We start from the raw sequence: 55,143 nt of genomic DNA on the forward strand, positions 1-55,143 counted from the left end.
TGAACACAGCCTTGCTGGGGCTGGCTTTGGCGATGGGGATGTCTTCCGCCAATGCCGAAGAAGCAAAGAAAGTCGACGTTCTGCTGATCGGCGGCGGCATCATGAGCACCACCCTGGGTGTGTGGATCAATGAGCTGGAACCGACCTGGTCGATGGAAATGGTCGAGCGCCTCGACGGCGTCGCCCTGGAAAGCTCCAACGGCTGGAACAACGCCGGTACCGGTCACTCGGCGCTCGCCGAGTTGAACTACACCCCGGAAGACGACAAGGGTAATGTCACCATCCCGAAAGCCGTCGAGATCAACGAAGCGTTCCAGGTCTCCCGTCAGTTCTGGGCCTGGCAGGTTCGTCAAGGCGTCCTGAAGGACCCTCGTTCGTTCATCAACACCACTCCGCACATGAGCTTCGTGTGGGGCGATGACAACATCAAGTTCCTGAAAAAACGCTACGAAGCCCTGCAAGCGAGCCCGCTGTTCGCCGGCATGCAGTACTCCGAAGACCCGGCTGTGATCAAGAAGTGGGTTCCGCTGATGATGGAAGGGCGTGACCCGAACCAGAAAATCGCGGCCACCTGGAGCCCGCTGGGTACCGACATGAACTTCGGCGAAATCACCCGCCAGTTCGCCGGTTACCTGCAGACCAAGCCCAACTTCAGCTTGAAGCTGTCGAGCGAAGTGCAGGACATCACCAAGAATGCCGATGGCACCTGGCGCGTCAGCTACAAGAACCTGAAAGACGGCACCAAGACTGAAACCGATGCCAAGTTCGTGTTCATCGGCGCCGGCGGCGGTGCCCTGCACCTGCTGCAGAAGTCCGGTATTGAAGAAGCCAAGGAATACGCTGGCTTCCCGGTAGGCGGCTCGTTCCTGGTGACCGATAACCCGGCCATCGCCGAACAGCACCTGGCCAAGGCCTACGGTAAAGCTTCGGTTGGCGCGCCTCCGATGTCCGTTCCGCACCTGGACACCCGTGTCCTGGACGGCAAGCGCGTCATCCTGTTTGGCCCGTTCGCGACTTTCAGCACCAAGTTCCTGAAGGAAGGTTCGTACCTGGACCTGCTGACCAGCACCACCACCCACAACATCTGGCCTATGACCCGGGTCGGCATCAAGGAATACCCGCTGGTCGAGTACCTGGCCGGTCAACTGATGCTGTCGGATGAAGACCGTCTGAACGCGCTGAAGGAATACTTCCCGAACGCCAAAGCCGAAGACTGGCGCCTGTGGCAAGCCGGCCAGCGCGTGCAAATCATCAAGCGTGATGAAGCCGCTGGCGGCGTGCTGAAACTGGGCACCGAAATCGTTGCTTCCAAGGACGGCTCCATCGCCGGTCTGCTGGGCGCATCCCCAGGCGCGTCGACCGCTGCACCGATCATGCTGAGCGTGCTGCAGAAAGTCTTCAAAGACAAAGTCGCCAGCCCTGAGTGGCAAGCCAAGCTGCACCAGATCGTTCCAAGCTACGGCACCCAGCTGAACAACGATCCAGCCAAAGTGGCTGAAGAGTGGGCCTACACCGCCAAGATCCTGCAACTGCCAACCCCTCCGGTGATTGGCCAGGTTGCAGCTCCAGCGGCGGACGCCTCGGCTGAAAAAGCCCCGGCTCCGAAAGAAAGCGCTGCACGTGACATGGCTCTGTAACCAGACGCCTGACACACGAAGCCCACTGAACCGGTGACGGTCAGTGGGCTTTTTTGTGTGCGGATTTCAGGCCTTGGCGGCCGCCAGATAAGCCCCCAACCGCCGGCCCATTTCTTCGCCCAACGCCTGCAAACCGCTCAACGGCCGCACCATCACCTCGAACTCGACGATCTTGCCCTGTTCATCGAAACGGATCATGTCGATGCCCTTGAGCTCTTTTGCGCCGACTTTGGCGCTGAACTCCAGCACCACATTAAGGCCATCGGCTGTCGCCAGTTCACGGTGGTATTTGAAGTCTTCGAACACATTGAACACGGTATTGAGGATCATCGAGACCACCGGCGCACCGGGGTAGGGGGTATGCGCCATCGGTGAGCGAAACACCGCGTTGGGATCGAGCAGCTCTGGCAGGGCCTCGAGGTTGCCGGTGCGGACCATCTCGTGCCAGCGGCTCAGGGATTCGGCGGCGTTGGGGTGCAGGTTCAGTTCGGACATGGTTTCACTCCTGTATTTTTGTTGTTCTTGGCGCGGCGCCCATGACTCTAGATCAAAGCGGCGTAATGGAAACCCTCTGTATCGATCTGAATATCGACCCATGCGCCAGCCCGATCCATCTGATCCGCTTTTTCATATCGAATCTGCATCTGTAACCATCTCAGCCACGGGCCCAAAATGGCCCTGCCGTTCGGCCATACGCGACGCGCTTCATTCCGGAGCGCTCGGTGCGCCGGACATTCAGTATTCAGGAGGCCTTCATGGCTAAGATGGCGATTTTCCTCGGCGGCTTTCTTGTGTTGACCATCATGATCGGCGTCCTTGCCACGATTTCTCCGGTCTGACGATCAGCCGTCGAGTTGCGACTTGCAGCGCTGCTCGACGATTTCGGATGGAACCGGATCAGGGCGCCCCGAACAGCATCGTCCAGTAAACCCCTTCATCACTGCGCGCCTCACTGGCAAACCCGGCGCCGACCTGGGTGAACATCGGGTTCATCAGGTTGGCGCAGTGTCCGGGGCTGGCCAGCCAGCCGGCCATGGCCTTGCCCGGTGAGCTTTGTCCGGCGGCGATGTTTTCGCCGATCTGTCGGCCACGGTAGCCGGCCGCACGGGCGCGATCTGCCGGGCCGTCGCCGTCCGGGTCGCGGTGGGCGAAATAATTGCCGTAGGCCATGGCCTTGCTGTGGCCCTGGGCGGCGGCGCCGAGTGCCGGGTTCCAGCTCAAGGGCCGGGCAGCGGCGAAGCGCTGGCGGCCGCACATGCGCGGTCGGGCGCGGGCGGCGTTGACCTCCGCCAGCAGGGCCTTGCCGACGCTGCGGTTGTCGCCGACGCGACTGTCGAGCACCGGCCGGGCCAGCACCACTTGCCATTCGCTGCGGGCACGGCTGATGCCGATGTCGGCATATTGACCGTCGAGCAACGCGCCGCAGTAATCGTCTTGCAGCATTTCGAACGCCTCTTCGGCGTCCTGTGCGCCGACGATCCGGATGCTGCGCACCGCCACGGCGGCGTATCCGGAATCTTTCAGTCGCTCACGCAATCCACCGCCGTAGCCATAGCCGACCGGCAACGCCAGATTCGACTTCAGCGTCAGCGGCGCCAGCCGTTGGGCCGGGCGCCGGTCACAACGTTGCGGATGGGCGCGGTAGTCGTTGATGGCGGCCACCAGTTGCCGCTCGGCGCCGGCGTGGGCAGAGGGAGAAAACAGGGGAGAAAGGATCAACAGGCACAGCGAAACGAAGCGAGACGAACGTACGGCGTGGCGCATGGGACGCAAAGCTCTGAACAAAGACAGCACTGAAGGAAAGTGAACCGCAGAACGCGGCGCGGGTAGGACTGGCCTTTTTGCACTTGGTTCACGAGGCGACGCCGGGTTTCTACGGCTGCCGACGAAGTGCTCAGCGATTCAACACATCCTGCATCCATTGCAGATATTGCGGCCGTTCGGAAATCGAATTGTGTGTTGCGTCCGCCACCACTTTGAGCGTGGCCACACCGTCGGGAAAACTGTGCAGCAAGCGCTCGGTGCTGGCCCGTGGAATCACCTCGTCATCACTCGCCGCCAGCAGCAGCGTCGGCACGCGAATGTGCGCCGCGTACTGGCCGGACTGGAAACGATCCTTGAGCAACCACTGCACCGGCACCCACGGATATTGGCGGGCGGCGATTTCTTCGAGGCTATTGTAGGGCGTGACCAGAATCAGTCTCTCCACCGGCCGCTGGCTGGCCAGCCGCACCGCTACTCCGGAACCGAGGCTGCGCCCCAGCAGCGCAATCTGCGGGTGACTGGCATACACCTGATCGAACAGCGCCAACGCATCCTCGGCAATTGCCGCTTCGGAGGGCGAACCACCGCTGCCGCCAAAACCCCGGTAATGCAGCAGATACAGCGAATAGTCAGGAAATGCCTCGGAAAACTCCGGCAGATTGCGCGAAACATCTTCGGCATTGCCGCCGAAATAGATCAGTGCTTTGGGTCCGGCGCGCTCGCGCACTGTCACGCGGATCTCGGCGTCGGGCATGGCCAGCGTCAACCTTGACTCCGGCGAATCGAGGCTGGCGGGCTGGGGAAAATAGATCAGCGCCCGCTGAAACACGAACAGCGCCGCGCACAGGATCAGGTACACGGCGACGATCGATGCGACGAGTGACAACAGGGTTCTGGACATTCGACTAACTTTAACCGGGCGCGCAGGTTGGCTGTCGCAGTGTAGTCCAACGGTTTTGCGGGCCGCGTCAAAACACAAGGTGCAACAGATCCACAGGGCAAGGGCGCCAGTATGAACCACACTGAGGGATATTCCCGCCGCCGGTTGCTGACACTGGCCGCCGGGGTGTCAGCGGTTTTCACCTTTGACCGGGCGCTGGCCGCCATTACGTCGCCGAACGCCACAGGAGCCCAGACCATGCAGACCCGCGCCATCCCTTCGAGCTCCGAGCCACTGCCGCTGGTGGGGTTGGGCACTTATCGCGGTTTCGATGTCGCGCCCGGCGATCCGGTCTACAAGCAATTGCCGGCGGTGCTCGGCGAGCTGTTCAAAAAGGGCGGCACGGTGATCGACAGCTCGCCCATGTACGGCCGCGCCGAGGAAACCACCGGTGAATTGCTGTCGATCCACGAACCGCGCTCACCGGCGTTTCTGGCGACCAAGGTCTGGACCCGTGGTCGCGAGGAGGGCATTGCGCAGATGGAGCAGTCGTTCAGCCTGCTGCGCACCGAGCGCATCGACCTGATGCAGATCCACAACCTGCTCGACTGGCAAACCCATCTGCCGACCCTGCGCGACTGGAAAGAGCAGGGCCGCATCCGCTACATCGGCATCACCCACTACACGCCTTCGGCCTATGACGAGGTCGAAGCGGTGCTCAAGGCCGAGTCGCTGGATTTCCTGCAAATCAACTACGCCCTGGATGATCGCGGGGTCGAGAAGCGCATCCTGCCACTGTGCCGCGAACGCGGGGTGGCAGTGATCTGCAACCGGCCGTTCGGCGGTGGCGATCTGCTCGCGCGGCTCAAGGGCAAACCGCTGCCAGGCTGGGCGGCACAAGTCGGGGCCAGAAGCTGGCCGCAACTGGCGCTGAAATTTCTATTGGCGCATCCGGCGGTGACCTGCGTGATTCCCGGCACCCGCAATCCGCTGTACATGGCCGACAACGCCGGCGCCGGGTTCGGGTTGATGCTGACCGATGCGCAGCGTCAGCAGTTGATTGCGTTGGTGAGTTAGCTATCTCCCGGTGTGATTAGCGCACCAGCACCCCATGCTGGTGCGCTACCGGTTTCAGATCATCGGCGGCAACGCATCAAGAATCTTGTCCAAGGTAATCGGATACTCCCGCACCCGTGCACCGGTGGCGTTGTAGATCGCATTCGCCACCGCCGCGCTGACCCCGCAAATCCCGAGTTCACCGACCCCCTTGGCTTTCATCGGCGATGAAATCGGGTCGGTTTCATCGAGGAAGATCACCTCCTGATGCGGGATGTCGGCATGCACCGGCACCTCGTAGCCGGCCAGGTCATGGTTGACGAAAAAGCCCTGGCGCTTGTCCACCGCAAGTTCTTCCATCAATGCCGCGCCGACGCCCATGGTCATCGCGCCGATCACTTGGCTGCGGGCTGATTTCGGATTGAGAATCCGCCCGGCGGCGCAGACCGCGAGCATCCGGCGCACGCGGACTTCGCCGGTGGCAGCATCCACCGCGACTTCGACGAAGTGCGCGCCGAAGGTCGATTGCTGGTACTGCTTGGCGAGGTCGGCGAATTCGATGCTGTCCTCGACTTCGATCGCGGCCTGTTGCGCGGCCTCACGTAACGGCACGTTCTTGCTGCCCAATCGCACGTGGCCATCGGCAAACTGCGCTTCACTTCCGTTCATGCCCAGTTTGGCGGTGACCGCTTCGCGCAGCTTCATGCACGCTGCGTAGACCCCGGCGGTCGAGCAGTTGGCGCCGAACTGGCCGCCGGAGCCTGCCGACACCGGGAAGTTTGAATCGCCGAGTCGCACCACCACATCGTCCAGGCTGACCCCCATCATTTCCGCTGCAGTCTGGGCAATGATCGTGTAGCTGCCGGTGCCGATGTCCGTCATGTCGGTTTCCACGGTGATCTTGCCGTCGCGCTCCAGCCTCACTCGCGCGCCGGACTTCACCAGCAGGTTGTTGCGAATCGCTGCCGCGACGCCCATGCCGATCAGCCAGCGACCTTCGCGACGGGTGCCGGGCGTTGCATTGCGTTTATCCCAGCCGAAGCGTTCGGCACCGGTTTGCAGGCATTCGATCAGACGCCGCTGGGAGAACGGCCGCTCGGTTTTCACCGGATCGACCTGGGTGTCGTTGAGGATGCGGAACTGGATCGGATCGAGTTTGAGCTGTTCGGCCATCTCGTCCATGGCGATCTCCAGCGCCATCAGCCCCGGCGTTTCGCCCGGTGCGCGCATGGCGTTGCCTTCCGGCAGGTCCAGCGGCGCAAGACGCATGGTCACCAAACGATTTTCGGCGGCATAGAGCAACTGGCTCGGCTGCGCCGCGACTTCGACCTTGCCGTCGGCGAGGTTGCCCGACCAGCCTTCATGGGCGATGGCGGTGAGTTTGCCGTCCGCTGTCGCTCCCATCCGAATCCGTTGAATGGTGGCGGGTCGGTGGGTGGTGTTGTTGGCGATCTGCGGACGGGCGAGGGCGACCTTCACTGGCCGGTTCGCCAGTCGTGCGCCGAGGGCGGCGAGGATCGCATCGGCACGAATGAACAGCTTGCCGCCGAAACCGCCACCAATGTACGGCGAGATCAACCGCACGTTTTCCTTGGGCAGGCCGAGGGTGGTGGCGATGTCGCCGACGCTCCAGGCGATCATCTGGTTGGAAGTCCAGAGCGTCACGTGATCGCCTTTCCAGGCGGCGAGTGTCGCGTGGGGCTCCATCATCGCGTGGGACTGATCCGGCGTGGTGTAGGTCTGGTCGAACTGCACCGGCGCGGCGGCGAAGGCGCTGGCGAAATCGCCGTGCTTGACGTCCGGCAGATCGTCTTTCGGCTCCACGCCCTGATCGCGCACGCTGGCCAGATCAAACTGGCCTTTGTCTTGCGCGTATTCGACGTTGACCAACTGCGCGGCGGCCCGCGCCTGTTCGAAGGTTTCGGCGACCACCAGCGCCACGGCCTGGTGATAGTGCTGCACTTGCGGCCCGGCCAGCAGGTGCGCGGCGTTGTACTGGCCTTTGCCGAGCTTGCCGGCGTTGGCGGCGGTGACGATGGTCAGCACTCCCGGCGCGGCGCGGGCAGCCTCCAGATCGATGCGGGTGATGCGACCCTTGGCGATGGCCGAACCGACCATCACGCCATAGGCCTGATTCTTCACGGCTTCATGTTGCTCGTAGGCGTAAGGCGCCTGGCCGCTGGTCTTCAACGGGCCTTCGATGCGGTCGGTGGGTTTACCGATGACGTTCAACTGATCAATCGGGTTGGTCGTGGCGGGTGTGTCGAATTTCATGCTTCGTCCCTCGCTTGGGCCAGCACCGAGGCAATCGTGCGCTCGACCAGAGTCACTTTGAACTGGTTGTCCGGGGTCGGCGTGGCGCCGTCGAGCAGGCGCGCACTGACTGCTTTCGCGCCTTGCGGCAGCAGCGCTTCCGCCGCTTCGACTCGCCAGGGTTTCGGCGCGATGCCGCCGACGGCGATGCGGCCGCTTCCATCCTTCTGCAGGATCAGGCCGACGGACACCAGGGCGAAGGCGTATGACGAGCGGTCGCGCACCTTGTGATAGACATGGGTGCCGCCCACCGGGGCGGGCAGGGTGACGGCGGTGATCAGTTCACCGGGCGTCAGACTGGTTTCGACATTCGGCGTGGTGCCGGGCAATTGATGGAAGTCCGCGATGGCGATGCGTCGAGTGCTGCCATCAGCCTTGATCGTTTCGACCTGAGCATCCAGCGCACGCATCGCAATCGCCATGTCACTCGGATGGGTCGCGATGCAGGCGTCGCTGACACCGATGATGCCGAGTTGTCGACTGACCCCGCCAATCGCCGCGCAACCACTGCCGGGATTACGTTTATTGCAGGCCTGATTGGTGTCGTAGAAATACGGGCAGCGCGTGCGCTGGAGCAGATTGCCGGCGGTGGTCGCCATGTTGCGCAACTGGCCCGACGCACCGGCGAGCAAGGCGCGGGACAACAGCGCGTAATCTTTCCGGACGCGGTTGTCGGCGGCCAGATCGGTGTTGCGCACCAGCGCGCCGATGCGCAAGCCGCCGTCGTCGGTAGCTTCGATCTGGTCGAGGCCCAGGTGATTGACGTCTATCAGCTGCTGGGGCGTTTCGATGTCGAGTTTCATCAAGTCCAGCAGATTGGTGCCGCCGGCAATGAAACGTGCGCCTTCGATTTGCGCGGCTTGGGCAGCAGCTGCGGCAGGGGAGTCGGCGCGGCTGTAATTGAATGCTCTCATGCTGGCACCTCCGCGACTTCGCTGATGGCTTCGATGATGTTCGAGTAGGCGCCGCAGCGGCAGATGTTGCCGCTCATGCGTTCCTGCAATTCGCTGGCGACCAGTTGCGGTGCTTCGGTGAGGCTGGCGCTGGCGTGGCTGGGGATGCCGTCCCGGATTTCCTGGAGCACGGCGACCGCCGAACAGATCTGTCCCGGCGTGCAGTAGCCGCACTGGTAACCGTCATGCTTGATGAACGCCGCCTGCATCGGATGCAGATGATCCGGCATGCCGAGGCCTTCGATGGTGGTGACTTTGGCGCCGTCCTGCATCACCGCCAGGGTCAGGCACGAATTGATTCGCCGGCCATCGACGATCACCGTGCAGGCGCCGCACTGGCCGTGGTCGCAGCCCTTTTTGCTGCCGGTCAGGTGCAGGTGTTCGCGCAGGGCGTCGAGCAGGGTGGTGCGAGTATCAACCTCCAGCGCCTGTGGCTTGCCGTTGACTTCGATGGTTACTTTGGCCATGGCCGGTTGCTCCAGGCTGGCCGCGTAGGCCTTGCGGCTGATGAAAGGGGGCATCGCGAACGCGGTTGCGGTCACGGCCCCGAGAATCAGGAAACGACGTCGGGAGATCGCCATTGGCGGATGGTCATTCATTTGCTTGGCTTCCTCTATCAGGTCGGCAGGGTGTGAAAGACCCGCACGGGTACGCTGGCGTGGTTGCCAGTCTCGCTCTGTTCTAGGAGTGACCACGCTGGAGAGGAAAAGGTTTTCTTTGATTTGCGCATGGCCTCATGCGCGCGGTTCATGAATCGACAGAAGGAGCGCGGGTGCCTTGGCTGTGAGTCAGATCACTCTCACAACCGAGGCACCCGCGATTCTCAATGTGCGCCGACCACCATGGACGTAAACGGCGCCACATACGCCTGCAACGTCACCAGGCCGCCGACCAGGATTGCCAGCACGATGGAATGGAAGAACACGTAACGCAGGATTTCCCCTTCATGGCCGTACCAGCGTGTCGCGGTCGAGGCGACCACGATCGACTGCGCGTCGACCATTTTGCCCATCACTCCGCCGGAGCTGTTGGCCGCCGCCATCAGGACCGGGCTGATGCCCAGCTGTTCCGACGTCACCCGTTGCAAGCCGCCAAACAGCACGTTGGACGCGGTATCCGACCCGGTCAGTGCTACGCCAAGCCAGCCGAGCAAGGTGCCGAACATCGGGTAGAAAATCCCCGTGGCAGCGAATGCCAGGCCCATGGTCGCGTCCAGCCCCGAATAGCGGGTCAGGAATCCCAGCGCCAGCATCGCGGCAATTGTGGTCAGCGAGAAGCGCACGACCCACAGTGTGCGAAGGTACTGTTTGATCAGTTGCGGGATCGAGTAGCCCATCAGCAATCCACCGACAATCGCCGCGAGCAGGATGCCGCTGCCGGTGGCAGTGAACCAGGTGAACTTGTACACCGCCTCTTCGGCTTTCGGCGCGGCGACCACCGGCGGGACTTTTTCGATTTGCAGATGCAGGGAGCTGAAAGTCACGGCCGGGGCGAACACCGGATTGGCTTCGCGCAGCGGTTTGCCCTGCGGATCAAGCTTGGCTGATTGGGTAACGGGATCAATCGCCGGACGAGTGTCGAACATGTTCTTGAAACCCTGGGTGCCCCAGGCAAACACGAACACCGTGAGGATGATCCACGGCATCCACGCGCGCATCACTGCCGGGCGCGCCTGATCGCTGAATGCGGCGCTGGCCGTGACCTTTTCTTCGTCGACCTTCGAGTCGTCATGCCGCCCCGACAGCGCGGCCGAGGTGTGAACAGTCGCCGGCTTCCAGACCTTGAGAAACAGGGTCAGGCAGGCCATGGAAATCAGCGCGGCGATCACGTCCACCAGCATCGGCCCGTGGTAGTTCGAAACCAGAAACTGCGGGATGGCGAAACTGACGCCAGCCACCAGAATCGCCGGCCATACTTCCAGCATCTTGCGCCACCCGGCGAATGCCCAGATCAGCCAGAATGGCACCAGCACCGAAAAGAACGGCAACTGCCGTCCCACCATCATCGACAGCTCCATTTCATCCAGCCCTGTGACCTTGGCCAGCGTAATGATCGGCGTGCCCAGGGCGCCGAAAGCCACGGGCGCGGTGTTGGCGATCAGCGCCAGGCCGGACGCTGCCAGTGGCGAAAAACCAAGACCGATCAGAATGGCGCCGGTCACTGCCACCGGGGTACCGAACCCGGCGGCCCCTTCGAAGAAAGCACCGAAACAAAAGGCGATCAGCAGCAATTGCAGGCGCCGGTCGTCGGTGATGCGGGCGAGCGAATCCTGCAACACCTTGAACGAGCCGTTCTCGGTGGTCAGACGATGCAGAAAAATGATGTTGAGCACGATCCAGCCAATCGGCAGCAGCCCGTTGGCCGCCCCGAACAGCGCCGCGGAACCGGCCATGTTGGCGGGCATGCCGAAGGCGAAGATCGAGATCAGCAGCGCCGAGGCCAGCGCCAGCAGTGCGGCCAGATGCGCCTTCACATGAAAGAAGGCCAGCGCCGCCAGCATCACCACCACGGGAACGGCGGCCATGATCGTGGAAATCACCGGATTGCCGAACGGGTCATAGACTTGTTGCCAGACCATGTCGCACCTCTGCTTGTTGTTCTTGAGGGGCAGATCCTTTGCGCGTTGCAAGCAGTATAGGTGGCATTTGGCCGCCGCTCGGGCGAGGCGGGCGAGGCGATCAACGGTCATCGGCGGCCTGTGAATCATCGTCGTTTTCCCCGGTCGTATCAGCGGCAGCGCGCACCGCGCCTCTTTGGTACGGGCAGCGCTGACCGTTTCCGTTGTCAAGACCTTGGTTTTAGGGAAATTCTGAATGATGCGTGCAACAAGCCTGCTGCTGACCGTTTCCGCCGCTGTATTGCTGGGCGGCTGTGTGGCGGATTTCGATGATGACCATCGCCATGGCCGGCATTACGACCGCGATCATGGCCGTTACTACGATCATGACCGGCGCTGGGACGACCGCGATGACGACCGCCGCGACGGGCGTCGTTATCACCGCGACCGGGATGATGACTGATTGAAACGAAGAGGGCGTTCCCTTGCGGGAACGCCCTTTGGCATTAAAAGTGAGCGCTCGCCCGGACGCTGGATCGCGCAGGCACTGAGGCCTCGATGTCCAGCAAATGGGTGGCGAGAATGTCGCTCAGAAAACGGAACTGATCGTTGAGGCCCACCACTTCATTGCTGAAATGATTGCTCGCGGCGGGCATCAACAGGTCTTCGAAGGCTTCGTCGAACACCAGCGCCTGTGTCTTGCGCGACACGGCGTGCTGATCGTAGTAGTTGCTGCCGAAGACCGGGAAACTCACGGCGAGGGTGACGGTATTGATCATGATGTGAACTCCTCGTGCTGTGTGTTTCGGATGGGCTAATCGTGCCTTTGGCGAGCAACATGCGGAAGGCAATCGTCGCGATGGTGAATATCGACGCCATTGATGGTTGGACCGGCGCGGCCCAGACCAGCGGATAAACGGCGCACCCCACGCACCTATACTCATTTCATCTTCCCCGCATTCTTCAGGTCTCCTGCCCGAAGAACAGATAAGGACCGCCACCGTGAACCTGCGTGCGCTGCTCGTCGCCGCACTGGTGTTGCTGGCCGGCTGCGCAACCACGGCGCGGGCCCCGGTAAGCGCGCCGGCGGTGGTGGTCTCGCCGGCGACCTGGCAGCAGATCAACCGGGAAATCGTCAACGCCTCGAAGCAGGCCACCGAGCAGGTCAAGCTGTTCGCCCGTGGCTCGATGGAACATTGGCGCACTCGCGTCTATCAGCAAACTGAAGAAAATTTCATCCCGTGGTTCAGCAGCTACTGGACCCAGGAATGGCTGTCGATGAAGGTCAGCTGGTACACGATCAGTGCCAGCGGCGAGCAGGACGCTTCGGCCAAGCGCCTGGCGGATTACCTGCTGGAGCAATATCAGGAACGGGTGCTGGCGCCGGTGGCGGTGGAGATCGACCCGGACGCGATCCTCGGCCAGTCCACCGCGTTCTACGCGCAACTGATGGCGCAGCAGATGCCGGTCATCGCCCAGCGCCACGGCGTGCCCATCGCCCAGCTCAACGGGCGGTTGCAGAAAATCCCCGCCATCGCCCTTGGCCCGCCGCCGGCCCGCGATGCCTCGCTGTATCAGGTTGTCAGCACTGAGCCGTTGAACACGCTGCCGGCCTACGCGGCGCTGATCGACAAGATCCACACCGACGGCGGCTCCAAAGGCGTGACCTCGACTGAGTCGGCCATGGCGCCGGTGGCCAAGCGCGCCAGTCAGCGCATGGAGGCGGAAATGGCCCCGCGCGGCGCCGCCAGCGCAGTGGCGGCAGCGGCAGGCAAACTGGCCGGGGCGCTGATTTCGGTCGGGGTGGCAGGCATCCGCGCAATCATTCAGGCCAACGACCGCCCGGACAGCGAAGCGCTGATCCGCAGCAGCCTGGGCAACACCTTCGACAAGGCCTGGCTGAAACTGCTGCAAAACCCGACCACCGGCGTGATGGCCGGCACGCTGCACATGGCGGCGCAGGTCGAGGGCAATCTGGGCGGGCGAGATGAACCGTCGGTCGGGCTGGGCGTCAACCGTGTCGAATGGCGGCCGCCCGAGTCGACTACTCAGCAGATCGAACCCACCCTGCAAGGAGAATGATCATGGCTTACATCGATGTGTTCGTGGCGCCCGTGCCGAACGCCAACCGCGAACAGTACAAAAAGCACTGCGAAATCGCCGCCAAGCTCTTCAAGGAATACGGCGCGCTGGAGGTGATTCAGGGCTGGGGCGATGACGTGCCGGACGGCAAGGTCACCTCATTCCCGATGGCCGTAAAACTCAAGGAGGGCGAAACCGTATCGGCCGGTTGGCTGGTCTGGCCGGACAAGGCCACCCGCGACACCGGCATGGCGAAAATGATGGAGGACCCGCGCATGCAGCCGGACGTCAATCCGATGCCGTTTGATGGGCAGCGGATGATCTTCGGTGGCTTTAAGGACATTCTCGGGCCTTGATGCCGCGCTGCCGGGTTACTCCGCCGACGGGGTGATCCGGCAGCCTTTGCGGTTGCGGATCTGCTCGTCCGTCGGCCGCTCGCGCACGAATTCGAAACGCGGCTCACCTTCGCTGTAATGCACCAGCCAGCCCCATTCCAGTTCGCTTTCATCCTGCCCGGGATTCGGCGGTCGGGCCCACCAGGGTTCTTTGCTGAGGATCTCGCGCATGACGTCCTCCGGTTGATGGCAATCGTTGAACTATAAACCCCATGCCGAGAGTCGCCAGAAACGGGCGTGTAGAATCCAGGGATCTCGACGAACGAAGGAGCGTGGCCATGACGGACGAAACGCGCGGGGATCAACCATTCAAGCGGCTGTTTTTCGCCCTGGACTGCCCGCCGGCGCAGCGCAAGGCGATTGCCCAGTGGCGCAGCGAGCTGGGTTTGCGTACCGGCAAGCCGGTGCCGGCCGACAACTTTCACCTGACGCTGCTGTTTCTCGGCGCGGTGCCGTTGGCGCAGATTGGCGAAGTCTGCGAGGCGGCGGCGAAGGTGCGCATACCGGGCGAGGCGCTGAAGATTTCGCTGGATCGGTTACAGGTCTGGCGCCGTGCCGGGGTGTTGTCGCTGGCGCCGGAGCAGGCACCGCAGGGATTGCTGCGGCTGGTGTATGCACTGGAGCAGGCGATGTTGCCGTTCGGGTTTGAAGAGGCGACGCGCGAGTATCGTCCGCACCTGACACTGGCCCGGGACTATCGGGCGCCGGAACCGGAATCCGCCACGCCGCCGGAATTCTTCCTGCGGGCCGAACGCTTTGCGCTGTTTGAATCCCACAAGGGCCGCTACCGCTCGCTGGCCGACTGGCCACTGATCTGAGCCACAAAAAAAGGCGCCCGAGGGCGCCTGAATTCACCTGAACCGAGGAAAGCCAGGTGAGGCCGTTCAGAGCAGGGGGCAGCGGTGGTAAGGCGCTGCATGAACGGAAATCGATACTGATCGCTGACTGTCTGATCGTTCCCACGTCGAGGCGTCGAACCGTCCGCGTGGGAATGCCTCAATGGACGCTCTGCGTCCGCTTTGGGACGCGGAGCGTCCCGGGCTGCATTCCCACGCAGAGCGTGGGAACGATCATCGGTGGTGCCATTACTTGCCGAGTTTCACGCGGGTCCAGCCCCGGGTCATGATCCGTTGCGTGGCAATCGGTTGATCCGGCACTGCATACAGTGTCGCCATCACCTCCTGCGACGGGTACGAGCCCGGGTCGTTGCGGATCGCTTCGTCCACCAGCGGCGTCGCGGCTTCGTTGGCGTTGCTGTAACCGATGCTGTTGGTGACTTCGGCGATGATGTCCGGGCGCATCAGGAAGTTCATGAACAGGTAAGCGTTCTCGACGTTGGCGGCATCGCGCGGGATGGCGACCATGTCATAGAAACTGCCGGCGCCTTCCTTGGGAATGCTGTAGTCGATCTCGACCTTGTTGCCCGATTCCACTGCACGGGCCTTGGCCTGCAACACGTCACCCGAGTAACCGACGGCCACGCAAATGTTGCCGTTGGCCAGATCGGAGATGTACTTGGACGAATGGAAATACGCCACCGACGGCCGGATCTTCATGAACAGCGCTTCGGCTTCGGCGATGTGCTTCACGTCTTTGTCGTTCACCGGATAACCCAGGTAGTGCAGGGCGGCCGGGAGCATTTCGGTCGGCGAGTCGAGGAAGCTGATACCGCAGGCCTTGAGCTTCTCGGCGTTCTCCGGTTTGAACAGCAGGTCCCAGGAATTGGTCGGCGCATTCTTGCCGAGCACTTCCTTGACCTTGTCCGGGTTGAAGCCGATGCCGATCGAGCCCCACATGTACGGGAACGCATGGGCGTTGTCCGGATCACTGGCGGAGGCGTTTTTCAGCAGCACCGGGTTGAGGTTTTTCCAGTTTGGCAGCTTCGATTTGTCCAGGGTCTGATAGACCCCGGCCTTGATCTGCTTGGCCAGGAAACTGTTGGACGGCACCACGATGTCGTAGCCGGATTTACCCGCGAGCAGACGCGCCTCGAGAGTTTCATTGCTGTCGAACACATCGTAAGTCACGCGGATGCCGGTCTCGTCCTCGAACTTCTTGACGGTGTCCGGGGCGATGTAATCCGACCAGTTGTAAACGCGCAGCACCTTGTCGTTGGCCTGGGCGCCTGTGGCGATTGCGCCCAATAAGGACAGTGTCAGCAGAGTCCTGCCAAACATTTTCATCGGTGAAACTCCATTCTTTTTATTCAAAAGCTTTTAAGCCAAAGCGCAAAGCCGTAAAACGCGACGGCCCTAGGCCGTCGCTGCCACTCGTTGAGGTTGCGGTTGCTGCCACGATTCGTTGGCGGTCTGATCCATCGCTTCCTGAATCGCACGCTTGCGGTTGGCTTCTGCCTTGCGGCCGAAGTACCAGACCAGGAAGGTCACCAGCGACACCGCCAGCAGAATCAGGCTGGCCACGGCGTTGATCTCGGGCTTCACGCCCAGACGCACGGCCGAGAAGACTTCCATCGGCAGGGTGGTGGAACCCGGCCCCGAGACGAAGCTCGCCAGCACCAGATCGTCCAGCGACAGGGCGAACGACATCATGCCGCCCGCTGCCAGCGACGGCGCGATCATCGGGATGGTGATCAGGAAAAACACCTTGAACGGTTTCGCGCCCAGATCCATCGCCGCTTCTTCGATCGACAGGTCCAGCTCGCGCAGACGCGCCGACACCACCACCGCCACATACGCCGCACAAAACGTGGTGTGGGCGATCCAGATGGTGACGATGCCACGCTCCTGCGGCCAGCCGATCAGTTGCGCCATCGCCACGAACAGCAGCAACAGCGACAGCCCGGTAATCACCTCAGGCATCACCAGCGGCGCGGTCACCAGACCACCGAACAGCGTACGACCCTTGAAGCGCGTTACGCGGGTCAGCACGAACGCGGCGAGGGTGCCCAACGCTACGGCGGCAATCGCGGTGTAGCAGGCGATTTCCAGCGAGCGCACCACCGAGCCCATCAGTTGGGTGTTGTCGAGCAGGCCGACGTACCACTTCACCGACCAGCCGCCCCAGACCGTTACCAGTTTCGAGGCGTTGAACGAGTAGATCACCAGAATCAGCATCGGCAGATAGATGAACATCAGGCCGAAGATCAGCATGAACTTTGAAAATCCGAAGCGTTTCATCCCCGTGCCTCCATCTCTTTGGCCTGGCTGCGGTTGAACAGCAGAATCGGCACAATCAGGATCAACAGCATCACCACCGCCAGAGCAGACGCCACCGGCCAGTCGCGGTTATTGAAGAACTCTTGCCACAGCACGCGACCGATCATCAGGGTCTCCGGGCCGCCCAGCAGTTCCGGAATCACGAACTCGCCCACCACTGGAATGAACACCAGCATGCAGCCGGCGATGATGCCGTTCTTGGCCAGCGGCACGGTGATTTTCCAGAAGTTGTTGAAATTGCTCGAACCCAGATCCTGCGCGGCTTCCAACAGGCTGCCGTCGTGCTTCACCAGGTTGGCATAGAGCGGCAGCACCATGAATGGCAGGTAGGCATACACGACCCCAATGTAGACCGCCGTGTTGGTGTTGAGGATCTCGATCGGGTGATCGGTGAGCCCGGTCCACATCAAAAATGCGTTAAGCAGACCGTTGTTGCTGAGGATGCCCATCCACGCGTAAACGCGGATCAGGATCGCGGTCCAGGTCGGCATCATGATCAACAGCAGCAGGACGTTTTGCGTTTCCTTGCCGGTCTTGGTGATCGCGTAGGCCATCGGGAAACCGATCACCAGGCACATCATCGTGCTCAGCGCCGCGACCTTCAGCGAACCGAGGTAGGCCGACAGGTACAGCTCGTCCTCGCCAAGCATGGTGTAGTTGCCGATGTTCAGCAGCAGCTGGAATTTCTGTTCGGCGTAGGTGTAGATCTCCGAGTACGGCGGGATCGACAGCGCGGCTTCCGAGAAGCTGATCTTCATCACCAGGAAGAACGGCAGCATGAAGAACAGGAACAGCCAGATGAACGGGATGCCGATGACGAACTTTCGCCCGCTGGGCACCAGGCGCAGGAATTGCTGATTGAAGGTTCTCATGAGCGCAGTACCACGCCGCTGTCGTCTTCCCACCAGACGTAGACCTTGTCGTCCCAGGTCGGTCGCGCGCCACGGCGTTCGGCGTTGGCCATGAACGACTGGACGATTTTGCCGCTCGGCAATTCGACGTAGAACACTGAGTGGCCGCCGAGGTAGGCGATGTCATGCACCTTGCCTTCGGACCAGTTGTAGCGGGTCTCCGGCTTGATCGTGCTGACCAGCATTTTTTCCGGGCGGATCGCGTAGGTGATCGACTTGTCCTGCACCGAAGTGCTGACGCCATGACCGACGTAGATCTTTTGCTGCAAGTCCGGGCTGTGAATGATCGCGTGACCTTCAAGATCCTCGACCACGGTGCCGTCGAAGGCGTTCACGTTGCCGATGAATTCGCAGACCATGCGGCTGACCGGTGCTTCATAAATGTCGACCGGGCTGCCGATCTGGGCGATCCAGCCCAGGTGCATGATCGCGATGCGTTCGGCCATGGTCATGGCCTCTTCCTGGTCGTGGGTCACCATCACGCAGGTCACGCCGACGCGCTCGATGATTTCCACCAGTTCCAGCTGCATTTGCGAACGCAGCTTTTTATCCAGCGCCCCCATCGGTTCGTCGAGCAGCAACAGCTTCGGACGTTTGGCCAGTGAGCGGGCGAGGGCCACGCGCTGACGCTGACCGCCGGACAGTTGATGCGGGCGACGCTTGGCGTATTGGGTCATGTGCACCAGACGCAGCATTTCTTCGACGCGGGCGTCGATTTCGCTGGCCGGCAAACGATCCTGCTTGAGGCCGAAGGCGATGTTCTGCGCCACGGTCATGTGCGGGAACAGGGCGTAGGACTGGAACATCATGTTGATCGGCCGCTCGTACGGCGGCATGTCGGTGATGTCGACACCGTCGAGCAGAATGCGTCCTTCAGTCGGCCGTTCGAAACCGGCGAGCATGCGCAGCAGGGTTGATTTGCCCGAGCCGGAGCCGCCGAGCAGGGCGAAGATTTCGCCCTGATGGATCTCCAGGGACACATCGTCCACCGCCGTGGTTTCGTCGAACTTCTTGGTGACTCGATCGACTTTCACCAGAACCTTTTTCGGTTGCTGATGACCTTCAAGAGCCTTCCTGTAAGTGCTGGAGGCGTTTGCCATGTGAAACTCCCAACAGGTTTCAGTCGCCGGGCCAACGCGGCCTGGCTTAAGAGTGGATTGCAGACTTGCAAGAGCATTTCCTGTCGGATCGCATCCCCCTGTGGGAGCGGGCTTGCCCGCGATGGCGGCGGGTCAGTCACCTCGATGTCGAAAGTGACGGCCTCATCGCTGGCAAGCCAGCTCCCACAGGGTTTTGCATTGATCCGATTGGTATTGCGCTTGCCGATCCGGCTTGGTCGGCGCCGCCGTCCTGGCTGCCTGGGTAGTACTTGTTGTTATTACGGTTTGTTGTTTTCACGGATGACGGGTGCGCACACGCGCAGCCGCCGACCCCGTGGGGGCAGTAAACAGTGATGAAATTCTGGGTTGTGTCAGCGCTGGTTGCGTCGCGCCGCACGCTGGCGGCAAGCCTCGCCGAATGCCTGGAAAATCCGCAGGTAGTTCGGGTTGTCCAGCACTTGCCATTCGGGGTGCCATTGCACGCCGAGGGCGAAGGTCGGGCTGTGCTCCACCGAGACCGCCTCGATCAGGCCGTCCGGCGCCACGGCTTCGGCGCGCAGGCCGGGAGCGAGGCGGTCGATGCCCTGACTGTGAATCGAGTTGACCTGGAATTCACCCGGCAGCTCCAGCGCTTCGAACACGCCACCGGGCAGCACCGTCACGGCATGGGCCGGGGCGTATTGCACGGCGACATCCGGGCTGTCGGCTTCGCGGTGATCGAGCATGCCCGGCAGCTCATGCACCTTCTGGTGCAGGCTGCCGCCGAACGCCACGTTCATTTCCTGGAAGCCGCGGCAGATGCCGAGTACCGGAACGCCCGCCGCGATGGCTGCACGCAATAAAGGAAGGGTAGTGGCATCCCGCGCCGGATCGTGATCCGTGCCGGGAGCGCTGTCCGGGCCCTGATAGTGGAAGGGTTCCACGTTGGACGGCGAGCCGGTCAGCAACAGACCGTCGAGCTGACCCAGCAGGTCTTCGATTTCAGTCAGTTGGCCAAGGGAAGGAATGACGACGGGCAACCCCAGCGCCGCAACGCTGACAGCGCGAACGTACTTGTCGCCGCTGATGTGATAGGGGTGCAGGCCAATCTGTTTGACGCACGCAGTAACGCCGATCAATGGCTTGAATGCCATTTTTATTCACCTCGAAGTTTGACACTTGAACGAGCTTTTCCGGAGCTTAGCCTCGTTGATTTTAATTAACAACTCCCATGTAAAAAATTCTAAACGCTGCTCATCAAATCTTCATGATTCGCGGGCCTCTGGCGCCTGAATTAGCACGTGAGTGTTAAAAAAAGCCCGAAAAATAAACGCTGAGCGGCCCTCTGTTCGCTATTGACTTCACTTTGCCGTTCGGGTTGACTGGCTCGGCGAAACAGCAGTGAACATAATAATTAACAGCTAAATAGGTGCATCATGTCGGTCCCTCTGCGTGCCGTTCAACTCAACGAAGCAAACGCATTCCTTAAGAAACATCCTGAGGTTTTGTACGTCGACCTTCTGATTGCAGACATGAACGGTGTGGTGCGCGGCAAGCGCATCGAGCGCACCAGTCTTCACAAGGTTTACGAGAAAGGCATCAACCTGCCGGCCTCGCTCTTTGCCCTCGACATCAACGGCTCCACGGTGGAAAGCACCGGCCTGGGCCTGGACATCGGCGACGCTGACCGCATCTGCTACCCGATTCCGGGCACCCTGAGCATCGAGCCCTGGCAGAAGCGCCCGACCGCGCAACTGCTGATGACCATGCACGAACTGGAAGGCGAGCCGTTCTTTGCCGACCCGCGTGAAGTGCTGGCCAACGTGGTGCGCAAGTTCGACGCACTGGGCCTGACCATTTGCGCCGCGTTCGAACTCGAGTTCTACCTGATCGACCAGGACAACGTGAACGGCCGTCCGCAATCGCCGCGTTCGCCAGTCTCCGGCAAGCGTCCGGTGTCGACCCAGGTTTATCTGATTGACGATCTCGACGAATACGTCGACTGCCTGCAAGACATCCTCGAAGGCGCGAAAGAGCAGGGCATTCCTGCCGACGCCATCGTCAAGGAAAGCGCCCCGGCGCAGTTCGAAGTCAACCTGCATCACGTGTCCGATCCGATCAAGGCATGCGACTACGCCGTCCTGCTCAAGCGTCTGGTGAAGAACATCGCCTACGACCACGAGATGGACACCACCTTCATGGCCAAGCCGTATCCGGGCCAGGCGGGCAACGGTCTGCACGTGCACATTTCGATCCTGGACAAAGAAGGCAACAACATCTTCGCCAGCGAGGATCCCGAGCAGAACGCCGCGCTGCGCCACGCGATCGGCGGTGTGCTGGAGACCCTGCCTGCGCAAATGGCTTTCCTGTGCCCGAACGTCAACTCGTACCGCCGCTTTGGCGCGCAGTTCTACGTACCGAACTCGCCGAGCTGGGGCATCGACAACCGCACCGTGGCCGTCCGTGTACCGACCGGTTCACCGGACGCCGTGCGCATCGAGCACCGTGTCGCCGGTGCCGACGCCAACCCGTACCTGCTGATGGCTTCCGTTCTGGCCGGTATCCACCACGGCCTGACCAACGAAATCGAGCCGGGCGCCCCGGTCGAAGGCAACAGCTACGAGCAGAACGAACAGAGCCTGCCGAACAACCTGCGCGACGCCCTGCGTGAGCTGGACGACAGCGAAGTCATGGCCCGCTACATCGACCCGATGTACATCGACGTGTTCGTCGCGTGCAAGGAAAGCGAGCTGGCCGAGTTCGAAAACTCGATCTCTGACCTTGAGTACAACTGGTATCTGCATACGGTGTGATTGGCGTGGGCCCTCAAAAGCCCAAAAGCCCCTCACCCTAACCCTCTCCCGGAGGGAGAGGGGACTGACCGAGTTGTCTTGAGATATTCAGCGACCTGACCGATCCAATCGATTATGGATTCGGAAGAGATGTTTCAGGTCGGCGGAGCTCTCCAGCATTCCCCGGTCGGTCCCCTCTCCCCCCGGGAGAGGGCTAGGGTGAGGGCAGCCATCTCAAGCCGAACACACACCAGACACCCCCAAATTCCCCCGCGTCGAGCCACCACCATGACAACGACCCGCAACGACTGGGAACAACGCTTCCAGTCCCTGACCCTCGAATCCCGCGCCTTCATCAATGGCGAATACCGCCCGGCCATCAGCGGCGAAACCTTCGAATGCCTGAGCCCCGTCGACGGCCGTTTCCTGGCCTCCGTGGCCAGCACCGATGAAGCCGACGCCAACCTCGCCGTTGAAGCTGCGCGCCAATCCTTCAACTCCGGCGTGTGGGCCAACAAGGCCCCGGCCGAGCGCAAGCGCATCCTGATTCGCTTCGCCGATCTGATCCTGCAACACCAGGAAGAACTGGCGCTGCTCGAAACCCTCGACATGGGCAAACCGATCAGCGACTCGATGAGCATCGACATCCCGGCGACCGCCAACGCGATCCGCTGGAGCGCCGAAGCGATCGACAAGATCTACGACGAAGTCGCCGCCACCCCGCACGATCAACTCGGTCTGGTCACTCGCGAGCCATCAGGCGTGGTTGCTGCCATCGTGCCGTGGAACTTCCCGCTGATCATGGCCAGCTGGAAATTCGCCCCGGCGCTGGCGGCGGGTAACTCGTTCATCCTCAAGCCTTCGGAAAAATCCCCGCTGACCGCGATCCGCATCGCGCAACTGGCGCTGGACGCGGGCATTCCGAAAGGCGTGTTCAACGTCCTGCCAGGCTTCGGCCACACCGTCGGCAAGGCGCTGGCGCTGCACATGGACGTCGACGTGCGGGCCTTCACCGGCTCCACCGCGATTGCCAAGCAACTGATGATTTATGCCGGCCAAAGCAACATGAAACGCGTCTGGCTCGAAGCTGGGGGCAAGAGCCCGAACGTGGTGTTTGCCGACGCACCGGACTTGCGCGCGGCAGCACAAGCGGCGGCCGGCGCCATTGCGTTCAACCAGGGCGAAGTCTGCACCGCCGGCTCCCGCCTGCTGGTGGAGCGTTCGATCCGCGAGCAATTCATCCCGCTGCTGGTCGAAGCGCTGCAAGCGTGGAAACCGGGTCACGCCCTGGATCCGGCGACCACCGTCGGCGCCGTGGTCGATCAGCGTCAACTGGACAACGTGCTGCGCTACATCAGCATCGGCCGCGAGCAGGGCGCCGAAGTGATCGCCGGCGGCCGACGCACCCTCGAGGAAACCGGCGGCACCTACATCGAACCGACGATTTTCGACGGTGTGACCAACGCCATGACCATCGCCAAGGAAGAAATCTTCGGCCCGGTGCTGTCGCTGATCACCTTCGACACCGTTGAAGAAGCGCTGCACATCGCCAACGACAGCATCTTCGGCCTCGCCGCCGGGGTCTGGACCAGCAACCTGAGCAAGGCCCACACCTTCGCCCGTGGCCTACGCGCCGGCAGCGTGTGGGTCAACCAGTACGACGGCGGCGACATGACCGCGCCGTTCGGTGGCTTCAAGCAGTCGGGCAACGGTCGCGACAAATCGCTGCACGCGTTCGACAAGTACACCGAGCTGAAAGCGACCTGGATCAAGCTCTAATTCTATTTACAACGGTGGACGCCGGTTTTTCCGGCGTCCCTCGGAGAACAATAATGAAACAACAACACGTCAACAGTTATTACGCCGCCACCCGCAACGAAGTCATCGACTTCCCGACGCTTGAAGAGTCGGTGGAGTGCGATGTCTGCATCATCGGCGCCGGCTACACCGGCCTGTCCTCGGCACTGTTCCTGAGCGAAGCCGGCTACAAGGTGACGGTGCTGGAAGCGGCGAAAGTCGGCTACGGCGCCAGCGGTCGAAACGGAGGCCAACTGGTCAACTCCTACAGCCGCGACGTCGACGTGATCGAAGAGCGCTACGGCGACAAGACCGCCGAAATCCTCGGCAGCATGATCTTCGAAGGCGCCGACATCATCCGTTCGCGCATCAAGGAATACGACATCAAGTGCGACTACCGTCCGGGCGGTATCTTCGCAGCGATGAACAACAAGCAGCTCAAGGGCCTCGCCGAACAAAAGCGGAGCTGGGAACGTTACGGCAATAAAAACCTGAAGATGCTCGACGCTGCGGACATCCGCCGCGAAGTCGGCTCCGACGCCTACGTCGGCGGTCTGCTGGACATGCAGGGCGGCCACATCCACCCGCTGAACCTGGCCCTCGGTGAAGCCGCCGCCATCGTGCGTCTGGGCGGCAAGATCTACGAACAGTCCGCTGCGGTGGAAATCAAATACGGCGAGCCCAACGTCGTGCGCACCGCCAAAGGCCAGGTCCGCGCCAAGTACCTGCTGATCGCCGGCAACGCCTACCTGCCGCAAGGCCTCGACAACCGCGTGACGGCCAAGAGCATGCCGTGCGGTTCGCAGATCTGCGTCACCGAACCGCTGACCGAGAAGCAGGCCCGCAGCCTGATCACCAACAACTACTGCGTCGAAGACTGCAACTACCTGCTCGACTACTACCGTCTGACCGCCGACAACCGACTGCTCTACGGCGGCGGCGTGGTCTACGGCGCCCGTGAACCGGACGACATCGAAACCCTGATCCGCCCGAAGATCCTCAAGACCTTCCCGCAGCTCAAGGACGTAAAAATCGACTACCGCTGGACCGGCAACTTCCTGCTGACCATGTCACGCATGCCGCAATTCGGCCGCATCGAGAAAAACGCCTACTACATGCAGGGCTACAGCGGCCACGGCGTCACCTGCTCGCACCTGGCCGGCAAACTGATCTCGGAAATGATCCGTGGCGACGCCGAGCGCTTCGACGCCTTCGCCTCCCTGCCACACATGCCGATGCTCGGCGGCCGTACCTTTTCGGCCCCGCTGACCGCCCTCGGCGCCGTGTATTACTCGCTGCGTGACCGTTTCGGCATCTGATTAACCTCCCCGGCGGTGGCCCCGCACAGGCGCCGCCGGTTTTTTTACCTGACAAGCCGCACCACAAACCCTGTGGGAGCGAGCTTGCTCGCGAAAGCGGTCTATCAGCAAAAAGGATGTTGAAAGTGCCGCCCAATCGCTGGCAAGCCAGCTCCCACAGGTTTTGCTTTTACTTCGCAATTACCCTCAGCAGGCTCTTTTCACCCACCGTCCATCGAACCTGCTGAGCAACGCCAACAAACGTGATTTAATAGCCGCCTTTCACGGTTCCGGGACACGGGAGCAACGTGATCCGCGCGCCTTGCGCGGCACCCGCCACCCACCCCCATCGCCCTTAAGTCGTTCTCACATAAGGCTGTCATGGATACGGGTTCTCGACTCAAACTAGTACGCGAAAGCTACAAACTCTCCCAGCGCGAGCTGGCCCGGCGTAGCGGCGTGACCAATGCCACCATCTCCCTGATCGAACAGAATCGCGTCAGTCCTTCCGTCAGCTCATTGAAAAAGCTGCTCGAAGGCATCCCGATGTCCCTGGCCGACTTCTTCACCTTCGACCAGCCGCCCCGCGAACACCAATACGTCTTCCGCGCCAACGAACAACCCGACCTCGGCCGCCACGGCCTGCGCCTGCTGCTGATCGGCGCCTCGGTCCCCAGCCGCCAGATGCGCTTGCTGCGCGAGCAATACGCACCGGGCGCGAGTTCCGGGGAAGAGCCGATTGTTCACGCGGAAGGCGAGGAGTGTGGGTTGGTGACGCGCGGCACCGTGGAGTTGACGGTGGATGGGCAGGTGAGCGTGTTGAGTGCGGGGGATGGGTATTACTTCCCTACGACGCTGCCGCACAAGTTCCGGAATATCGGGGCGGATGAGGCGGAGATTATTAGTGCGAATACGCCGGCTAACTTCTGATGCTGCGATGCGATGCGACGTAGTCTTTATTGGTTTCTAATTAAATGAAGCAACCATGCCTTGTATAACAAAGCATGGTTGTCTGGGTTTCAAAGGCGTCAGATCAGCGCTGGCCTATGTTTGGTCATGCTACTGGCCGTATTGCAACTCCGCCATGGTGGGTGCTTTAGGTTGTGTGTTTGGCTCTCGATAAAATCCGCCCGTTTGGCCGCCGTTTAGTATAGCGGTCCATGTTTGGAAGGATGGCTTACCGTTGACGTGATCCGCTGCCAATTCCCAGTTTCCGACCGAGGTCGTTACGTTGAGCACGGTCTCGTCCCGACCATCGGAAAAAAAGTGATAGCTACCACTGACTTTTTCCCATTTGTTGGTCTGATTGTTGTGGAAGTAGCCTTTAAATGTGCCCATTGACTCATCCTGACTTTCGATCACCAGGCGATAGATGTTTCCGTCCCCGCCGTCGTAGTTACCTCTAATGTCGTTTGCCATTTTCCTTACCCTCTGTCAGCCGGTTAGGAGATGCAATCATCCCCAGTTCCTGGAGAGTAGGCGGATGGCTTTGTTGAGGAACCTGTTAGAAGTTACAGTTTTTTATACTGATTAGTTATTGATCCTGTATTTTGGCGCTTTCCACGCTATGAGTGCATAGCGAATTTCGTGCATTTGTTGATCGCTATGGAACATCAAATTTTTGAACAAGCTCGCTCACCACGAGCAGTCATTTCCTACGCGGTTTTCAGATCCCGAAATTCATCACATATTCCTGCCCCGGAACTTTCCTCAAAAACGATGTCAATTTGATGGCGTGTCGCGACGCTCATTTGAACGAATCACCCAGTACCAGGCTGTTTCCTGGCAAGCCAAGGAAGTGTGAGATGAAACTGATTCTTGCGATGTTGTTGCTGTTCAGCGGTTATGTTTCCGCCAGTTGCTCCAGCATCAGTGATCACGACAAACGCAGTTACTGCCAGGCCAGGGAGGAAGGCAGCAGTTGTTCTTCCATCGGCGACCACGATTTGCGTTCGGCCTGCGAAGCGGAGAAAGGCAGTTCGTGCTCAAGCATTGGCGACCATGACCAGCGCGCTTATTGCGAAGCCAAAAAGGGTAGCAGTTGTTCCTCCATTGGCGATCACGACATGCGTTCGGCGTGCGAAGCGGAGAAAGGCAGTTCGTGTTCAAGCATCGGGGATCATGACCAACGTGCCTTTTGTGAAGCGAAGAAGGGCAGTAGTTGTTCGTCAATCGGCGATCATGATCTGCGCAATCAATGCGAAGCCATGAAACGCTGATCCATCAGCCTGAATCCACACGCAAACAGGGACACCCCAACGGTGTCCTTTTTTTGTGGGCGACTGAAAGGGAATCCCCGGACTGCCCAGTTAAACCTTTCACTTGTCACAACCCGGCTCATCACCAAAGGTTCCCCCCATCAGCACCACGTCGTAGACTGCGAAACAAGTTGTAACGCCTCTCCCACGGACGGAACCGCGCATGATTCAGATCGGCAGCCGCAACAACGCCCCCACGTCGCAGCACAAAACCCAGGACATCTACATCTTCAGCATCGACCTGTCCCGCCCGGCGACGCCGTTCTGTTTCGAGCAATCGATCGGCGGCGGGCATGTCGAGCAGGGTGGTGCGCGGTGGTTGGCGCTGGATGAGCTGGATGGCTGGCCCGGTGAATGGCGGGAGCATTTGAAGAAGGCCGGTTGTGCCTGGGTGGTCGAGTTGCTGGATGCTCATCCGAGGGAGAGTCAGGCTGATCTGGTCTCTCTGATCCTCCAGCGCTATGCCGAGCCGGCGCAGCCAACTGGGCGTTTGCAGGCGATTGGGCGCTGGTTCAAGCGCCACTTCTATATTGGCGGCCGGTACGGCGTCTGACCCGAGGAAACCCCCATGACTCAGACACTGGAACGCGCCATCGCGATTGCCGCCACAGCCCACGCGGGGCAGGTGGACAAGGGCGGTGCGCCGTACATTTTGCATCCGCTGAAAGTCATGTTGCGCATGAGCAGCCTGGAAGAGCGCATCGTCGCGGTGCTGCACGATGTGGTCGAGGACTGCGGCATCAGCCTGGAGGATTTGCGCAAGGAAGGTTTCAGCGAAGCCGTTTTGTCCGCCATCGAATCAGTGACCAAAGTGCCCGGCGAATCCTACGAGGACTTCGTCGAGCGCGCGGCGCAGAACCCGATCGGGCGGGTGGTGAAACTGGCGGATCTGGAAGAAAACAGCGACCTGTCGCGGATTGCCTCGCCGAGTTGGGATGATCTGGAGCGGATCGAAAAATATCGGCGGGCGATTGGACGGTTGCGCGCCTGACCTAATTGAAAAGCACCTTGAATAGCCAGGAAGGCGACCATGAAATCCATTCTGTGTTTGGCGATTGCTGCCGGCTTCGGCGCACTGTTGCAATTCGAAGGCGTGCCCCACGGTTTGTTGTTGGGCTCGATTCTTGTGACGGCACTGGTCGTCACCAAATTCAACTTCGCGCCAGCGACGCCCTATGGTCTGGGCTACATCCAGGTCACGCTGGGTATCGCCACCGGGTTGATGTTCGAAGCGTGGGACAGCGCGACCGTCTCGACGATGTTGCCGAGCCTCGGCGTCTTGCTGTTGTGCCTGGCAGTGCAAGTGGCGCTGGCCGCGTGGTGGCTGTCGCGCGGGGCAGGGTGGAATCGCACGGATGCCTTGTTGGCCGTGTATCCGGGGGCGTTGGCGGCGGTGTTCGATCTGCTGGAATCGCATCAGGCGTCGAGCAAGGTCATCATCGTGCACTTGATGCGGCTGCTACTGATCACGGTGCTGGTGAGTTTGCTGATTCCCGGAACGGCGCCGGTTGCGGTGGCCGAGGCCGATCCGCTGTCGACGGGCATGGCGCTGACCGTGCTGGCAGTGATCGGTTTGAGCGTGGTGGTCGGGCGTCTGCTGCTGGCCGTTGGCGTTCCGGCGCCGTTCATGTTGACGGCAATCATCATCACCGCCGTGTTCGTGAAATCAGGATGGCTGCAGGGCTTTCACATGCCGGATTGGAGCCTGAATATGGCGGCGCTGATTCTGGGTGTGCGGATCGGCTCCCGATTCCAGGGATTGGGCCTCGCGGAACTGGGACGTCATGGCCGCACGGCTCTGGTGTCGGTCGGTTTGATGATTCTGGTCGCGGCGATTTTTGCATTGGCGGCGGCACGGTTGCTGGGCAGCGATGCGTTGTCGCTGTGGCTGGCCTACATGCCGGGGGCAATCGAAACCATCGCGATTGTGGCGTTCGCGGGCGGGCTGAATGTGGTGTTTATCCTGACTCACCATCTGGCGCGGATGGTGGTGTTGCACTTTGCACCGGCGTTGTTGGTGCAGGTTCGGCGGGTGCGGGAAGGGGCGTGATCCAGGTTGTGCTGATTTTTATGGATAATCAGTGCCACCGTTTGGATAACGGCATCTGCAAATTCGCCGGGCGGTTAGATCGACCCCTTTGAAAAAGCCATATTTCTGAAAGGCCAAAATCGAGTAGTTCGAACAGCTAGGTTCGAATCTACATGCCGATCTCAGCCTTTCAGGCGCCATTTTCTGATAGCAACGGATTGCCAATATGGCGATGGGGACCATCATGCAGGCTTGCGTAGGGAAATGACGTAATACTCGGTCAGTACGTTTTTCTTACCGAGCAGCGCATCAAAGCACCCTGGTTTGACAGAAACCCCAATGGTATCGATTCGGTAAAACTCCCAACCGTCTTCTGCGTGGGAGTTCACTACGTTCTGAAGGTAGGCTGCGGCTTCATTCCCACGGTGCTCCTTGGCACGGACTTCAATGTTTGGTGGGACCTGAACCATTTTATATACGTACATCCTTGCTCATCCTTTCCATCGCTGCATTCCGAATGAATGACAGAACCCAACGTTTATACTCAATTTGATATCTCTTGGCCATCACTCGCTCAGCGTTGCTGAATTGGTCGTTAACTACACTCCCAGATTACCCCGCCCCACAGGCAACCCCGCCGCGTCGGAGGTCATCATGTTCCGCCATTCACTGTTCATCGCAGCGTGCCTGTGGGCCACACAGGCCAGCGCTGAATCCGTCGTCCCGCTCAAGGGCCAGACCACTCAACAAACCCAGATCGACATCAACGACTGCCATTCCATCGCGTCCACCTCAACCACGTCGACACCCCAGGCCGGCGGTCGGTTGAAGGGCGCCGCAGTGGGAGCCGCTGCCGGCGCCACCGCCGCCGAAGTGCGCGGCCGTCAACACGACGAGTTTTACGAAGCCGTGGATGATGACCGCAAGCAGGATTACCGCCAGAACCGAGCCAAAGAGACGGCAGCGGCGGGTGCGGTGGTTGGCGGTGCGCGGCAGCGGCAGGATCGGCGCGAGCAGCGCCGGACCGATGCTTCAGCCAGTTCAAGCGCCTACACCGGTTGCCTGCAAGGGCGGGGTTATCAGGTCACGCCCTGACGGCTTTCCCGGTGCGCGACGAGCAGGTGCATCATCACGCCGCTGTAGAGCGTCACCAGAATGAACAAGCCCATGCGCACCGCGAACGCGGTGTAGACGTCCTTGCCCGCGGCGCTGTCCTCAACGGACTGGCCGAGCAGGATGATCATGGTGATCAGGGTGTTGAGCCAGAACCCCGGCGTGAGTTGCGTCGGGTGCAGCCGATAGAGTTTGCGCGCCACGAACAGCCCGAACAGCAGCATCCACAGAAAGAACATCCACAGGTGCACGAACAGGCTCAACGCGCACCAGAACAGCACCGCCAGCAGTCCGCCGAGCAAGGTCGAGCCGAGCAGTTCGCGCCCGGCGTGGTGGGTGCGGGTGGTGGTGCTTTGCTGGCCGAGGCTGACGGCTTTGAGGATGATCGGCAGGTAGCTGGCCGGGTCGATCAGCACCAGCAGGAAGGTCGGCAGCACGATCAATGTTGCGCGCATTGCTACGCGGGGCACGTCTTCGGCGGGCAGGGCGGGAGCGGGGGGGGGCGCGGGGCTGTTGGCCGGTTCCGGGAACAGGACGTGGCTCAGGCCGACGATGACGACGGCCAGCAACAGGCCTTTGACCAGCGCGCCGATCACCGCCATCGCCAGCTCGAATGAGGCGAAACCGGCGGCGGAGATCATGGTCATGCCGATCACCAGAAACGTCATGATCAGCACGTTGCCGCCGCGCAAGCCGTAGGTGAACACCAGAAACAGCCCGACACCGATCAGCAGCACGCCGCATACCGGGTAATAACGCAGCAACGGCACCAGCAACAGCCCGAGACTGGTGGTGAATGCGGCGACCAACGTCAGCACCAGCGCCATTTTCACCGGCAACGGTCGAGGCATGCTGGCCAGCAGCAACACCGCTAACACCGGCGATAGAAACGACAGCGGAAGAGCGAGGCCGTAACTGGCGGCTGTGCACAACGCCGTGCCGCAAGCCAGGCGCAAGGCCCGTTGCGCCGGAACGCTGCGTTCAATAGGCATACGACAGCCAACTCATCAACCAGACAAACATCCGCCCGAGTGGATTGAGCAGATTGCCCTCGCTCGGAAACGCCATGACTTCCGCCTGCCCACCGGCGCGAATCGACCGACTCTCGAACAGACGCTTTTTCGCCTCTTCGCTGAACTCGATGATCACCGGAAAGCGCTGGGCCGGACGCAGCCAGTCGCGGCTGTTCTGGATCGTCGGCAGTGTGCCGGGCGGCGGCGTCTGGCCGACGCTGACACCGTAACCGACGCTGCGCACCCGGCCGTCGAGCACTTCGCCGGGCAGGGCGTCGAGGATGATCGACACCGGTGTGCCGGGCTTGATCCGGCCGAGGTTGTTCTCGGTAAGGTCGGCGCTGACCCACACGTCCTGGATCGTGATCAGCGTCATCACCGGACTGCCGGCAGCGGCGAACTGGCCGACATCGGTGCGCAGGTCGGTGATCAGACCCGCCGAACGCGCGCCGATGCGGGTGTTGGCCAGATCGAGTTCGGCCTTGGCTAGCGTGGCGGCGGCGCTGAGCAGTTTGGCGTTGGTGTCGGTGTTGCCGCCTTCCTGCTCCTGGGCGCGCAGCACTTCGGCCCGGGCGGCGGCGACCTGGCTGACGGCGGCCTCGTGATTGGCCCGGGACACTTCCAGCAGCCGTACGGACACCGTGCCTGGGTCTTCTTTGTACAAGCCTTCCAGCCGTCGATTGTCCTGACGCGTTTTGAGTTCATTGGCTTGCGCCGCACGCAACGATGCCTGAGCCGACGCGATGCCGGCGGTGCTGGCGCCGACCGTGCGCCGGGTGTTTTCCAGATCGGCGCGGGCCCGGTCGACGGCGATCTGCAGCGGCTGCGGATCGAGCTCGAAGAGGATGTCGCCGGCCTGCACGTCCTGATTGTTGCGCACGTTGACCTTGATCACCCGGCCCGCGACTTCCGCCGCCACCGGGATCACAAATGCGCCGACCCGCGCCTGTTGGGTGTAGGGCGTAAAACGGTCGGCCAGCAGATACCAGACCAGGCTCAGCACAATCACCAGCAGCACCCAGCGGATGCCTTTTTTCGCCGGATCCGGCGGCGCTTCATCACTCATGGCGGTCTACCTGCGAGGGAATCGGATAGGTCGGTTGGGGCGGCGGGGCGCTCAGCAGATCGCCCCAGTCGGTGCGTTGCTGCATCTGCTGTCGGGTCGCTGAATCAATCTGCGGTCCGGCGCTTTGCCAGCCACCACCGACCGCGCGGTACAAAGCGATCAGATTGCTCACGGCGTTGCTGCGGCTGACCAGATAGTTGTCCTGTAGCTCCAGCAATGCGCGCTGGGCATCGAGCACCCGCTGAAAGTCTGAATAGCCTTCGCGATATTGAGTGTTGGCCAGCACCAGCGAACGTCGCGCCGCGCCTTCGGCCTCGCCGAGAATGCGCTCGCGTTCCAGCGCTTTGGTCAGGCCGCTGGCGGCGTCGTCGGCCTCGCGGGCAGCCTGGCGGACTTTGTCGCGATAGGTCTCGATCAGTTGCTGCAACCGCGCGTCCTGCACGCGGATGTTGTTGTGGATGCGGCCGTAGTCGAACAGATTCCAGCGCAGGCTCGGGCCGCCGATCAGGTCGAGGCTGCGCGGGGTGACGCCGAGGGTGTCGCTGGACCAGACAATGCTGCCCAGCAGGGTGAGCGAGGGATACAGATCGGTTTCCGCCACGCCGACCAGCGCCGATTGCGCGGCCACGTTCAGTTCCGCCGCGCGCACATCGGGACGGCGCAGCAGCAGGTTGGCCGGGACATCCTGCAACACGGCGCGATCCACCAGCGGAATCAGCCCCGGTTGTTCCGCCAGAAACGTCGCGCCGCCGGGCGGCTGGCCGACCAGCACCGCCAGCGCATTGCGGGTACGCAGCAATTGGTCTTCGAACGCCGGAATGCTGCTCAGGGTGCCGAGGTACTGGGTTCTGGCCTGTTGCAGATCGAGTTCGGCGGTCTGGCCGCTGCGAAAGAGTTTTTCGGTGATCTCGAAGTTGCGCTTTTGCTGGGCGGCGTTTTCCCGGGCGACCCGCAGCCGGGCTTCTATGGTGCGCAGGGCAAAGTAGGTGTCGGCCACTTGAGCGCGTAAAAGAACGAGGGCGTCTTCGTAGTTGGCCTGGGCGGCGAAGTAGCTGGCGTCGGCGGATTCGATGGCGCGGCTGAAGCGCCCCCAGAAATCCAGTTCCCAGCCGACATCGAACGCGGCGCTGTGTTGCCAGAAGTGCAAGTCCTGCGGATTGCTGCCGCCGGACTGGTGGCGGTCGATGTACAGGCTGTCGGCGCTGGCCTGTTGCAGTTGCGGGTAGCGCCCGCTGTCGGCGATGCCCAGTTGCGCGCGGGCTTCGAGGACCCGCAGGCCGGCGATCTTCAGGCTGCTGTTGCGGGCTTCGGCGTCGCTGATCAAGCGGTCGAGCACCGGATCGGCAAACACCTGCCACCACTGGCGCAGATCCGGCACGGTGCCGCGTTCGCTGGCCTGCTCGAGCGCCGGACTTTGCCACTGCTTGCTCCAGGCCTCGGCCGGCGGCTGGAAATCCGGGCCCAGCCGCAGGCAGCCGCCAAGGCTCAGCGCACCGAGCAGCAGCAGGTGGCCGGGACGGATCAGCAGGGCTGGCGTTGCAGGCATACCGGGAGGCCCCAGCGGGAAATGTCACTGGAGCATAGACCGCAGATTGCCGGTTGATCGAAGCAATCAACTGCTACGCTTTTTCAGGCGAACTCCCCTGAACCGCCCCCGACGAAAAGGTAGGAAGCCATGGACACTGCTCAAGAACCGCTTGCCCCCACCAGCGCCAGCTGGCGTTTCAAGGTCGGCGTGGCAATCATCTGCCTGATGCTCGGTTCGTGGCTGATGGTGCCGATTGCCGCCGCCCTCGACGTGCCGGGCTCGAAAGTCGCGGCGCTGACCGGGGTGCTGTTCATCAGCAATAAAGTGCTGTTGCTGCTGGTGATCGCGGTCATGGGCAAGGCCGGGTTCGCCGAACTCAAGCGCACGATTGGCCGCTATATCTCCGGCGTGATTCCGACTCCGGTGGCTGAAGTCAGCCCGCTGCGCCACAAGATAGGTGTGGTGATGTTCTGCCTGCCGCTGCTGTCGTCCTTTCTGGAACCGTATTTCGACAACTTCTTCCCGGGCGTACGGCCCAACCTCTGGCAGATGCAGGCGCTGGGCGACTTGATGTTCGTCGGCAGCTTTTTCGTGCTGGGCGGCAATTTCTGGGACAAGGTGCATGCGCTGTTCGTGCGCAAGGCGCGGGTGTTGGCGGAGTGATCGCCGATCGAGCATTGATTTCGATCAGGCATGCCCGAGCGCGATGGCAAACGATACGACGACCATGCAGGCAAATGCGAAATTGAGGTTCATGGGGTATTCATCCTGGTCCTTTTGAAAGTGGGGCCATTCTGCCGGGGTGGGGTAAAAAGAAAAAATTCGGCTTCGTGATTCCAATGATCGAAGCCATTGATACCTGCGTTGTGTTTACCGACCGGCTTGGCTAATCTCGCCAAACCTGCAACGACAAGCACAAACAGGCAAAACCATGCACGATCATTCCGCATCCGAGCTTCCTTCCCTGCGCCGGCAGAAAATCCTTTTGATCCTCGAACGTGACGGCAAGGTCATGGCGTCCGAGTTGAGCCAGCATTTTGCGGTGTCCGAAGACACCATCCGCCGCGATCTGGCCGAGCTGGATAACGCCGGACTGGTGCAGCGAGTGCATGGCGGGGCGCTGCCGAGGCCCAAGGACACCGGCAAGGATTACTTCACCCGGCTGGACGAGATCGACGAGGTGAAGATTCGTCTGGCGCAATTGGCGGCGCAGCAGGTGCGCAATGGGCAAACGGTGATGTTCGACTCCGGTTCCACCTCGTTGCAGGTGGCGCGCTCGTTGCCCAGGGACATCAGCCTCACGGCGGTCACGGCGTCACCGATGACGGCAATTGCGTTGTCGGAATACCCGGGCGTCAAAGTGATTCTGGCGGGCGGGCAGCTCAATCCGAAAACCATGGCCGCCGGCGGTCACGAGGCGCTGCGGCTGTTGTCGGGGATCAAGGCGGATCTGGCGATCACCGGGGTCTGTGCGATTCATCCGGAGGTGGGCATCACCTCGCTGCATTTCGATGAGGTGCCGGTCAAACAGGCGCTGCTCGACTGTGCGGCGCGGGTGATTGCCGTGACCACGGCGGACAAGCTCGGCGCGGTGGAACCGTTTGTGGTGGCGCCGTGCGAACGCTTGCACACGCTGATCACCGAACGGCATGTGGCGTCGGGGAGTGTCGAGGATTATCGGCGGTTGGGGATTGAGGTGGAGCAGTTGCCCGACTGAGGTTTTGCGGCAAAAAAGACCCCATCACTGGCGATGGGGCCTGTTCGATCAGCGCAGTTTTTCCAGCATCTGGTAGTACCACATGCCGGCCGCCAGCATCGGATTCCCCAGCAGATCGCCCATCGGCACGCGAATGTGCGAGCACGCGGCAAACGTGTCGAACTGCTGCATCTGCCCGGTGATCGCCCGGCTCATGATTTCGCCCATGATGTGGGTCGTGGCGATGCCGTGGCCGGAGTAGCCCTGGCAATACCAGACGTTGTCCGAGAGCTTGCCCAGTTGCGGAATGCGGTTGATGACGATGCCCATCGCGCAGCTCCACTGGTAATCGATCTTAACCCCTTTGAGCGCCGGGAAAGTCTGTTCGATGCACGGCCGCAGTTCGCCGGCGATGTCCCGTGAGTCCTTGCCGCTGTAGTTGGCGCCGCCGCCGAACAGCAGGCGGCCGTCGGCGGTGAGACGGTAGTAGTCGAGCACGAAGCGGCAGTCGTAGACGGCGAGGTCTTCAGGGTTGATCTGTCTGGCCAGATCCCCCAGCGGTTCGGTGGTGACGATGCCGCCCATGGCCGGGAAGATTTTGCCCTTGAGCTGGCCCGGTTCGAGTTTGTGGTAAACGTCGCCGGCCAGCAGCACCTGATTGGCGTCGATCCGGCCGTGGGCGGTGCGCACGCCGGGACTGTCGCCATGAATGATTTCCAGCACTTCGCTGTTTTCGAAGATCAGCGCGCCGAGGCTTTCTGCCGCCCGCGCTTCACCGATGCACAGGTTGAGCGGGTGCAGGTGCATGTTGCGGGTGTTCTTGATTGCGCCGTGATAGAGCTCGCTTTGCAGCAGATCGCGCACCTGGCTGCGGTCGAGCAGGCTGACTTCATCGCCCATGCCGCGCCGCACGGCTTCGTCGTAATCGCTGCGCAAACCGGCCATGTGGCTCGGCTTGTAGGCAGCGTGCAGGTGGCCGTGCTTGAGGTCGCAATCGATGGCGTATTTCTCGACGCGCTGTTTGATGATTTCGTGCCCACGCCAGCGCAGGTGCCAGATGAAGTCATCGACCTCGTCGCCCAAGGTGTTGCGCATTTGTTTGCGCATCGCGCCGTCGCCGGACAGGCTGCCGGTGACCTGCCCGCCATTGCGCCCGGTGGCGCCCCAGCCGATCTTGTGGCTTTCGACGATGGCGACTTTCAGGCCTTTTTCGGCCAGCTCGACGGCGGTGGCGACGCCGGTGAAACCGCCGCCGATGATCACTACATCGACCTGGTGCCGGCCTTGCAGGGTCGGGTAGTCAGTGTCGCGGTTGAGTGTCGCGGTGTAGTAGGAATTGCTGCGTTGAGTCATTTTTAGTTCCACACAAAATTCGGGAAGCAAAGTGCAGTCCTTGTGGGAGCTGGCTTGCCAGCGATGGCGGAGTGTCAGTCACCAGAGATGCTGAATGTGCCGACCTCATCGCTGGCAAGCCAGCTCCCACAGTGGACTGCGGGGAATGTTCAGGCCTCTGTGAGGTACCAGCGCCAGTCCTGCTCACCCACTTCGGCCATGAACTGCCGGTATTCCGCGCGTTTCACCGCCAGATACACCCCGAGGAATTCCTGCCCCAGCGCATCCCGCGCCCACACCGAGTTTTCCAGCGCCGTGAGCGAGGTCAGCCAATCGGTCGGCAGCAGCTCTTTCGCCTGCGCGTAACCGTTGCCTTCCACCGGTTCACCCGGATCGATGTCGTCTTTTATCCCGCGATGAATGCCCGCCAGGATCGCCGCCGCTGCCAGATACGGGTTGGCATCGGCGCCGCAGATGCGGTGTTCGATGTGCCGGGTGATGGCCGGGCCGCCGGGCACGCGCAGGCTGACGGTGCGGTTGTCGACGCCCCAGGTCGGCGCCAGTGGCGCGTAGCTGTTGGCCTGGAAACGGCGGTAGGAGTTGGCGTTCGGGCAGAACAGCAGCAACGAATCGAGCAACGAGGTGAGCATCCCGCCAATCGCCGTGCGCAGCAGCGGGGTGCCGGCCGGGTCCTCGGAGGCAAACAGATTGCGTCCCTCGGCATCGGCGAGGCTGACGTGCATGTGCATGCCGGTGCCGGCCAGATGATCGAACGGCTTGGCCATGAACGTCGCCTGCATCCCATGCTTGTGCGCTACGGCTTTTACCAGGCGTTTGTAGCGCACGGCCTGGTCCATCGCCTCCAGTGCATCGCCGTGTTCGAGGGTGATTTCCACCTGGCCCGGCGCATATTCCGAGATCGCCGTGCGCGCCGGAATGCCGTGCAGTTTGCAGGCGCTGTAAAGGTCGGCGAGGAACGGTTCGATCTGTTCCAGCTCACGCAAACCGTAGACCTGGGTGTGTCGCGGTCGACCGCCGTCGGCATCCAGCGCCGGTTGCGGGCGGCCGTTGTGATCGCGTTTGGCGTCGAGCAGATAGAACTCCAGCTCGCAGGCCATGACCGGGTGGTAACCCTCGGCTTTCAAGCGGTCGATGACCTTGATCAGCAGATGGCGCGGGTCGGCAATGCTCGCCGGCATGCCTTGTTCCGGGTGCATGCTGACCTGCACCGCAGCGGTCGGAATCTGCCGCCACGGCAGGCGCACCAGACTGCCTTCCAGTGGGTAGGCGCGGCAGTCGATATCGCCGACGTCCCACACCAGACCGGAGTTTTCCACGTCTTCGCCATGCACGGTCAGGCCGAGAATGGTGCTTGGCAGCGGTCGACCGCTTTCGTACACGGCGAGCAATTCTTCGCGGTGCAACAACTTGCCGCGGGGCACACCGTTGGCGTCGAGGATGAACAGCTCGATCATGTCGATGTCAGGGTTCTGTTCGAGAAAGTGACGGGCGTCTTCAATGGCTGCGAATTTCATAATCAATCACTCACGATGGCGCCGCACAGGCGCGCAGATTCGGGCCGGACGCAGCGCGGCAAAAGGCGCGGGCGTCCTGGCAGGGATATCGAAAAAAGAAGGGGAGCTGTCGCGGTTTTTATCGGTGCGATCAGACGGGCAGGCAGATATCCGGCGGGCGTGCGGAGTGACGCAGCTTGGAACGGCTCAGGGCCATGGGGAGATTGACGATGCGATTCATGCGCGGCCCCTGTGAAGGAGGGCGCACATTGCAGAGACGTTCAACGATTCTGATTGTTGGAGTGACGTGCTCATGACGCGTGTTTCCGTTGGCGGAAAACGTCGGCGGCGGGAGCGTCCCGCCATGCCGGTGTGGCTGGATAGTAAGGGGGAATCCCCGGACAAGTAAACGCCTGATTCCGCGAGCGGTGGCGTGCCCCCCGGTTCAGCGCAGCAGGTAAAACCCCAGCCCGACGAGGGCGCAAACGATCAACACCTCGATTACCCCGCGCTTGAAAAAGAACAGGGCGAGGGCGGCCATGAGGGCCAGCACGATCGAGAAAACATCGGGCTGACCGGTAAAACCGGCGGGCCAGAACACGTGGTAAGCAAAGAAACACGCCAGATTGAGGATCACCCCGACCACCGCTGCGGTGATCGCGGTCAGTGGCGCAGTGAACTTCAATTCGTTGTGCGTCGACTCCACCAACGGCCCACCGGCGAGGATGAACAGAAATGAGGGCAGAAAGGTGAACCAGGTCACCAGTGTCGCGGCCAGCGCGCCGGCGGCGAACGCGTGTTCCGCGGCGAACGTCGGTTGCACGTAAGCGCCGACGAACCCGACAAACGCCACGACCATGATCAGCGGCCCCGGCGTGGTTTCGCCCAGGGCCAGACCGTCGATCATCTGCGTTGGCGTCAGCCAGCCGTAATGCCCGACCGCGCCCTGATACACGTAAGGCAGCACGGCGTAAGCGCCGCCGAAGGTGAGCAATGCCGCTTTGGTGAAGAACCAGCCCATCTGCGTGAAGGTGCCGCCCCAACCGAACAGCGCCGTCAGCAACGCCATCGGCAGGCACCACAGCAGCGCACCGATCAGCACCAGACGCAGCAGCCTCGGCAATCGGAACCGCGCATGCTCGGGCGGCGGTGTGTCGTCATCGATCAGCGCCGGGCCGAAGGACTTTTCGCCGCCGCGATGGCCGCCGTTGCTGAAGCGCTGCGGCGCCCAGCGTCCGCCGAAATAGCCGATCAATGCTGCGCCGAGCACGATCAGCGGGAACGGCAGGTTGAAGGCAAAAATCGCCACGAACGCTGCCCCGGCGATCGCCCATAACCAACTGTTCTTCAACGCTCGCGAACCGATGCGATGGGCCGCGTGCAACACAATCGCGGTCACCGCCGGTTTGATTCCGTAAAACACCCCGGCTACCGCCGGTACGTCACCGAACGCGATGTAGACCCACGACAGAGCGATCAGAATCAGCAGCGAAGGCAACACAAACAACGCCCCGGCCAGCACGCCGCCACGGGTGCGATGCAGCAGCCAGCCGATGTAAGTCGCCAGTTGTTGGGCCTCGGGGCCGGGTAGCAACATGCAGTAGTTGAGCGCATGCAGGAAGCGCCGCTCGGAAATCCAGCGCCGGCGCTCCACCAGTTCCTGATGCATGATCGCGATCTGCCCGGCAGGGCCGCCGAAGCCGATGCAGCCGAGTTTCAGCCAGAAGGGCCAGGCCTGGCGCAAGGTGATGGGTTGAGGACGGGGCAAGTCTTTTGGCGTCTGGCTCAAGTGTGGCTCCACGTTCGAATCGGCGGGAGCTGCTATCTAATCAGGCTTTTGTCGCATTCGACAGTACCCGGTCAGGCATGCGCCAGACTCCAGCGAAACGCCGCATTCTGATCACTCTCCCGCGCCTCGACCCAATGCGAACCCTCCGGCGTGGTCTCACGTTTCCAGAACGGCGCCCGGGTCTTCAGCACGTCCATGATGAACGCGCAGGCCTCGAACGCCGCATGCCGATGCTTGCTGCTGACGCCAACAAACACGATCGGCTCGGTCACCGACAGCGCACCGACCCGATGCACAATCTCCACCGCCAGCAACGGCCAGCGCTCGCGAGCTTGTTCGGCGATCTGCTCCAGAGCCTTCTCGGTCATGCCCGGATAGTGCTCCAGAAACAGCTCGGTCACCGACTGCCCGACGTTCAGATCCCGCACATAACCAATGAAATTCACCACCGCGCCCACCCGTGGATTGCGCGCATGCAGGTCGGCAATCAACTGACCGGCATCGAAGCCTTTACACTGGACTCGAACACCCATGCCTCAACCCCCCGTGACCGGCGGGAAAAACGCGATCTCGTCGAAATCCTCGATTGCCTGATCCGGCTGGCACAGCTCCTGATTCACCGCGCACATCAGGTTGCCGGCGCCGAGCACTTCACGCCAGACATCGCCGCGCTGCATCAGCATTTGCCGCACATCTTCGACACAAGCGAGGGTGTCGCTGGCCGGAATCTTTTCACCGCCCAGATTGAGCCGGTCACGGTAGCTTGCGAAGTAGTTGATCAGAATCATTGCGGGTTCTCCCATTGAAAGTGGCCCGAGCGGCCGCCCTGTTTGCTCAGCAGGCGGATGTCGCCGATGACCATCGCCCGGTCCACCGCCTTGCACATGTCGTAGATAGTCAGCGCGGCGACGCTGGCGGCGGTCAGGGCTTCGAGTTCGACGCCGGTCTGGCCGGTGAGGCGGCAGGTGCTGGTGATCTGCACGCGGTCCGGTTCACAGGCCTTGAGCTCGACGTGGATCGAACTGAGCAGCAGCGCATGACACAGCGGAATCAGCTCGTGGGTGCGCTTGGCCGCCTGGATCCCGGCGATCCGCGCCACGGCGAACACATCGCCCTTGGGGTGGCCGTTGGACTGGATCATTTGCAGGGTTTCCGGACGCATCTGCACCCAGGCCTGGGCGGTGGCTTCGCGGCGGGTCGCGGCTTTGTCGCTGACGTCGACCATGTTGGCGCGGCCCTGATCGTCGAGGTGGGTGAGGGTGTTGCTCATGCGGTGGGCTCCTGGATCGGGCTGTAGATTCGCGGGGCGTTGCGGTGCGGGACGTGGATCAGGTTCAGGCGGTGCTTGAGCGCCCAACGCACGGTCAGCGCGGTGGGGGCAGACAGGCTGACAAGGGTGCCGAGGCGGGCGCGCACGGCTTTGTGAATCAGTTCGAGGCTGCAACGGCTGGTGACCACGACGAAGCCCTGACGCGCATCGAGACCTTCGAACTGCAAGGCGCCGATCAGCTTGTCGAGGGCGTTGTGGCGGCCGATGTCTTCACGGCACAGCAGCGCTTGGCCGTCCGCATCGAAGTACAGCGCCGCGTGCAGGGCGCCGCTGCTGCGGGCCAGTTGCTGGGCCTGTTCGATGCGCTGGCGGATGCCGTTGAAATGCGCGGCCGGTGGCAACGGTGTCGGGGTGAGGATCTCCAGTTGCGGCAGCGCCTGCTCAAGGGCTTCCACACCGCAGAGGCCGCAACCGCTGGTGCCCGCCATCTGCCGCCGATGATCTTTCAGAGCCCAGAATGCACGACTGGAAATCTGCACGTCGGCCTGGCAGGCCTGGTCGAAATGGGTCAGGCGGATGTCGTGAATATCGTCGAGGCGGTCGACGATGGCGTTGCTGAGGCTGAAGCCGCGAATGAAGTCCTCGATGTTGCCCGGCGAGACCATCATCACCGCCTGATTCAGTCCGTTGTAGCTGATGGCCAGGGCGATTTCCGCCGCCAGCGCCGCGTGGGACACCGGCGTGTCGTCGAGGTATTCGCGGTACGCCACTTGCGCCGGTTGTGGCGCGGGGGCATTGGCGTCGCCCGGTTCGATGAGTTGTTCAACTTGGCACAGCATCTTGAAAGTCCCACGAAGCGCTGAAGTGGGTTCAGGCTACGGGGCAGGGAAAAGTGCGTCCAATCGCTTGTTCCGATGCAGTGATTGGATTGGTCGATCACCGCTTTCAGGCCGAGAATAGGTGTTGACTGATAAGGCCTCATCGCTGGCAAGCCAGCTCCCACAAGGTTTCGTGTCAAACACAGAATTTGTGACTAACTCAATCACTGTGGGAGCTGGCTCGCCAGCGATGGCGGCCTGACATTCAACACATTTATTCGGCAGGCGCCTCGACCCCGAACATCTTGCGCGCCTCGGCAAAACACTTCTCGGCAATCGCCGAGCGCGGTTCGGTCTTGCGCATCACCAGCCCCAGCGGCGCGAGTACGCTGGCATCCGGCAGGTTAATGAAAGCCAGGTGCTCGATCGGCTCTTCCAGACCGCTGTCCAGCGGCATGATCGAGCAGCAGAAGCCCTGGTGAATCGCCTGCAGCAGTTGGTAGGTCGAGTCGCTTTCCAGGATCGGCTGCGGATTCAACCCGCGACTGCGGAAACTCAGGTCGATGGATTTTCGGTAGTGCATGCCGGTGGTGATCATCCCCAGCGGCAGTTCGGCGGCGTCTTCCCAGCTCATTTCCGGGCCTTCGAAGTGGAAGTGGCGGGTGTCGTAGAGCAGGCCGACGCGGGTTTCGCCAATCTCGAAGAACTCGAAATAGTTCGGGTTGACGTGGTCGAGATAACACACGCCCAAGTCCAGCTGATTGTTACCCAGACCTTCGATGATCTCGTCCGAACTCAGCGACGACAGGCTGTATTTCAGCTCGGGAAATATCCCTGACAAACCCTGAATGTAATTCACCGGATTGAAGTTGCTCAGCGGCACCAGCCCCAGGCGCAGGCTACCCACCAGTTGTCCGCGGCATGCCGCCGCTTCGGCAAACAACCCGTCATGGGCAGCCAGCAACGTGCGGGCCCAGGCCAGGACGCGCTCGCCGGCCTGGGTGAACCCTTCGAAGCGCTGGCCGCGATTGACCAGCACCAGATCCAGCTCGTCTTCCAGATTGCGCAGGCGCATCGACAGGGTCGGCTGGGTGATGTGACAGCGCGCGGCGGCCTGGCCGAAGTGGCGGGTTTCGTCCAGCGCGATCAGAAACTTGAGTTGTTTGATGTCCACGACGGCACCTGCTCGATTGAGAATTTTGATTGAGTATTGACGCAGATGCGTACGGCGCACGGAAAGCGCAGGGAGCGACGATCCCACTGAGGGCTTTTTTCGTCCAATCGGCAGTGTTTACGAGCCTATCGAGGGTTTCGATGACCCCCGGTTTTATTGGCCCGGACAGCGGTCGAGGGGTTGAAAAAAATCACCGATAGAGCAGGTCGATAGTGTGGTTGGCCAGAGTGATTAGACAGTCGTCACAAGCGGCACTTAGGCTCGTCATCCATTGAATTGACGACGGCCGGAGAGTGCCATGAGTGTGAAATCGGATGCCTTGTTCGTTCCCCTGAATATTGCCGTGCTGACGGTCAGCGATACCCGCGATTACGCCAGTGACACCTCCGGCCAGTTGCTGGTCAGCCGTCTGCTGGAGGCCGGCCACACCCTGAGCGAGCGCAACCTGCTCAAGGACGACCTGTACAAGATCCGCGCCCAGGTCGCGCAGTGGATCGCCGACGACAACATTCAAGTGGTGCTGATCACCGGCGGCACCGGTTTCACCGGCCGCGACAGCACCCCGGAAGCCGTGGCCTGCCTGCTGGACAAGCAGATCGACGGTTTTGGCGAACTGTTCCGCGCCATCTCGATTCTCGACATCGGCACCTCGACCGTACAAAGCCGTGCGCTGGCGGGCTTGTCCAACGGCACGCTGGTGTGCTGCCTGCCGGGCTCCACCGGCGCTTGCCGCACCGCATGGGAAGGCATCCTCGCCGAACAACTGGATAACCGTCATCGCCCGTGCAACTTCGTCCCGCACCTCAAATCGGTGCAAGCCTGCGGGCCGCGCGGATGAGCAAGCCGGGGTTGATGCCGGTCGAGGACGCCCTCGACCAACTGTTGGCGATGGCCGATGAACAACGTCTACCGGACAGCGAAGCGGTGCTTCTCAATGAGGCGCGCGGGCGGGTGCTGGCCAGCGATCTGGTCGCCACACTCGATCTGCCGCCGTGGCCGAACAGCGCCATGGACGGTTATGCCTTGAACCTCCCCGACCTGCATCGCCAGCCGTTGAGCGTGTCACAGCGGGTTTACGCCGGGATGGCGCCGGACGCCTTGCTGCCCGGCACCTGCGCACGGATTTTCACGGGTGCGCCGTTGCCGCCCGGCGCCAATTGCGTGGAGATGCAGGAAAACGTCGAGGTGCTTGAAGACGGCCGCGTACGTTTCCTGCAACCGCTTAAGGCCGGCCAGAACATCCGCGCCCAGGGCCAGGAGAACCGCGTTGGCGACACCTTGCTGCGCGCCGGCAAACGCCTCGGCCCGTTCGAACTGGCCGTCGCCGCCGGGCAGGGCATGACCCATTTGCCGGTGGTGCGTCGTCCGCGGGTGGCGTTGCTGTCGACCGGTGATGAGCTGGTGGAACCTGGCCAGCCGCTGCGTCCCGGCAGCATCTACAACAGCAACCGCACCTTGCTCGACCACTGGTTGCGCGAACTGGGTTGCGAGGTGATCGACGCCGGGATTCTGCCCGATCGCCCGGCGCAGACCCGGCTCAAACTCGAGCAACTGCAAGTGGCGGCCGATCTGATTCTGACCACCGGCGGCGTGTCTGCCGGCGATGCCGACTGCCTCGGCCAGGTGCTGCGCGACAACGGCAAACCGCTGCTGTGGAAACTCGCGATCAAGCCCGGTAAACCGCTGACGGTCGGGCATTTCGGCTCGGTGCCGGTGATCGGCCTGCCGGGCAATCCGACCTCGGCGCTGGTGACCTTCGGCCTGCTGGCGCGCCCGTACCTGCTGCGCATTCAAGGCGTGGAAGAGGTGATGCCGCTGAGCTTCACGGTCAACGCCGGCTTCGATTGGCCGAAACCCGGCAGCCGTCGCGAATACCTGCGGGTACGCCTGGAGGGCGGGCAGGCGGCGCTGTATCCGAACCAGAGTTCCGGGGTTCTGCTCGGCGCGACCTGGGCCGACGGGTTGGTGGAAATCCCCGAGAACAGCACCTTGCAGATGGGGGATCCGCTGCGTTTCATCCCGTTCAGCGAGCTGTTCTGAGCGCGATCAACAATCTGTCGAAGACTGGGGGCAGCTACCGGGTCAGTTTCAGCCGTTCGTGCCATTGGGCGATGGATTCTTCGGGGTAGACCTCGAACTGCTGATCCTTGGCGCTCGCTTGCACTTCGACCCACGAGGCCTTGGAGCCGAGCATCAGGTGGGTGTGTTCCGGCGGCACCGGCAATGGCGTGTCGATGGCCGAGGCGAACGGGTGGATCAGCTCCGGCCATTCCGGGCTGAACAGCCACAGTCCGCTGCCGCACAACGAGCAGAAGTGCCGTTCGGCGCTGCTGCGGTGGGCGCGGGCATCGCCTTCGTCTTTCATTTTCGCGTGGTAGATCGTGATGTGTTTGCGCCCGCTCACCTTGAGGCTGGCCGCGTCGCCGCCGAGGTTGATCGCATAGCCGCCACCGCCTTGGGTCTTGCGGCAGATCGAGCAGTAGCAGCGCTGATAAGGGTAGGGGTGGGCGCTGTCGAGGGTGAATGAAACCGCGCCGCAGTGGCAGGAGCCTTCGAGGTGCATGAGTGGCCTCCGGTGTTTTTCGTCGGTGCGGTTCAGCCTAGAAGAGATGGGGTGAGTGTGCTGCTCGCGATGAACGAAAACGCGTTCTACGGCTTGGCTACCCGCCACAAATACCACGCCGCCACGGTGCGAAACGGACTCCACGCCAACCCGATCTCAATCATCTGCCTGCGCGTCGGCTGCACCTCCAGCCCCTTCAACCGCCGATACCCTTCGCGCACTCCAAAATCGTCGGCCGGCAGAATATCCGGCCGCTCCAGGCTATAGATCAGCAACATCTCCACCGTCCAGCGCCCAACCCCGCGCAGGCTGACCAACCGCTCGATCAGCGCCTCATCCTCCATCGCCAGCGCGGTCGGGTAATCCGGCACCACGCCGTCGAGGGTCGCCTGGGCAATCCCCTGAATCGTCGCAATCTTGCCCGCTGAAAACCCGCAACCGCGCAATTGATCGAAGTCCGTCGCCAGAATCTGCTCCGGACGCGGAAACGTCTGCCCGGGAAACAACCCCACCAGCCGCCCGACAATCGCATCGCCAGCCCTGGCGTGCAGTTGCTGATAGGCAATCGCCCGCACCAGCGATTCATACGGATCGCGCGCCGGATGCGGCTGATGCAGGCAGGGGCCGACCGCAGCGATGTGGCGCTGCCAGTCGGCGTCGAGGCTGGCCAGAAACTCGCTGGCCGGTTGGTAGGGATCGGGTATCTGCAACTTCGGTGATCCGTTGATTTGAAAGCCGGGAGGGGCGTGGGTGTCGATTTGTCAGAAAGCCAGTTGTTGCGTGAGCTGCACGGCGGCGTTCTCCAGCCGGAGCAGAAACGCCTTGCGCGGTTGCCCACCACCGTAGCCGGTCAGCGAGCCGTCCGCACCGATCACCCGATGGCATGGCACCACGATCGACAGCCGATTGTGCCCGTTGGCCAGCCCCACTGCTCGGCTGGCGCCGGGTTTGCCCAAGCGTGCGGCGATGGTGCCGTAGGTGCTGGTTTGGCCGTAAGGGATTTGCCGAAGTTCGGCCCAGACCTGTCGGGCAAACTCGCTGCCGGGCAGGTGCAGTGGCACACTGAATTCGCTCAGCTTGCCGGCGAAGTACAGCGCCAGCTCGTTGTCGATCTGCTGCAAATGCGCGTTCTGCCCCGGTGCGACCACGTAGCCGTAGCGGTTCTGCAGTTCCTCGACTTCGCGGGTCAGCGCCGGGCGATCGAGAAACTCCAGCAAGACCAGCCCGCGCCGCTCGGCCATGGCAATCATAGGACCCAGTGGTGTGGTCAGGCGGGTGAACAGCAGCGGTTCACTGGCCGCTGCGCGCCCCGGCGTGATGTGGAACGACTTCTGAAACGCATCGCGAAAACCACTGAGGGATTCATAACCGGAGTCGAACGCGGCATGGTCGATGGACGTGCCTTGCTTGATCCCGCCCAGCGCCACGCCGAGTCGGCGGGTGCGCAGCCACGCATGGAAGGTCATGCCGAAATGCTGCTTGAACCAGCGCCGTAGCTTCAGCGGTTCAATGCCTTCGGCGAGCAATTGCGCATCGCTCCAGCGCAGCTCCGGGTCGGCGTCTACCGCTTTTAGCAGCTGCTGCACCCAATCCGGGGCGATGGCCGCAGCGTCCAGCGGTTTACAGCGCAAGCAGGCGCGGTAACCCGCGGACAGGCAATCGTCAGCATGGGCGAAGAACTCGACGTTTTCCGGTTTCGGCTTGCGCGCCGTGCAGGTCGGGCGGCAAAAGATCCCGGTGGTTTTCACGGCCGTGAAAAACACGCCTTCATAGGCAGTGTCGCTTGCGAGCATGGCGCGAACCATTTCGGCGTGAGGGGGCAGGGCAGCGGTCTGTATGTTCATGGGCCGAGGATAAAACCAGTTATTCGATGGCTCCACCGAAAAATCGACAGTGAATTTTCGGGCCGCTGCACTACAGTGATCGGGTCGCTACAACTCGGGAAATGAAGGTATGCCACCGTTCACGATTCACCACATCGATCACATCGTGCTGCGCGTTGCCGATATGCAACGCAGTATTGATTTCTACGACCGGGTCTTCGGCGCCGAAGTGGTCAAGCGCAACGAAAAGTTCGGTCTGGTGCACCTGCGCGCCGGCACGTCGATGATCGATCTGGTCGACCTTGACGGCGAAATCGGCCGCAAGGGTGGCGCCGCTGCCGGCAGCGAACGGCGCAATGTCGATCACTTCTGTCTGCGCATCGAGCCGTTCGATGAAGCGGCGCTGGTCAGTCATTTGCAAGCCTGCGGCCTGACCGTCGAAAAAGCCGCCACCCGTTTTGGCGCCGAGGGCTACGGCCTGTCGCTGTACTGCTTCGACCCGGACGGCAATCAGGTCGAACTCAAAGGCCCGTCTGAAACTTAGGCGCGCTTGGCCATCAGCAACACCGAAGCCGCTGCCGACAGCAGCCCCGCGCAGCAACGGTTGAAAATCCGTTTGCCGCGCGGCTCGGCGAACCAGCGGCGCATGTGCAGCCCCATGTACGCGTAGGCGCTGATAGCGATCCATTCCAGCAGCAGGAACAGCACGCCCAGCAGCATGAACTGCGGGGTGATGGCGCGGTTCGGGTCGACGAATTGCGGCAGGAAGGCGGTGAAGATCAGGATTGCCTTGGGATTTCCCGCAGCCACTAAAAACTCCTGACGTGCCAGGGCCAGAAGCCCGTTCGCCGGCGCCGCAATGGCGTCTTCGGCGGCAGGATTGGCTCGCCACAGCTGCCACGCCAGATACAACAGATACCCCGCGCCAACAATCTTGATCCCATAGAACAACAGCTCGGACGTTTGCAGCACCACCGCCAGCCCCGCCGCCGCGAGAGCGATCATCCCGGCAAACGCCAGCAATCGCCCGATCCCGGCCACGCAGGCGCGCCGGTAGCCGTAACGGGTGGCGTTGCTGACCGACAGCAGATTGTTCGGCCCCGGTGCCATGTTCAGGGCGAAACAGGCGGGCAGGAACAGGGAGAGGGTGGCGATATCCATGGCTCGGGCTCCGGTGACGGGAGCGTTATTTTTATCACGCGGGTGTGCGGCCCTGAACCGTACAGTCAGGCGCCAGAGTCGCGGTACAGCGACTATCGGCAGTGAATTCCTTCGAACTTTCTGCCGTCCGGTCAGCTCTTAACCCTTCACAGGTTGATGAATTCATCAGAGAATCCCATCTACCGGGTCAGAAACTACCATTGCCGTGTAAGCTTTCGCGCCATGCTTCTCCATTCCCCCATGGCCCCAGGCGGCCCACTGTACGAGCGACTACATGCAAGCAAAGGCCCGCGAGGTTCATGTACCACCGGTGTTGCAAGATTTGCGCGCCGGCACGGCCGAACTGCACATTGCACTGGAAAAACGCCTTCCTTTCTTCTCCGATACCCTTGATCTGCACGCTTTCGAGCGATTGATGCGCGCCTATTACGGCTTCTATCAGCCACTGGAAAGCGCATTGCAGGACAGCGACGCGATTCCCGCCGATTTCGATCTGGTTTCACGCCTCAAGGCGCCGACCCTGCAACGCGATCTGCAAGCACTGGGCGCAAATGGTGGCGATTTTCCGATCTGCCGCCGGTTGCCCGCCATCGATTCCGCCGCCGCCTGCCTGGGCGTGTTGTACGTGCTGGAAGGCGCAACCCTCGGCGGACAGATCCTGCGCCGGGAAATCGCCACACGCCTGAGCCTTGGCGCGGATAACGGTGCAGCGTTTCTGGACATCTACGGCGCTGCCACCGGCCGGCGCTGGCGCGATTTCATCGAATACCTGGGCAGCCGCCCGATGGACGCCGACGAGCGTAAAGCGGTCGTGGCGGCGGCCCACACTACATTCAGTTGTTTCGAGCAGTGGCTCGAAAGTCAGGAGGTTCTGGTATGAACCCGCAAGACAAAGAAGCCTTTGAAGAGTTGCTGGCCAACTGCGCCGACGAGCCTATTCGCTTTCCCGGCGCGATCCAGCCGCACGGTTTGCTGCTGACCCTGAGCGAGCCGGACCTTTCGATCATTCAGATCAGCGCCAACGTCGAGACCTTGCTCGCGCGCCCGGCGCAAGAGCTGATCGGCCAGTCACTGCAAAGCCTGATCGGCGATGCCCATGCCGCGCAGGTTCGCGAAGCCTTGCAGCAATCGGCCTTGTCCGATGCGCCGCCGCTGCACTTTCGCCTCAACGGCACCGCGTTCGAAGGCTTGGTGCACCGGCATCAGGATGTGCTGATTCTGGAGCTGGAAATCCACGTCGAAAACTTCCAGCCGCGTAACGTCGCCGGTACCGAAACCCACCTGGGACGGATGCTCGCGCGGCTGCAAAAGGCCCAGAGCCTGCAGGCGCTGTACGACATCAGCGTCAAGGAAATCCAGGCCATGACCGGTTACGACCGGGTGCTGATTTATCGCTTCGAAGAGGAGGGCCACGGTCAGGTCATCGCCGAAGCGTCCGATCCGTCGATGGAAGTCTTCAACGGTCTGTTTTTCCCGGCCTCCGACATCCCCGAGCAAGCCCGCGAGCTGTACCGCACCAACTGGCTGCGGATCATTCCGAACGCGGACTACCAACCGGTGCCGCTGGTGCCCAAGTTGCGCCCGGACACCCAGACCCCGCTGGACCTGAGCTTCGCCACGTTGCGCAGCGTGTCGCCGATCCACTGCCAGTACATGAAAAACATGGGCGTGCTGTCCTCGATGAGCATTTCCCTGCTCAAGGGCGACAAGCTCTGGGGCCTGATCAGTTGCGGCAATCGCCAGCCGCTGCATGTACCGCATGAATTGCGCACCGCGTGCCAAACCATCGGCCAGGTGCTGTCGTTGCAGATCAGCGCGATGGAAGCGCTGGATGTCAGCCGTCAACGGGAAGAAAAGGTCGAGGCGCTGGCGCTGCTCAATCAGGCGATGATCGACTCGCCACAGAACGTCTTCGATGGCCTGGCCAACCAGCCACAAGTCCTGATGGCGCTGGCCAATGCCGGCGGCATCGCGATCATCGAAGACAAGCAATTGCACCGTTACGGCAACTGCCCGGAGCCTGAAGAAATTCGGGCCCTGCACAAATGGTTGCAGGAGCGTGGTGAGCCGGTGTTTGCCAGTCATCACCTGGCCAGCGTCTACCCGCCGGCCGCGCACTATCAGCAGGTCGCCAGCGGCGTGCTCGCCATGAGCCTGCCCAAACCGGTGGACAACGGCGTGCTGTGGTTCCGCCCCGAAGTCAAAGAGAACATCAACTGGAGCGGCGACCCGCGCAAGCCGCTGGACCTGGAAAACTCCGACGCCGGCTTGCGCCTGCGGCCGCGCACCTCGTTCGAAATCTGGAAGGTCGAAATGGCCGGGATTTCCACCAAGTGGAGCCACGGCGATCTGTTCGCCGCCAACGACTTGCGTCGCTCGGCCCTGGAAAACGATCTGGCCCGCCAAGTACGCCGCGAGCAAGAAGCGGTGCGCGCCCGTGATGAACTGGTGGCGGTGGTTTCCCACGATCTGCGCAACCCGATGACCGTGATCTCGATGCTGTGCGGCATGATGCAGAAGGCGTTCAGCTCGGACGGGCCGCACACTTCGCGGCGCATCTCGACTGCGATCGACACCATGCAACAAGCCGCCGGGCGCATGAACACGCTGCTGGAAGACTTGCTCGACACCTCGAAAATCGATGCCGGGCGCTACACCATCGCGCCGCAGAAACTCGATGTCGCGCAGATGTTCGAAGAGGCGCAATCGCTGCTCGCACCGCTGGCGCTGGACAAGGACATCAGCATCTCGTTCGAGGCTGATCCCGACCTGAGCATTCATGCCGACCCCGAGCGGTTGTTTCAGGTGCTGTCGAATCTGGTCGGCAACGCAATCAAGTTCACTCCGCGCCTGGGCACGGTCGACGTGTATGCCAAATCGGTCGGTGACGACATCGTTTTCACGGTGCGCGACAGCGGCGAAGGCATTCCCAAGGATCACTTGCCGCACGTATTCGACCGTTACTGGACGGTGAAGGAAGGCAATCCGACCGGCACCGGGCTGGGTCTGTACATCACGCAGGGCATCGTCGAGGCGCATGGCGGGCAGATCGTTGCCGAGAGTGAGCCGGGGCAGGGCAGCGAATTCCGCTTCACCGTGCCGCGTCTGGACTGAAACGCGGATTCAGCGCTCGGGTGGCTGCAACATGGCCACCCACTCGGAGGCGAATCGATGGCAGTCGCCGGGCCAGCGCGCCGTCAGCAGTTGGCCGTCGCGCACCACAAATCCTGATTGCAGTTTCTGCGCACAATCGCGTTTGGCGATCAGCGGCCCGCGTATGAAGTCGGATTTGCTGGCCAGCGCGGTTTTAACTTCCGCTTCGACGGTCTGCTTGTAGGTGCGGTAGTAGCGCCCCAGCCACGCAGCTGTCATCAGCCACGCCGGCAACTCCATGGTGGCCGCGAGCAACGCCGTGACCTTGCGCCCGAACAACGCCGAACGCCCGGTGTCGGGGTCGAGCGTCCTCGCCAGCAACAGCACGCCATGACAGACCGCCGCCACGGGTTTTTCTGCTTTGAAAAATTGCAGGGCAATCTGCTGGGCCTGCGTCGATTCCAACAGCGTGCGCATTCCTTTGGCATGCCCGCCGGGGATCAGCAGACCATCGAATCGATTCGTGTCGACATCGGCATACGCCAGCGGCTGCCTGAACGCTTCGGACTCGATCATCTGCGTGTAACTGTCCAGATCGGCCTTGCGTGTCATCAACATCGAATTCAACAGGCCGAAACCGATGTTCACCAACCGTGGGTCGGCGTGGGCGGGCAAACCTTGCGGGGTGGCAAAACGAACTTCGATGCCCGCGTTACGCATCGCCTGCCAGGGCACGCTGCTTTCGGTCGGGTCGTAATCGGCGCTGGGCAGCAGAATCAGAATCATCGAGGGCAGACTTCCTGGTCAAAAGTGATCGCATAGCCAGAGCGTAGTGGGTCTGCGCGAGCGGGGGTAATTTCCTTCAATACCGCCTGCGGTGCGCCGGCTACCGTGAGCGCCTTGTTCCTCGATTTGAAGCAGGTGTGCGATGAGTCTGATTGTGTCGATGGCGGCGTTTGCCCTGGCCGCGTCCATTACCCCGGGGCCGGTGAATATCGTGGCGTTGAGCTCGGGGGCGCAGTTCGGTTTTCGCGCCAGCCAACGGCATGTGGCCGGGGCGACGCTGGGGTTTGTGTTGCTGCTGGTGTTGATGGGGCTGGGACTGCATGAAGTGCTGGAACTGTGGCCGTCTCTGACCCGTGTGGTGCAACTGGCCGGGGTGGCGTTTCTGCTGTTCATGGCCTGGAAGCTGGCAATGGATGACGGGCAGTTGAGTGCGGGAGAAGCGGGAAGGGCACCTTCGATGCTCTACGGCGCGGTGATGCAGTGGCTCAACCCCAAGGCCTGGCTGGCTTGTGTGGCGGGGATGGGCGCGTTTGTCGCTGACGGCGAAGCGCGGCTGGTGTGGCAGTTTGCTGCGGTGTATCTGGTGATCTGTTACCTGTCGGTCGGGTGCTGGGTGTATGCCGGGACGTTCTTGCGCGGTTATCTCGGCAACCCGGCGGGGATGCGCTTGTTCAACCGGGTGATGGCGTTGCTGTTGGCGGTGAGTGCGGGGTATCTGTTGCTGCCGTGAGCGGGGCGGGGCTTGGGTTTAAAGGTGTTTAAGGATGCGTCCGACAAGCCACGCGAACTTGCGCCATGGCCTACGCATCCGCCAGAATCCGCCGGCTTGTGGGCCTTGGGGTCGGGTTCTATCGTGGGTCGGTCGCTGACGAATCAGCGATCGGGTTTCGCAGCCCGGATCAATCAAGGCGCCCAGAGCGTCGTTTCCGTTCAGCTTTTTGGCTGATCGCGTCATGACGGTTGTGCGCGGGATACCTTCGGGTATGCCGGGTTCCTTGATTCCCGGTCTGCGAACCCGCGTACAGCTGTCACCTCCCTTCGTTTCGCAGCGAACCGTGGCAGCTCCATCAATCAGGGAGTTTTACCATGATCAAACCAACGCCAAACCCGCCTGAAACCGACCCGACCTCGCCCTCGACCACTACCTCAATCCGCTGCTCCCCAGAAAACCGCTGCTCAAACCCAATACCCGCTACCTCATCGCCCTCGGCATCGACAGCGAAGAATTGCTGGCCGACGCCTGTGAAACCCTGACCTCGGCCAAAATCATGGCTACCGACTTCGCCGGGCTGGTGGATGGCTCGCATCGGCATGTGCTGCTGGGGATCGCGCAACTGATCATGCTGGGGGAACTGGCGGTGAATCGGGTGTTGGATAGTCTGGAGTTGAAGGCTGAGGCGCCTCTGTAACCTGATCAAAGAAAACCTGCCGTCCCGTTTGATCGGGACGGCGGGTTTTTATCATTTCACTTGCAGCTTTATGGCGGCATGACTGAAAGCGAGTTCCCAGGCGAGCCCGTCCGTCGAAAATCCTCTCCCCCCTGTCAGATCTGACAGTAGCCAAAGCATCCGTCTGGTCGCTCAATCACTCCATCGCCCACACCCTTCGGCAGGAGTTCTCGCCATGCTCGTCCAACCAAAAAAAGCCATCGGCACGCTCGCACTGCTCGACCCTGACCTTCCCGGCGCCAAGCAGCTGCCGAACGGAGAATGGGCCATCAACCGCGCCGCCGCACTGCTCAACTTCCCTACTCTGGGCATGAAAGTGCAGATCCCGGTCTGGTCAAACAAAAGTCTGGCCGACAAGGTTGAGCTGTTGCTCAACAACCTCGTGGTCGATCAGCAAACCGTTACCCAGGATGCCGAACTGACCCAGCGCGCTACCTTGTTCGTCGCACCGGGCCGTTTTCAGAGCGGTACGTGGGATCTGGCCTATCGGGTGACGCGCTTCAACCAGGCGCCAGAACTTTTTACGCCACCGCTCAAACTCTTGGTCAAACTGGAAATCCCCGCCGGCCAGGACACCGATCCCGGGCAGGGTCACTCCAACCTGCACATGGAGTTCAGGCCGTCGGAAATTGTCCAGGACGGTGTCGACAAGGACACCGCCGAAAATGGCGTGGACATCCGGATAACTGCCAAACCCGGCAGCGGCTCCAGCCTGCCCTACCCCGACATCGCCGTCGGCGACGTGATCTGGGTGAGCTGGGGCGGCAACATGGTGCCGTCGGATCCGGTTACTCAAGAGCAAATCAATGATCCACTGAAGAACCCTATCGTGATCCACATCGGCAAGGACGTCATCCTCGCGGCGGGTGACTCCGGGAACGAAGGGCTGGCGGTGTCATTCTTCGTCAGAGATTTTGCAGACAACGATTCCGAAGACTGGTGCAAGGAAACGCGCATCGTCGTCGACACCGGCAACTCG

The 55,143-nt window shown here is 61.8% G+C and carries 56 protein-coding genes and 2 pseudogenes (1 of these 58 running past the window's edge); 25 read left to right on the forward strand and 33 right to left on the reverse strand.

The window, feature by feature from the left end:
* Positions 1 to 1,637: the 3' portion of a malate dehydrogenase (quinone) gene (gene mqo, locus CAF77_RS26550; RefSeq protein ID WP_064382348.1), read on the forward strand. Its footprint begins 13 nt before the window's first position; 1,637 of the gene's 1,650 nt are visible here — the last part of the coding sequence; its start codon lies beyond the left edge, outside the window; its stop codon occupies positions 1,635 to 1,637.
* Positions 1,638 to 1,703: 66 nt separating this feature from the next.
* Here mqo and CAF77_RS26555 read toward each other — a convergent pair whose 3' ends face one another.
* The 3 genes from CAF77_RS26555 to CAF77_RS26570 form a co-directional block, all read right to left on the reverse strand.
* Positions 1,704 to 2,132, reverse strand: a complete 429-nt coding sequence (locus CAF77_RS26555) for a nuclear transport factor 2 family protein (RefSeq protein WP_064382347.1) — start codon at positions 2,130 to 2,132, stop codon at positions 1,704 to 1,706.
* A 402-nt stretch (positions 2,133 to 2,534) separates the two neighbouring features.
* The gene (locus CAF77_RS26565) at positions 2,535 to 3,401 is read right to left on the reverse strand and encodes a CAP domain-containing protein (RefSeq protein WP_064382346.1); all 867 of its coding nucleotides are present in this window, start codon (positions 3,399 to 3,401) and stop codon (positions 2,535 to 2,537) included.
* A 130-nt stretch (positions 3,402 to 3,531) separates the two neighbouring features.
* Entirely contained in the window at positions 3,532 to 4,302 is a 771-nt protein-coding gene (locus CAF77_RS26570; protein ID WP_064382345.1) for an alpha/beta hydrolase, read from the reverse strand.
* Between the two features lie 111 nt (positions 4,303 to 4,413).
* Between CAF77_RS26570 and CAF77_RS26575 the strand changes: the two genes are divergently transcribed.
* On the forward strand, positions 4,414 to 5,358 hold the full coding sequence (locus CAF77_RS26575; RefSeq protein ID WP_084777020.1) for an aldo/keto reductase: 945 nt from the start codon (positions 4,414 to 4,416) through the stop codon (positions 5,356 to 5,358).
* A gap of 54 nt (positions 5,359 to 5,412) precedes the next feature.
* Here CAF77_RS26575 and paoC read toward each other — a convergent pair whose 3' ends face one another.
* The 4 genes from paoC to CAF77_RS26595 all read right to left on the reverse strand — a co-directional run bounded on the left by paoC (position 5,413) and on the right by CAF77_RS26595 (position 11,181).
* A complete protein-coding gene (gene paoC, locus CAF77_RS26580) occupies positions 5,413 to 7,611 on the reverse strand; it encodes an aldehyde oxidoreductase molybdenum-binding subunit PaoC (protein WP_064382343.1) in 2,199 nt (732 codons plus the stop codon).
* Positions 7,608 to 8,564, reverse strand: a complete 957-nt coding sequence (locus CAF77_RS26585; protein ID WP_064382342.1) for a xanthine dehydrogenase family protein subunit M — start codon at positions 8,562 to 8,564, stop codon at positions 7,608 to 7,610. The genes paoC and CAF77_RS26585 overlap by 4 nt, the downstream gene beginning before the upstream one ends.
* Positions 8,561 to 9,184 carry an aldehyde dehydrogenase iron-sulfur subunit PaoA gene (gene paoA / locus CAF77_RS26590; protein WP_064384127.1) on the reverse strand — a complete coding sequence of 208 codons (624 nt, stop codon included), beginning with the start codon at positions 9,182 to 9,184 and terminating at the stop codon, positions 8,561 to 8,563. Before paoA ends, CAF77_RS26585 begins: the two co-directional genes overlap by 4 nt.
* A 242-nt stretch (positions 9,185 to 9,426) precedes the next feature.
* Positions 9,427 to 11,181, reverse strand: coding sequence for an L-lactate permease (locus tag CAF77_RS26595; protein ID WP_064382341.1), 1,755 nt, complete (start codon positions 11,179 to 11,181; stop codon positions 9,427 to 9,429).
* Between the two features lie 235 nt (positions 11,182 to 11,416).
* Between CAF77_RS26595 and CAF77_RS26600 the strand changes: the two genes are divergently transcribed.
* Positions 11,417 to 11,623 carry a hypothetical protein gene (locus tag CAF77_RS26600; protein ID WP_064382340.1) on the forward strand — a complete coding sequence of 69 codons (207 nt, stop codon included), beginning with the start codon at positions 11,417 to 11,419 and terminating at the stop codon, positions 11,621 to 11,623.
* A 43-nt stretch (positions 11,624 to 11,666) separates the two neighbouring features.
* Here the strand turns inward: CAF77_RS26600 and CAF77_RS26605 are convergent, their stop codons facing one another.
* The gene (locus CAF77_RS26605; protein WP_039770930.1) at positions 11,667 to 11,939 is read right to left on the reverse strand and encodes a hypothetical protein; all 273 of its coding nucleotides are present in this window, start codon (positions 11,937 to 11,939) and stop codon (positions 11,667 to 11,669) included.
* Positions 11,940 to 12,162: 223 nt separating this feature from the next.
* On the opposite strand from CAF77_RS26605, the gene CAF77_RS26610 reads away from it, so the two are divergent.
* Both CAF77_RS26610 and CAF77_RS26615 read left to right on the forward strand, forming a co-directional pair.
* A complete protein-coding gene (locus tag CAF77_RS26610; RefSeq protein WP_064382339.1) occupies positions 12,163 to 13,242 on the forward strand; it encodes a hypothetical protein in 1,080 nt (359 codons plus the stop codon).
* 2 nt (positions 13,243 to 13,244) lie between these two features.
* On the forward strand, positions 13,245 to 13,598 hold the full coding sequence (locus CAF77_RS26615) for a DUF1428 domain-containing protein (protein WP_064382338.1): 354 nt from the start codon (positions 13,245 to 13,247) through the stop codon (positions 13,596 to 13,598).
* Positions 13,599 to 13,613: 15 nt separating this feature from the next.
* Here the strand turns inward: CAF77_RS26615 and CAF77_RS26620 are convergent, their stop codons facing one another.
* Entirely contained in the window at positions 13,614 to 13,808 is a 195-nt protein-coding gene (locus CAF77_RS26620) for a hypothetical protein (protein WP_007957125.1), read from the reverse strand.
* A gap of 107 nt (positions 13,809 to 13,915) precedes the next feature.
* Here CAF77_RS26620 and thpR point away from each other — a divergent pair, with 107 nt between their 5' ends.
* The gene (thpR, locus tag CAF77_RS26625) at positions 13,916 to 14,455 is read left to right on the forward strand and encodes an RNA 2',3'-cyclic phosphodiesterase (RefSeq protein ID WP_085655698.1); all 540 of its coding nucleotides are present in this window, start codon (positions 13,916 to 13,918) and stop codon (positions 14,453 to 14,455) included.
* 267 nt (positions 14,456 to 14,722) lie between these two features.
* On the opposite strand, the gene CAF77_RS26630 is transcribed toward thpR, so the two are convergent.
* The 5 genes from CAF77_RS26630 to CAF77_RS26650 form a co-directional block, all read right to left on the reverse strand.
* The gene (locus CAF77_RS26630) at positions 14,723 to 15,820 is read right to left on the reverse strand and encodes a polyamine ABC transporter substrate-binding protein (RefSeq protein WP_085655699.1); all 1,098 of its coding nucleotides are present in this window, start codon (positions 15,818 to 15,820) and stop codon (positions 14,723 to 14,725) included.
* Between the two features lie 69 nt (positions 15,821 to 15,889).
* Positions 15,890 to 16,774, reverse strand: coding sequence for an ABC transporter permease subunit (locus CAF77_RS26635; RefSeq protein ID WP_011333555.1), 885 nt, complete (start codon positions 16,772 to 16,774; stop codon positions 15,890 to 15,892).
* Positions 16,771 to 17,685, reverse strand: coding sequence for an ABC transporter permease subunit (locus tag CAF77_RS26640; RefSeq protein ID WP_085655700.1), 915 nt, complete (start codon positions 17,683 to 17,685; stop codon positions 16,771 to 16,773). The genes CAF77_RS26635 and CAF77_RS26640 overlap by 4 nt, the downstream gene beginning before the upstream one ends.
* Positions 17,682 to 18,824 carry a polyamine ABC transporter ATP-binding protein gene (potA, locus tag CAF77_RS26645; protein WP_007957110.1) on the reverse strand — a complete coding sequence of 381 codons (1,143 nt, stop codon included), beginning with the start codon at positions 18,822 to 18,824 and terminating at the stop codon, positions 17,682 to 17,684. Before potA ends, CAF77_RS26640 begins: the two co-directional genes overlap by 4 nt.
* 371 nt (positions 18,825 to 19,195) lie before the next feature.
* Positions 19,196 to 19,957, reverse strand: a complete 762-nt coding sequence (locus tag CAF77_RS26650; protein WP_085655701.1) for a gamma-glutamyl-gamma-aminobutyrate hydrolase family protein — start codon at positions 19,955 to 19,957, stop codon at positions 19,196 to 19,198.
* Between the two features lie 282 nt (positions 19,958 to 20,239).
* On the opposite strand from CAF77_RS26650, the gene CAF77_RS26655 reads away from it, so the two are divergent.
* From CAF77_RS26655 to CAF77_RS26670, 4 genes are all read left to right on the forward strand, one after another.
* Entirely contained in the window at positions 20,240 to 21,616 is a 1,377-nt protein-coding gene (locus CAF77_RS26655) for a glutamine synthetase family protein (RefSeq protein ID WP_011333558.1), read from the forward strand.
* A 267-nt stretch (positions 21,617 to 21,883) separates the two neighbouring features.
* Entirely contained in the window at positions 21,884 to 23,374 is a 1,491-nt protein-coding gene (locus tag CAF77_RS26660; protein ID WP_085655702.1) for an aldehyde dehydrogenase, read from the forward strand.
* Positions 23,375 to 23,427: 53 nt separating this feature from the next.
* Positions 23,428 to 24,711: an FAD-binding oxidoreductase gene (locus tag CAF77_RS26665; RefSeq protein ID WP_085655703.1), complete on the forward strand. Its 1,284-nt coding sequence runs from the start codon at positions 23,428 to 23,430 to the stop codon at positions 24,709 to 24,711.
* A 360-nt stretch (positions 24,712 to 25,071) separates the two neighbouring features.
* Positions 25,072 to 25,620 (forward strand): cupin domain-containing protein, encoded by a 549-nt coding sequence (locus CAF77_RS26670; protein WP_011333561.1) that lies wholly within the window; start codon positions 25,072 to 25,074, stop codon positions 25,618 to 25,620.
* Between the two features lie 129 nt (positions 25,621 to 25,749).
* Here the strand turns inward: CAF77_RS26670 and CAF77_RS26675 are convergent, their stop codons facing one another.
* On the reverse strand, positions 25,750 to 26,109 hold the full coding sequence (locus CAF77_RS26675) for a hypothetical protein (protein ID WP_064382333.1): 360 nt from the start codon (positions 26,107 to 26,109) through the stop codon (positions 25,750 to 25,752).
* Between the two features lie 386 nt (positions 26,110 to 26,495).
* Here CAF77_RS26675 and CAF77_RS26680 point away from each other — a divergent pair, with 386 nt between their 5' ends.
* The 4 genes from CAF77_RS26680 to CAF77_RS26695 all read left to right on the forward strand — a co-directional run bounded on the left by CAF77_RS26680 (position 26,496) and on the right by CAF77_RS26695 (position 28,998).
* Positions 26,496 to 26,909, forward strand: a complete 414-nt coding sequence (locus CAF77_RS26680; protein WP_085655704.1) for a hypothetical protein — start codon at positions 26,496 to 26,498, stop codon at positions 26,907 to 26,909.
* Between the two features lie 202 nt (positions 26,910 to 27,111).
* Positions 27,112 to 27,501, forward strand: a complete 390-nt coding sequence (locus CAF77_RS26685) for a hypothetical protein (RefSeq protein ID WP_064382328.1) — start codon at positions 27,112 to 27,114, stop codon at positions 27,499 to 27,501.
* 15 nt (positions 27,502 to 27,516) lie between these two features.
* Positions 27,517 to 27,939, forward strand: coding sequence for an HD domain-containing protein (locus CAF77_RS26690; protein ID WP_085655705.1), 423 nt, complete (start codon positions 27,517 to 27,519; stop codon positions 27,937 to 27,939).
* Positions 27,940 to 27,978: 39 nt separating this feature from the next.
* Positions 27,979 to 28,998 carry an AbrB family transcriptional regulator gene (locus CAF77_RS26695; protein ID WP_085655706.1) on the forward strand — a complete coding sequence of 340 codons (1,020 nt, stop codon included), beginning with the start codon at positions 27,979 to 27,981 and terminating at the stop codon, positions 28,996 to 28,998.
* An 18-nt stretch (positions 28,999 to 29,016) separates the two neighbouring features.
* On the opposite strand, the gene yidD is transcribed toward CAF77_RS26695, so the two are convergent.
* The gene (yidD, locus tag CAF77_RS26700; protein WP_201817465.1) at positions 29,017 to 29,223 is read right to left on the reverse strand and encodes a membrane protein insertion efficiency factor YidD; all 207 of its coding nucleotides are present in this window, start codon (positions 29,221 to 29,223) and stop codon (positions 29,017 to 29,019) included.
* Positions 29,220 to 29,462 carry a hypothetical protein gene (locus CAF77_RS26705; RefSeq protein ID WP_011333569.1) on the reverse strand — a complete coding sequence of 81 codons (243 nt, stop codon included), beginning with the start codon at positions 29,460 to 29,462 and terminating at the stop codon, positions 29,220 to 29,222. The genes yidD and CAF77_RS26705 overlap by 4 nt, the downstream gene beginning before the upstream one ends.
* Positions 29,463 to 29,631: 169 nt before the next feature.
* On the opposite strand from CAF77_RS26705, the gene CAF77_RS26710 reads away from it, so the two are divergent.
* Positions 29,632 to 30,072, forward strand: coding sequence for a YMGG-like glycine zipper-containing protein (locus CAF77_RS26710; RefSeq protein ID WP_085655707.1), 441 nt, complete (start codon positions 29,632 to 29,634; stop codon positions 30,070 to 30,072).
* Here CAF77_RS26710 and CAF77_RS26715 read toward each other — a convergent pair.
* Genes CAF77_RS26715 through CAF77_RS26725 form a run of 3 tightly spaced genes read right to left on the reverse strand, consistent with a single transcriptional unit; the run spans position 30,057 to position 33,715 of the window.
* Positions 30,057 to 31,082 (reverse strand): DUF2955 domain-containing protein, encoded by a 1,026-nt coding sequence (locus CAF77_RS26715; RefSeq protein ID WP_085713969.1) that lies wholly within the window; start codon positions 31,080 to 31,082, stop codon positions 30,057 to 30,059. The genes CAF77_RS26710 and CAF77_RS26715 overlap by 16 nt on opposite strands.
* The gene (locus tag CAF77_RS26720; protein ID WP_085648886.1) at positions 31,072 to 32,169 is read right to left on the reverse strand and encodes an HlyD family secretion protein; all 1,098 of its coding nucleotides are present in this window, start codon (positions 32,167 to 32,169) and stop codon (positions 31,072 to 31,074) included. Before CAF77_RS26720 ends, CAF77_RS26715 begins: the two co-directional genes overlap by 11 nt.
* Complete coding sequence (locus tag CAF77_RS26725) at positions 32,162 to 33,715, reverse strand: efflux transporter outer membrane subunit (protein ID WP_139831653.1); 1,554 nt, start codon at positions 33,713 to 33,715, stop codon at positions 32,162 to 32,164. Before CAF77_RS26725 ends, CAF77_RS26720 begins: the two co-directional genes overlap by 8 nt.
* 129 nt (positions 33,716 to 33,844) lie before the next feature.
* On the opposite strand from CAF77_RS26725, the gene CAF77_RS26730 reads away from it, so the two are divergent.
* Both CAF77_RS26730 and CAF77_RS26735 read left to right on the forward strand, forming a co-directional pair.
* Positions 33,845 to 34,360, forward strand: a complete 516-nt coding sequence (locus CAF77_RS26730) for a transporter suffix domain-containing protein (protein WP_064382322.1) — start codon at positions 33,845 to 33,847, stop codon at positions 34,358 to 34,360.
* A gap of 268 nt (positions 34,361 to 34,628) precedes the next feature.
* Complete coding sequence (locus CAF77_RS26735; RefSeq protein ID WP_085655794.1) at positions 34,629 to 35,414, forward strand: DeoR/GlpR family DNA-binding transcription regulator; 786 nt, start codon at positions 34,629 to 34,631, stop codon at positions 35,412 to 35,414.
* Positions 35,415 to 35,462: 48 nt separating this feature from the next.
* On the opposite strand, the gene CAF77_RS26740 is transcribed toward CAF77_RS26735, so the two are convergent.
* From CAF77_RS26740 to CAF77_RS26775, 8 genes are all read right to left on the reverse strand, one after another.
* Entirely contained in the window at positions 35,463 to 36,746 is a 1,284-nt protein-coding gene (locus tag CAF77_RS26740) for an FAD-binding oxidoreductase (RefSeq protein WP_085655795.1), read from the reverse strand.
* Between the two features lie 149 nt (positions 36,747 to 36,895).
* On the reverse strand, positions 36,896 to 38,260 hold the full coding sequence (locus CAF77_RS26745; RefSeq protein ID WP_085655796.1) for a glutamine synthetase family protein: 1,365 nt from the start codon (positions 38,258 to 38,260) through the stop codon (positions 36,896 to 36,898).
* Positions 38,261 to 38,684: 424 nt separating this feature from the next.
* Positions 38,685 to 40,028, reverse strand: coding sequence for a chromate efflux transporter (gene chrA / locus CAF77_RS26750; RefSeq protein WP_064382318.1), 1,344 nt, complete (start codon positions 40,026 to 40,028; stop codon positions 38,685 to 38,687).
* A 71-nt stretch (positions 40,029 to 40,099) separates the two neighbouring features.
* Positions 40,100 to 40,561, reverse strand: coding sequence for a molybdopterin synthase catalytic subunit MoaE (gene moaE / locus CAF77_RS26755; RefSeq protein WP_064382317.1), 462 nt, complete (start codon positions 40,559 to 40,561; stop codon positions 40,100 to 40,102).
* A 3-nt stretch (positions 40,562 to 40,564) separates the two neighbouring features.
* Positions 40,565 to 40,816, reverse strand: coding sequence for a MoaD/ThiS family protein (locus CAF77_RS26760; RefSeq protein WP_007957033.1), 252 nt, complete (start codon positions 40,814 to 40,816; stop codon positions 40,565 to 40,567).
* Positions 40,813 to 41,298 carry a cyclic pyranopterin monophosphate synthase MoaC gene (gene moaC / locus CAF77_RS26765; protein ID WP_039770876.1) on the reverse strand — a complete coding sequence of 162 codons (486 nt, stop codon included), beginning with the start codon at positions 41,296 to 41,298 and terminating at the stop codon, positions 40,813 to 40,815. Before moaC ends, CAF77_RS26760 begins: the two co-directional genes overlap by 4 nt.
* On the reverse strand, positions 41,295 to 42,137 hold the full coding sequence (gene fdhD, locus CAF77_RS26770) for a formate dehydrogenase accessory sulfurtransferase FdhD (protein WP_064382316.1): 843 nt from the start codon (positions 42,135 to 42,137) through the stop codon (positions 41,295 to 41,297). Before fdhD ends, moaC begins: the two co-directional genes overlap by 4 nt.
* Positions 42,138 to 42,390: 253 nt before the next feature.
* Complete coding sequence (locus CAF77_RS26775) at positions 42,391 to 43,290, reverse strand: LysR family transcriptional regulator (protein ID WP_064382315.1); 900 nt, start codon at positions 43,288 to 43,290, stop codon at positions 42,391 to 42,393.
* Positions 43,291 to 43,588: 298 nt separating this feature from the next.
* Between CAF77_RS26775 and moaB the strand changes: the two genes are divergently transcribed.
* Positions 43,589 to 44,128, forward strand: a complete 540-nt coding sequence (gene moaB / locus CAF77_RS26780) for a molybdenum cofactor biosynthesis protein B (protein ID WP_064382314.1) — start codon at positions 43,589 to 43,591, stop codon at positions 44,126 to 44,128.
* Positions 44,125 to 45,330: a gephyrin-like molybdotransferase Glp gene (glp, locus tag CAF77_RS26785; protein WP_064382313.1), complete on the forward strand. Its 1,206-nt coding sequence runs from the start codon at positions 44,125 to 44,127 to the stop codon at positions 45,328 to 45,330. The genes moaB and glp overlap by 4 nt, the downstream gene beginning before the upstream one ends.
* Before the next feature lie 34 nt (positions 45,331 to 45,364).
* Here glp and CAF77_RS26790 read toward each other — a convergent pair whose 3' ends face one another.
* The 3 genes from CAF77_RS26790 to CAF77_RS26800 form a co-directional block, all read right to left on the reverse strand.
* Entirely contained in the window at positions 45,365 to 45,853 is a 489-nt protein-coding gene (locus tag CAF77_RS26790) for a GFA family protein (protein WP_064382312.1), read from the reverse strand.
* An 86-nt stretch (positions 45,854 to 45,939) separates the two neighbouring features.
* Complete coding sequence (locus CAF77_RS26795; protein ID WP_085655803.1) at positions 45,940 to 46,557, reverse strand: DNA-3-methyladenine glycosylase; 618 nt, start codon at positions 46,555 to 46,557, stop codon at positions 45,940 to 45,942.
* A gap of 57 nt (positions 46,558 to 46,614) precedes the next feature.
* Complete coding sequence (locus CAF77_RS26800; protein WP_085655797.1) at positions 46,615 to 47,697, reverse strand: bifunctional transcriptional activator/DNA repair enzyme AdaA; 1,083 nt, start codon at positions 47,695 to 47,697, stop codon at positions 46,615 to 46,617.
* Positions 47,698 to 47,806: 109 nt separating this feature from the next.
* Here CAF77_RS26800 and CAF77_RS26805 point away from each other — a divergent pair, with 109 nt between their 5' ends.
* Entirely contained in the window at positions 47,807 to 48,220 is a 414-nt protein-coding gene (locus CAF77_RS26805) for a VOC family protein (RefSeq protein ID WP_085655798.1), read from the forward strand.
* Here CAF77_RS26805 and CAF77_RS26810 read toward each other — a convergent pair.
* Complete coding sequence (locus tag CAF77_RS26810) at positions 48,217 to 48,837, reverse strand: LysE family translocator (RefSeq protein ID WP_085655799.1); 621 nt, start codon at positions 48,835 to 48,837, stop codon at positions 48,217 to 48,219. The two genes, CAF77_RS26805 and CAF77_RS26810, sit on opposite strands and share 4 nt — an antisense overlap.
* Positions 48,838 to 49,111: 274 nt before the next feature.
* Here CAF77_RS26810 and CAF77_RS26815 point away from each other — a divergent pair, with 274 nt between their 5' ends.
* On the forward strand, positions 49,112 to 49,717 hold the full coding sequence (locus CAF77_RS26815; RefSeq protein WP_064382308.1) for a biliverdin-producing heme oxygenase: 606 nt from the start codon (positions 49,112 to 49,114) through the stop codon (positions 49,715 to 49,717).
* Positions 49,714 to 51,951 carry an ATP-binding protein gene (locus CAF77_RS26820; protein ID WP_085655800.1) on the forward strand — a complete coding sequence of 746 codons (2,238 nt, stop codon included), beginning with the start codon at positions 49,714 to 49,716 and terminating at the stop codon, positions 51,949 to 51,951. Before CAF77_RS26815 ends, CAF77_RS26820 begins: the two co-directional genes overlap by 4 nt.
* A gap of 9 nt (positions 51,952 to 51,960) precedes the next feature.
* On the opposite strand, the gene CAF77_RS26825 is transcribed toward CAF77_RS26820, so the two are convergent.
* Positions 51,961 to 52,716, reverse strand: a complete 756-nt coding sequence (locus CAF77_RS26825) for a type 1 glutamine amidotransferase domain-containing protein (protein WP_085655801.1) — start codon at positions 52,714 to 52,716, stop codon at positions 51,961 to 51,963.
* A 142-nt stretch (positions 52,717 to 52,858) separates the two neighbouring features.
* Here CAF77_RS26825 and CAF77_RS26830 point away from each other — a divergent pair, with 142 nt between their 5' ends.
* The 3 genes and pseudogenes from CAF77_RS26830 to CAF77_RS26840 all read left to right on the forward strand — a co-directional run.
* Entirely contained in the window at positions 52,859 to 53,446 is a 588-nt protein-coding gene (locus CAF77_RS26830; RefSeq protein WP_064382305.1) for a LysE family translocator, read from the forward strand.
* 356 nt (positions 53,447 to 53,802) lie between these two features.
* Positions 53,803 to 54,125: pseudogene (locus tag CAF77_RS26835) on the forward strand (DUF6124 family protein).
* 214 nt (positions 54,126 to 54,339) lie between these two features.
* Positions 54,340 to 55,143, forward strand: a pseudogene (locus tag CAF77_RS26840) (hypothetical protein); the annotation flags it as partial.

Origin of the sequence: Pseudomonas sp. R15(2017), from assembly GCF_002112685.1 — a bacterium.
GTDB lineage: Bacteria > Pseudomonadota > Gammaproteobacteria > Pseudomonadales > Pseudomonadaceae > Aquipseudomonas > Aquipseudomonas glycinae.

Bases quoted from the DNA above. Each gene is read 5' to 3' on its own strand.
- CAF77_RS26615 (WP_064382338.1), top strand. From the start codon at position 13,245: ATGGCTTACATCGATGTGTTCGTGGCGCCCGTGCCGAACGCCAACCGC.
- CAF77_RS26800 (WP_085655797.1), bottom strand. From the start codon at position 47,697: ATGAACATACAGACCGCTGCCCTGCCCCCTCACGCCGAAATGGTTCGC.
- CAF77_RS26815 (WP_064382308.1), top strand. From the start codon at position 49,112: ATGCAAGCAAAGGCCCGCGAGGTTCATGTACCACCGGTGTTGCAAGAT.
- CAF77_RS26665 (WP_085655703.1), top strand. From the start codon at position 23,428: ATGAAACAACAACACGTCAACAGTTATTACGCCGCCACCCGCAACGAA.
- glp (WP_064382313.1), top strand. From the start codon at position 44,125: ATGAGCAAGCCGGGGTTGATGCCGGTCGAGGACGCCCTCGACCAACTG.
- CAF77_RS26735 (WP_085655794.1), top strand. From the start codon at position 34,629: ATGCACGATCATTCCGCATCCGAGCTTCCTTCCCTGCGCCGGCAGAAA.
- CAF77_RS26555 (WP_064382347.1), bottom strand. From the start codon at position 2,132: ATGTCCGAACTGAACCTGCACCCCAACGCCGCCGAATCCCTGAGCCGC.
- CAF77_RS26640 (WP_085655700.1), bottom strand. From the start codon at position 17,685: ATGAGAACCTTCAATCAGCAATTCCTGCGCCTGGTGCCCAGCGGGCGA.
- CAF77_RS26570 (WP_064382345.1), bottom strand. From the start codon at position 4,302: ATGTCCAGAACCCTGTTGTCACTCGTCGCATCGATCGTCGCCGTGTAC.
- CAF77_RS26715 (WP_085713969.1), bottom strand. From the start codon at position 31,082: ATGCCTATTGAACGCAGCGTTCCGGCGCAACGGGCCTTGCGCCTGGCT.
- fdhD (WP_064382316.1), bottom strand. From the start codon at position 42,137: ATGCTGTGCCAAGTTGAACAACTCATCGAACCGGGCGACGCCAATGCC.
- CAF77_RS26805 (WP_085655798.1), top strand. From the start codon at position 47,807: ATGCCACCGTTCACGATTCACCACATCGATCACATCGTGCTGCGCGTT.
- CAF77_RS26760 (WP_007957033.1), bottom strand. From the start codon at position 40,816: ATGATTCTGATCAACTACTTCGCAAGCTACCGTGACCGGCTCAATCTG.
- CAF77_RS26620 (WP_007957125.1), bottom strand. From the start codon at position 13,808: ATGCGCGAGATCCTCAGCAAAGAACCCTGGTGGGCCCGACCGCCGAAT.
- CAF77_RS26830 (WP_064382305.1), top strand. From the start codon at position 52,859: ATGAGTCTGATTGTGTCGATGGCGGCGTTTGCCCTGGCCGCGTCCATT.
- potA (WP_007957110.1), bottom strand. From the start codon at position 18,824: ATGGCAAACGCCTCCAGCACTTACAGGAAGGCTCTTGAAGGTCATCAG.
- CAF77_RS26635 (WP_011333555.1), bottom strand. From the start codon at position 16,774: ATGAAACGCTTCGGATTTTCAAAGTTCATGCTGATCTTCGGCCTGATG.
- CAF77_RS26605 (WP_039770930.1), bottom strand. From the start codon at position 11,939: ATGATCAATACCGTCACCCTCGCCGTGAGTTTCCCGGTCTTCGGCAGC.
- CAF77_RS26680 (WP_085655704.1), top strand. From the start codon at position 26,496: ATGAAACTGATTCTTGCGATGTTGTTGCTGTTCAGCGGTTATGTTTCC.
- CAF77_RS26810 (WP_085655799.1), bottom strand. From the start codon at position 48,837: ATGGATATCGCCACCCTCTCCCTGTTCCTGCCCGCCTGTTTCGCCCTG.
- CAF77_RS26585 (WP_064382342.1), bottom strand. From the start codon at position 8,564: ATGAGAGCATTCAATTACAGCCGCGCCGACTCCCCTGCCGCAGCTGCT.
- CAF77_RS26720 (WP_085648886.1), bottom strand. From the start codon at position 32,169: ATGAGTGATGAAGCGCCGCCGGATCCGGCGAAAAAAGGCATCCGCTGG.
- CAF77_RS26745 (WP_085655796.1), bottom strand. From the start codon at position 38,260: ATGAAATTCGCAGCCATTGAAGACGCCCGTCACTTTCTCGAACAGAAC.
- CAF77_RS26685 (WP_064382328.1), top strand. From the start codon at position 27,112: ATGATTCAGATCGGCAGCCGCAACAACGCCCCCACGTCGCAGCACAAA.
- CAF77_RS26660 (WP_085655702.1), top strand. From the start codon at position 21,884: ATGACAACGACCCGCAACGACTGGGAACAACGCTTCCAGTCCCTGACC.
- thpR (WP_085655698.1), top strand. From the start codon at position 13,916: ATGACGGACGAAACGCGCGGGGATCAACCATTCAAGCGGCTGTTTTTC.
- CAF77_RS26730 (WP_064382322.1), top strand. From the start codon at position 33,845: ATGGACACTGCTCAAGAACCGCTTGCCCCCACCAGCGCCAGCTGGCGT.
- moaC (WP_039770876.1), bottom strand. From the start codon at position 41,298: ATGAGCAACACCCTCACCCACCTCGACGATCAGGGCCGCGCCAACATG.
- yidD (WP_201817465.1), bottom strand. From the start codon at position 29,223: ATGATGGTCCCCATCGCCATATTGGCAATCCGTTGCTATCAGAAAATG.
- CAF77_RS26725 (WP_139831653.1), bottom strand. From the start codon at position 33,715: ATGCCTGCAACGCCAGCCCTGCTGATCCGTCCCGGCCACCTGCTGCTG.
- CAF77_RS26710 (WP_085655707.1), top strand. From the start codon at position 29,632: ATGTTCCGCCATTCACTGTTCATCGCAGCGTGCCTGTGGGCCACACAG.
- CAF77_RS26695 (WP_085655706.1), top strand. From the start codon at position 27,979: ATGAAATCCATTCTGTGTTTGGCGATTGCTGCCGGCTTCGGCGCACTG.
- CAF77_RS26565 (WP_064382346.1), bottom strand. From the start codon at position 3,401: ATGCGCCACGCCGTACGTTCGTCTCGCTTCGTTTCGCTGTGCCTGTTG.
- moaB (WP_064382314.1), top strand. From the start codon at position 43,589: ATGAGTGTGAAATCGGATGCCTTGTTCGTTCCCCTGAATATTGCCGTG.
- CAF77_RS26740 (WP_085655795.1), bottom strand. From the start codon at position 36,746: ATGACTCAACGCAGCAATTCCTACTACACCGCGACACTCAACCGCGAC.
- CAF77_RS26655 (WP_011333558.1), top strand. From the start codon at position 20,240: ATGTCGGTCCCTCTGCGTGCCGTTCAACTCAACGAAGCAAACGCATTC.
- CAF77_RS26600 (WP_064382340.1), top strand. From the start codon at position 11,417: ATGATGCGTGCAACAAGCCTGCTGCTGACCGTTTCCGCCGCTGTATTG.
- moaE (WP_064382317.1), bottom strand. From the start codon at position 40,561: ATGGGTGTTCGAGTCCAGTGTAAAGGCTTCGATGCCGGTCAGTTGATT.
- CAF77_RS26595 (WP_064382341.1), bottom strand. From the start codon at position 11,181: ATGGTCTGGCAACAAGTCTATGACCCGTTCGGCAATCCGGTGATTTCC.
- CAF77_RS26820 (WP_085655800.1), top strand. From the start codon at position 49,714: ATGAACCCGCAAGACAAAGAAGCCTTTGAAGAGTTGCTGGCCAACTGC.
- CAF77_RS26650 (WP_085655701.1), bottom strand. From the start codon at position 19,957: ATGGCATTCAAGCCATTGATCGGCGTTACTGCGTGCGTCAAACAGATT.
- CAF77_RS26705 (WP_011333569.1), bottom strand. From the start codon at position 29,462: ATGTACGTATATAAAATGGTTCAGGTCCCACCAAACATTGAAGTCCGT.
- CAF77_RS26675 (WP_064382333.1), bottom strand. From the start codon at position 26,109: ATGGCAAACGACATTAGAGGTAACTACGACGGCGGGGACGGAAACATC.
- CAF77_RS26670 (WP_011333561.1), top strand. From the start codon at position 25,072: ATGGATACGGGTTCTCGACTCAAACTAGTACGCGAAAGCTACAAACTC.
- paoA (WP_064384127.1), bottom strand. From the start codon at position 9,184: ATGGCGATCTCCCGACGTCGTTTCCTGATTCTCGGGGCCGTGACCGCA.
- CAF77_RS26630 (WP_085655699.1), bottom strand. From the start codon at position 15,820: ATGAAAATGTTTGGCAGGACTCTGCTGACACTGTCCTTATTGGGCGCA.
- CAF77_RS26575 (WP_084777020.1), top strand. From the start codon at position 4,414: ATGAACCACACTGAGGGATATTCCCGCCGCCGGTTGCTGACACTGGCC.
- CAF77_RS26825 (WP_085655801.1), bottom strand. From the start codon at position 52,716: ATGATTCTGATTCTGCTGCCCAGCGCCGATTACGACCCGACCGAAAGC.
- CAF77_RS26690 (WP_085655705.1), top strand. From the start codon at position 27,517: ATGACTCAGACACTGGAACGCGCCATCGCGATTGCCGCCACAGCCCAC.
- paoC (WP_064382343.1), bottom strand. From the start codon at position 7,611: ATGAAATTCGACACACCCGCCACGACCAACCCGATTGATCAGTTGAAC.
- CAF77_RS26790 (WP_064382312.1), bottom strand. From the start codon at position 45,853: ATGCACCTCGAAGGCTCCTGCCACTGCGGCGCGGTTTCATTCACCCTC.